Below are 57,671 nucleotides of genomic sequence, written 5' to 3'. Positions count from 1 at the left end.
TTATTTCTATTCCTATTACGCCGCAGGTTACCGGGGTGGTCAGCAGCGTCACTGATAAAGCAAATCAACGAGTTAAAAAGGGCGAGGTGCTGTTTACCATCGATCCGGTGCGTTATCAGGCGCGGGTGGACCGGCTACAGGCCGACCTTGTTACCGCGCTGCACAGTATCAATACCCTTAAAGCCCAGCTTTCTGAGGCTCAGGCCAACACCACGCGCGTTTCGGCGGAGCGCGACCGTCTGTATAAGGATTATCAGCGCTACCTGAAAGGAAGCCAGGCGCGGGTCAATCCGTTTTCGGAAAGCGATATCGATAATGCCCGGCAAAACTACCTCGCCCAGGATGCGATGGTGAAAGGATCGGTGGCGGAGCAGGCGCAAATTCAGAGCCAGCTCGACAGCATGATAAACGGCGAACAGTCGCAGGTGGTAAGCCTGCGCGCGCAGCTGGCGGAGGCGAAATATAACCTCGATCAGACGACCGTGCGCGCGCCCAGCGATGGTTATATCACCCAGGTGTTAATTCGTCCTGGGACCTATGCCGCCTCGCTGCCGCTGCGTCCGGTGATGGTCTTTATCCCCCAGCAAAAACGGCTGATTGTGGCGCAGTTCCGGCAAAATTCGCTGCTCAGGCTGGAGAAGGGCGACGATGCTGAAGCGGTGTTCAATGCGCTGCCGGGACAGGTCTTTCGCGGCAAGCTGGTGAGCATCCTGCCAGTCGTACCGGGGGGAACATACCAGGCGCAGGGCACGCTGCAGGCGCTGACGGTGACGCCGGGCACCGACGGCGTGCTGGCGACCATTGAGCTGGAGCCCGATGCCGCCGTAGACGCCCTGCCTGACGGCATTTACGCCCAGGTGGCGGTCTACTCCGATCATTTCACCCACGTTTCGGTGATGCGCAAGGTGCTGCTGCGGATGACCAGCTGGATGCACTATCTTTATCTGGACCATTAGCGGGGTCGGTCCGGCATGAGGTGATTTCTCTCTCTGCTATTTGCCTGCGCCTGCGCCATACTTACTACTTTGTTGGCGAAAGGAGCAGGCAATGAAACTGATCGGCAGCTACACCAGTCCCTTTGTGCGCAAAATTTCCGTCATACTGCTGGAAAAAGCAATTCCCTTCGAGTTCGTCAACGAATTCCCGTACCACGAGACCAACGGCGTGGCGCAGTACAATCCGCTGGGAAAAGTCCCCGCGCTGGTCACCGACGACGGTGAATGCTGGTACGACTCGCCCATTATTGCGCAATATCTGGAACTGCTCGGCATCGCGCCGGATATGCTGCCTGCGGCGCCGAAGGCTGCGCTGAAATTGCGTCAAATTGAAGCGCTGGCTGATGGCGTGATGGAGGCTGCGCAAACGCTGGTACGGGAGAAAACGCGCCCGGCGGCGCAGCAGTCGGAAAGCGAACTGCTGCGCCAGCGTGAAAAAATTGCGCGCGGGCTTGATGCGCTGGAAGGGTATGCCAGTGACGGGACATTACGTCCTGATGAGGTTAATCTGGCAACCATTTCCGCAGCCTGCGCCATTGCTTATCTCAATTTCCGCCGCGTCGCGCCGGGCTGGTGCGCCACCCGACCGAAGCTGGTGCGCCTGGTGGATTCCCTCTTTCAGCGCGCCAGCTTTGCGCGCACTGAACCGCCGGTGAGTTGACCCAGACAGGTAACAGTTTTTGCGCGGAGGCATTACAATTGCTGCTCATTTGTTGACTCCCTCTCCCGTCGGGAGGGGGGAAAATAGGTTCATTCATGACTAGCGAAATTCGTGCGCTTTATACCCGGCTTCCGGCCATCGACCGTTTACTCCGCGACCCCGCATTTTCACCGCTGTTGATGCAATACGGTCACGCCCAGACGGTGGCGCAGCTGCGTCAGATGCTGGACGAGGCGCGGGAATACATCCGCCTGAACCAGGCGCTGCCGGACTGGTGCGAAGCGTGGCTAATGGAGACCTCGCGTCGTTTGACGCAGCGACAGCAGAGCGCGCTGCGCCCGGTGTTCAACCTGACCGGTACCGTGCTGCACACCAACCTTGGGCGGGCGATTCAGGCGGAAGCGGCGGTAGAGGCGGTGACCCAGGCGATGCGCGCTCCGGTGACGCTGGAATACGATCTTGACGATGCCGGACGCGGCCACCGCGATCGCGCGCTGGCCGACCTGCTTTGCCAGATCACCGGCGCGGAAGACGCCTGTATCGCCAACAATAACGCGGCGGCGGTGCTGCTGATGCTGGCGGCAACCGCCGGCGGCAGTGAGGTGGTGGTGTCGCGCGGCGAGCTGGTGGAGATCGGCGGCGCGTTTCGTATTCCCGACGTGATGCGCCAGGCGGGCTGCGTTCTGCATGAAGTCGGGACCACTAACCGCACCCACGCGAAAGATTATCGTCAGGCGGTGAATGACAATACCGGCCTGCTGATGAAGGTGCACACCAGCAACTACAGTATTGAGGGCTTTACTAAAGCGGTCGATGAAGCGGCGCTGGCGGAGATTGGTCGCGAACTCAATATCCCGGTGGTGGCCGATCTCGGCAGCGGCTCGCTGGTGGATTTAAGCCAGTACGGCCTGCCGAAAGAGCCGATGCCGCAGGAGATGATTGCCGCCGGCGTCAGCCTGGTGAGCTTCTCCGGCGATAAACTGCTGGGCGGCCCGCAGGCGGGAATTATCGTCGGTAAAAAAGCGCTGATCGCGCGTTTGCAGAGCCATCCGCTTAAGCGCGCCCTGCGGGCGGATAAAATGACCCTCGCGGCGCTGGAGGCCACGCTGCGCCTCTATCTGCATCCGGAAAAGCTGGCCGCTGAACTGCCGACCCTGCGTCTGCTGACTCGCCAGGCGGACGAGATCCGCCTGCAGGGCGAGCGCATGCGGGCCGCGCTGGCTGCACATTATGCTGATTTTGACCTGCGGGTCGAGCCATGCCTGTCGCAGATCGGCAGCGGCTCGCTGCCGGTGGACCGCTTGCCCAGCGCGGCGTTGACGTTGACTCCGCGCGATGGGCGCGGCAGTCGGCTGGAAGCTCTGGCGGCACGCTGGCGTCAGTTGCCCGTGCCGGTTATTGGCAGGATCTACGATGGCCGCCTGTGGCTGGACCTGCGCTGTCTTGAGGATGAATCCCGGTTTATGGAGATGTTATTGAGATGATTATTGCCACCGCCGGACACGTTGACCACGGCAAAACCACGCTGCTGCAGGCGATTACCGGTATCAACGCCGATCGCCTGCCGGAAGAGAAAGCGCGCGGGATGACTATCGACCTCGGCTACGCCTACTGGCCGCAGCCCGACGGGCGGGTGCTGGGTTTTATCGACGTTCCCGGCCACGAAAAGTTTTTGTCCAATATGCTGGCCGGCGTCGGCGGTATCGATCACGCGCTGCTGGTGGTGGCCTGCGATGATGGCGTGATGGCGCAAACCCGCGAACATCTGGCGATCCTCCAGCTTACCGGGCAGCCAACGCTAACCGTGGCGCTGACCAAAGCGGACCGCGTAGAAGCGGCGCGGATTGAGGAGGTGGAGGCGGAAATCGACGCGGTGCTGGCGGAGTTCGGCTTTACCGGCGCGACCCTGTTTGCCGTCGCGGCGACGGAAGGACGGGGCATCGCCGAGCTGCGCGAGCATCTCCTGCAGCTCTCCGCGCGCGCGCACCCGCAGCATCAGCGCTTTCGCCTGGCCATCGACCGGGCATTTACCGTCAAAGGCGCGGGGCTGGTGGTTACCGGGACCGCGTTATCCGGCGAGGTCAACGTTGGCGATACGCTGTGGCTGACCGGCGTGGATAAACCGATGCGCGTGCGCGGTTTGCACGCGCAGAATCAGCCGGTTGAGCAGGCCTGGGCCGGCCAGCGCATTGCCCTGAATATTGCCGGCGATGCGCAAAAAGAGGAGCTCAACCGCGGCGACTGGCTGCTGGCGGTACCGCCGCCGGAAGCCTCTGAGCGGGTCATCGTTGAACTGCAGTGCCATACGCCGCTTAGCCAGTGGCAGCCGCTGCATATCCACCACGCCGCCAGCCATATTACCGGCCGCGTGTCGCTGCTCGAAGGCGCGCTGGCGGAGCTGGTTCTCGATACGCCGCTGCGGCTGGCGGATAACGACCGTCTGGTGCTGCGCGATATTTCCGCGCGCCTGACGCTGGCCGGTGCGCGAGTGGTGACCCTCAATCCGCCGCGCCGGGGCAAGCGTAAGCCGGAGTATTTACAGTGGCTGCACGCGCTGGCCGCCGCGCAGGGCGATGACGTCCAGGCGCTGGATATTCACCTTCAGCGCGATGCGGTGCGCCTCGATGATTTCGCCTGGGCGCGTCAGCTCAGCCGCGAGGGCCTCAACGCGCTGATTCACCGCCCTGACTATCTGCAGGCGGGAAATAGCCTGCTGAGCGCCCCGCTCGCCGCGCGCTGGCAGCGGAAGCTGCTCGATGCCCTGGCGCGCTATCACGATCAGCATCGCGATGAGCCAGGACCGGGCCGCGAACGCCTGCGGCGTATTGCGCTGCCGATGGAAGATGAAGCGCTGGTGCTGCTGTTGATTGAGCAGATGCGCGAAAGCGGCATTGTTCACAGCCACCACGGCTGGCTGCATCTGCCGGAGCATAAAGCGGGCTTTACCGACGAGCAGCAGGCCATCTGGCAGCGGGTTGCCGGGCTGTTTGCCGATGAGCCATGGTGGGTGCGCGATCTGGCGCGTGAAGCCAACGTAGAAGAGTCGTTAATGCGGGCGGTATTACGCCAGGCGGCGCAGCAGGGGATGATTACCGCGATCGTGAAAGATCGCTACTATCGCAACGATCGGATTGTGGCGTTTGCCAAAATGATCCGCGATCTGGATCTGGAAAGGGGCTCAACCTGCGCGGCGGATTTTCGCGATACGCTGAACGTCGGGCGCAAGCTGGCGATTCAGATCCTCGAATATTTCGACCGCATCGGTTTTACCCGCCGTCGCGGCAACGATCATATTCTGCGCGATAAGGCATTGTTCCTTTAGCATAAGCAGGTAGTCCCGGGTCGCGGCGTGAACGCCTTACCCGGGCTACGATAACGCACAAACCTTGTCGCCCCGGTAAGCGCAGCGCCACCGGGGAATGCTCACACTTACATTTACCATTTACGCTTCCGCTTCGTTCACCCAGATGCGCATCTCGCCTTCGCCGCGGTTGGCCCAGCTAAACCACGGAATAAAGGTTAATACTTGCGGCTGACGGGAGGACGGCGCGCGGTCATAGTGCCATAGGGCCTGGTTTTCGGCATCCTTCGCCGTTTGCTTATAGCCCGGCGCCTGGAGAAGTATCTTGCGGGCAAAAATCCCTTTGCCTTCGACAGTGCTAAACCGGGCGTCGCGCGGCAGCTGCAGGTTATGCAATTGCTCGCCGTTATCCGCCTGCTCCAGGCAGTAAACCAGCGGACCGCGCTGGACGGCGACCTGGCCTGCCTGGTGGCGCACCAGCGGGTTACCGTAAATGCGGCGCACCGGCATCGGCAGGGTTAACTGTAGCGTGTCGCCCTCCTGCCAGAGATGGCTGATGTGCAGATACCCTTTGCGCACGTCCTGCGTAACCGGCGCGCCGTTGAGCGTGACCTGCGGCTTATCGCACCAGTCCGGCAGACGCAGCGCCAGGGTATGATTAACCGGTGAAGATGAATCGATGACTATCTTCACCTGTTCCTGCCACGGATAGTTGCCGCTGATGCGCAGGCGTAGCGCCTCATTGCCCACCGGGATCTCCACGCTATTGCCGACATACAGGTTGATGTACAGGACGTCGTCGTGCGGCGTGTAGATATAGTGCCCCAGCGAGGTGAGCACCCGTGCGATATTCGGTGGACAGCAGGCGCAGCCGAACCAGCGCTGACGGACGGGCTTAACGTGATCGTAAATATGGTTGAATTTTAAGGATTTTGGATGCACTTCCAGCGGATTGACGTAGAAGAAGTGCTTGCCGTCGAGCGCCATTCCACCCAGCACGGTGTTATACAGCGCGCGCTCCATCACGTCGGCATATTGGCTGTCGGCTTCCATCTCCAGCATCCGGCGGGCAAACATCATCAGGCCAATGGAAGCACAGCTTTCGGCATAGACCGTGTCGTTTGGCAGGTCATAGTCGCTGCTGAAGGCCTCCCCGCTGCTCTGCGAACCGATTCCGCCGGTGATATACAGCTGACGCCGGGCCATATTTTTCCACAGGCGCAGGCAATCCCGGCGCTTGCCCTCGTCCTGACTTAAACGGGCGAGGTGGGCAACGCCGGTCATCAGATAGACGAAACGCACCGCGTGGCCGATGGCGACCGGCTGTTCGGAAATCGGCTGATGCGCCTGGCTGTAGGGTTTATCCATCACCATCCACGCCGGACCGTAGGTGTTCCAGTAGGAGGTTTTACCGCGCTTCTCGTATTCGATATCGTAAAAATGCGGCTGCGTTCCGCGCGCCTCAACGAAGTACTTCACCAGCGCGATATAGCGCGGCTCCTGAGTGACGTCATACAGGCGCATTAACGCCAGCTCGATTTCCGGATGGCCTGGGTAGCCGTGCAGCTGGTTATCTCCGGGGCCAAACACGCTATCGATGTGGTCGGCGAGGCGGCAGACGACATCCAGCAGACGACGTTTGCCGGTGGCCTGGAAGAAGGCGACACCCGCTTCAATCATGTGCCCGGCGCAGTACAGTTCGTGGCATTCGGCGAGGTTGGTCCAGCGCTCCTCTGGCGCTTTGACCGTGAAATATGTATTCAGATAGCCATCTTCACACTGGGCGGCCGCGACCAGTTCAATCACCTCATCGGCGGTTTTTTCCAGTACGGGGTCCGGCTTCTGACACAGCGACCAGGCCACCGCCTCCAGCCATTTCGCCACGTCGCTGTCCTGAAAGACCATGCCGTAGAATTCGCCCTCCTGTTGCCCGGCGGCGATGCGGAAGTTCTCTATCGCATGGCTCGGGTCCGCCTCCTCGATACGGTCGTTAAGCGCATCCCACTGATAAGGGATCACCACATCGCGCACCAGCTGCTGGTACTGGCCGAGGAACGGGTCGTTGATTTTCAGTTTGTGCAGATCGACTTCCATAACAGACATGGCGGACTCCTTAAGGCTGAACGTGACGCGTGCGCAGGTCGCTGGCAATGCGCGCCATCATAGAATTGTTGAGCTTGCAGGCGCGAATAGTGAAGGCCAGCAGCAGATGGAACAGGGCGGGCAGCAGGGTCTCCATGGAGGCGATACCCGCCAGTGATGATGCCGTTTGGTTTTCCACGCCCGGCTGATAGGCCACGTAGATAAACACGAGGCTGATAATGCCGGCGCTGGAGGCCCACGCCAGCTTGATAAAGAACAGGTTAAAGGCGAAGTTCATCCCGGAAGAACGCACGCCGGTTTTCCATTCGCCGTAGTCGTCGGAGAAGGCCATCAGCGAAAAGTGCAGCGGCAGGGTAAAGCCGAGAATAATGCCGTTGCCGAGGATGACGACCAGCCACAGGGTCTGGTACGCCTGCCCGGTTGGCAAAAACCACATCGCCACGGCCAGAGCGGCCAGCACCAGGTTGGTGTAGTAGTAGAGTTTGACGGTATCAAAGCGGCGCGAGAGCAGGTTGATGATGACGGAGCCCGTAATCGAGGCGAAGGTTACCATGGTGAAGAATAGCGAGGTGTAGCCGGTGGAGCCGCCCAGCACGTAGGTGATGAAGTACATGTAGCCGCCGCCGCGGATATTGAAGACGTTGATAAGCAGAAATGACATCACCAGCATCAGCAGCAGCTGGTCGTTTTTACGCAGCCCGGCGATGTGCTCGCGCAGGGTAAATTTCCCCATGACATCCAGCGAGACGCGTTCGCGAACCCAGAAGAAGCAGCACAGGAACATCGCCACCGCGATGGCGCAGAGTACGCCGACGCCGTACTGATACCCCTGTGCGGTATCGCCCTGGCCGAGCGCTTTTACCATCCACGGCAGCCCAACGGAGACTAAGAATCCCGCCACGCCGCACAGGACAAAGCGCCATGCCTGGCACGAGATAACCTCGCTATGACGCGTGGTCATCGTGTTGATCAGCGCGCAGTAGGGGACGTTTATCGCGGTGTAGCTCACCGACAGCAGCAGATAGGTGCCGAACGCCCAGGCGATTTTTACCCCCATGCTGGCGTCGGGCACGGTAAACGTCAGGACGCCGATAACGCCGATCGGCACGGCAATCCACAGCTGCCAGGGACGAAAGCGTCCCCAGCGGCTTTGGGTACGGTCGGCCAGCACGCCCATAATCGGGTCGGAAACGGCGTCGAAAACGCGCAGGGCCAGAAACAGGGTCCCGACCAGCGCGGGCGTCAGGCCGAAGACATCGGTATAGAAAAAAGTTAAAAAGTTCATGATCAGGCAGGTAATCACCGTCCCGCCCGCGTCGCCCAATCCGTAGCCTATTTTTTCCCGAAGGGATAATTTGTCGTCCTGGGCACGCTGTGCCAAATCAGTTGTGGTAATCGGAGCCGAAGTCATAAATAACTCCCGGAGATGATGTGCGAATAATATCCCGCTGAAGTGCGGGCTTTAATTGTGTTATTTGCAAATTACGTTATTTATTCTGCACTAAATGTTGGGGGCAACAAGGGAAGGAAAAAGTATAAAAAGAGGACGATTCCGACCTGATGGTAAAAATGTGATTTTGATCCAGCAGACGGCTATTTTATCGTGAATAATCAAAGGTAACAGGGGTTATTAATGCTATTAAAAGCGGAATATTGAATGTCTATGCTTGAATTGTCCATGTCACTTCCGATTAAGGTGCAAAATGGTGGATTGTTTATTTCCCGAGGCATCGGCAGCCATCCGGCTCGTCAGCTTCACTCCTGGGAAATAATCTTTGTGGAAAAAGGAACATTAACGATCCGCGAAAACAACGAGATTTTTAGCGTCAACGCCGGGGAAAGTTTATTGCTCTGGCCGCGGCGTTTACACGTCGGAATCGGGCAATTTCCGGCAGATTTAAAATTCTACTGGCTGCATTTTGAAGTGACCTCAGGTGAAAACGTTTCGCTGCCTGAGGCGCTGCTGTCGATTCCGCAGCACACGCGCGTCAGCGAGCCGCAGTATATTATTTCGTTGTTCCGCCAATTCTTACGCGAGCAGGAAAATATTCATCGTAGCGTGGCGCTGGAGCTGATCCTGCTGCTGATTCTGCAGCAAGTTTCGGCGGCAGCGGGCGAACAGCCCGCCGACAGCCCCGGCAACGCGCTGGCGTGGAGAGCGCAGCAAATCATTCGTACCCGGTTTCATTTGCCCCTTTCCGCATCCACGCTGGCGCAGGAGCTGCACTGCAACGCCGATTATCTGGGGCGGATTTATCGCCATGTTTTCCGGCTGACCTTAACCGAAGCGCTGCACCGTCAGCGGGTGAGGGCGGCGGAAAAGCTGCTTATCAGCGATTCCCTGTCGCTCACCGAGGTGGCGATGAAATGCGGATTTAACGATGTCGGCTATTTTCGCAAGATTTTCCGTAAGCATACCAGCCTGACGCCCGCGGCGTGGAAGCGTCGTTACTGCAAGGAACATATTAATTCGGCGTAGGGTTGATGGGTTTTCCCGCCGGGGAAGAGCAGCCCGGACAGATGCGCAGCATCGCCTCCGGGAAAATTCTGCAACATTCTGCACGCTTCCCCCGGGGGCGGCGCAAAGCGCCTGCCCGGGCTATGTGACCGCAGACCGCCGGGGACGCGTAGCCCGGACAGATGCGCAGCATCGCCTCCGGGAAAATTCTGCAACATCCTGCACGCTTCCCCCGGGGCGGCGCAAAGCGCCTTGCCCGGGCTACGGGACCGCAGACCGCCGGTAGCCCGGATAAGGCGTTAGCCGCCATCCGGGAATCCCGCGGTGTTAGTTTTGCCCGTAATAGGCATTCGCGCCGTGTTTACGCAGGTAGTGTTTATCGAGCAGTTCAGACTGCATATCCGGCAGCTGTGGCGCCAGCTGGCGCGAGAACAGGCCCATATAGGCGCACTCTTCAAGTACCACGGCGTTATGTACGGCGTCGGCCGCATCTTTACCCCAGGCAAACGGGCCGTGCGAATGGACTAATACCGCCGGGATTTGCGCCGGATCCAGACCGCGCTGTTCAAAGGTTTTGATAATCACTTCGCCGGTCTGATACTCATACTCCCCGTTAATCTCCTCAACGGTCATCGGCCGGGTGCAGGGAATGGCGCCATAAAAATAGTCGGCGTGGGTGGTGCCCCAGGCGGGGAGATCGAGACCGGCCTGCGACCAGATCGTCGCATGGCGGGAGTGGGTATGCACGATCCCGCCGATCTGCGGATAGCGACGATAAAGCGCCAGATGCGTTGGCGTATCCGAAGAGGGTTTTTTAGCGCCTTCAACGATCTTACCGCTGGCGATCTCTACGACCACCATATCGTCGGCGGTCATCACCTCATATTCGACGCCGGAGGGCTTAATGACCATCAGACGGCGCGTTTCATCCACCGCGCTGACGTTGCCCCAGGTAAAGGTGACCAGCCGGTGCGCCGGGAGCGCCAGGTTTGCCGCCAGCACCTCGGCTTTCAGTTGCTCTAACATATGAAACCTCCTTCCTGCATCCGTGATTCAATCCAGCGCCGGGCCTGGATAATCTCCAGTACCGGTTCGCTGGCCTTCTCCGTCCACATCTCAATCAGAAACGAACCGCGGTAGTTCAGCTCATGCAGCGTCTTAAAGATGCCGACAAAATCAACGCATCCTTCACCGAACGGCACGTCGCGGAACTGGCCCGGGCTATCGTCGGTCACGGGCAGCGTGTCCTTCAGGTGGATGGCGGCGATACGATCGATACCCAGTTTCAGCTCGGCGGTGACGTCGTTCCCCCAGGCGCTGAGGTTGCCGACGTCCGGATAGACGGTAAACCACGGTGACGAAAGCCTCTCGTCCCACTTTTTCCATTTGCTGATGGAGTTCATAAAGGCGGTGTCCATGATCTCCACCGCCAGCATCACCTGCGCGGCGGCGGCCTGTTCTACCGCCCAGGCCAGCCCTTCGGCAAAACGCTGCCGGGTGCCTTCATCGTGCTCTTCGTAATAGACGTCGTAACCCGCCAGCTGAATAGTACGAATCCCCAGATCGCGCGCCAGGCGGATGGCTTTGGTCATAATCTCCCGCGCCCGCTCGCGTACCGCCTCGTCGCGGCTGCCAAAGGGGAAACGGCGATGGGCGGACAGGCACATTGAGGGAATAGCGACGCCGGTTTCCAGCATCGCGCTCACCAGCGATGCCCGCTGGGCCGATGTCCACTCCAGGCGCGAAAGGCGTTCGTCGGTCTCGTCCACCGACATTTCGACAAAATCAAAACCGCAGCTTTTGGCCAGCACCAGCCGTTCAGGCCAGCTGAGATCCTTCGCCAGCGCTTTTTCATAAATACCTAACGGGTGGTTACGCATGCTGTTCTCCCCAGATAGCGTCGATTTGCGCGTGGAATTCGGCGGCAACCCGTGCCGGATGGGCAGCGCCTGCCAGCGCGCGCCCGGCAATAAACGCTTTGACGTTGATATCCTTGAACAGCGGCAGATCGGCCGGGGTAATCCCGCCGGTGATCGATAGCTCAAGGCCAATGTCGGAGAGCGCTTTCATGCGCGCCAGATCCGCCTCCCCCCACTGCTGCCCGCTGGCCTGGGCATCGCGCCCGCGATGGTAAATTGCCTGATGGACGCCGGTACGGTACCAGGCGCGGGCGTCATCCAGCGTCCAGTTGCCGAACAGCTCCATCTGAATTTCACCGCCGCAGGCCTGGGCCACGGCGTGGCCTTTCTCGACCGTGGCGAGCGGCGCGGCGCAGATGATGGTCATCCAGTTGGCGCCAGCGCCAAAGGCCTGCTGCGCCAGGGTTTGACCGGCGTCGGCGACTTTCCAGTCGGCGACGATGATCTTCTGCGGACACTGGGCGCGCAGGGCTGTAACTGCGTTAAGCCCCTCGGTCAAACAGAGGATGGTCCCCGCCTCCACGATATCAACGTGATCCTGTAGCAGGGCGACATCGCGCTGCGCAGCCTGAAGGCTGGTGTGGTCGAGCGCCAGCTGCAGTAATGGTCGGCTCATAATGCGTGCTCCTTAATACGGGTGTGGTAGCCCTGTAGTGCTTCAATCAAATCCTGGTAGTGGCGGTATTTGCGCTGATAGCGCGCGTGGGCGGTCATATCGGGCAGCAGCGTGCGTACCGGGTGCAGCAGGGCGCGCCGGGCTTCGCTAAAGCTGCGGTATACGCCGGTGCCGACGCGCGCCGCGAGGGCAGCGCCAAAGCAGCCGGTCTCTTCCACCTGCGGCAGTTCAACGCGTAAGCCGCTGACGTCCGCCAGCATTTGCATCCAGACGTCGGAGTGCGCCGGGCCGCCGGTGACGCGCAGGGCCTGAACGCTTGTAAAGCGTTCGCGCATACGGTTGAGATGGGTCATATGGCTGAATACCACGCCTTCATAAACCGCCTGCAGCAGGTGCGCGCGGGTATGCAGCGCCTGCATGCCGTAAAAGCCGCAGGTCATCTCCAGCCCGGCGTTGCTACCGTAGAGAAACGGCAGAAAAAACAGCTCGCTCCCGGCTTTCGGCAAACTGGCTACGGCCTGATTGATCTCATCAAACGAGAGATCGCCCCACTGGGCGGTAAACCATTCGAGGTTGCCGGATGAGGTCGGGCTGGCTTCGTGAACGATATACTGGCCGTCATTGACGTAGCGGCCATAGACGTAAGGGTGAGCCTCATGTTCGCGCAGACCGTGAGCGATACCGCTGGTGACGGCCCAGGTTCCCATCACCGCATTGAGGGTCGACTCATCCTCAATCCCGGCGCAAAGGGCGGTGGAGACCACGTCAAACAGGCCGCCAACGACGGGAGTACCCGCCGCCAGACCGGTTAAAGCGGCTGCCTGAGCGGTGATCTCCCCGCATATTTCGGCTGACCCTACAACGGGGGGCAGCGCGCTATCCACTTCGCCGATCCCCAGCCATTGGGTCAGACACGGGTCGTACTGGCCCGTGGACATGTTGTAGAGGTTGGACTCGGAGATGTTGCTCTCCTCGCAGCCTTTCACGCCGGTTAGGCACCAGCGCAGATAGTCATGCCCCATCATCACGCAGCCAATTTGCGCGTAGCGCTGGGGGTCATTCTCTTTGACCCAGCGCAGCAGAGAAGCCGGATGCCCGGTCCATAGCGTCTGGCGGGTAACGGGATAGAGCCGTTCGGGAATACGGTCCCGCTGCCAGCGCTGAACGATATTCAGCGCCCGACGATCGGAGGAGAGGATGGCGTTACCCAGCGGCCGATCCTGCTTATCGAGGAGAAAGAGACCCTTACCCTGAGCGGAGATGCCCACGCCTTTAATCTGTTCACCGGATACCCCTGCCCGTTGTAATAGTCCGGCAATGGTTGCCGCGCAGTGTTGCCAGAGCTGATGCATGTCGCGTTCGGCGTAACCCGGCAGGGGCGACATCGTCTGTAGCGCTTGCCGCACAATGCCATGTTCATGACCTTCGGCATCATATAAACCGGCTTTCAGATACGTGCCGCCACAATCAATACCCAGCCAGAAGGCCTGTTTCTTGCTCATCTTTCGCATCTCATTCTTGCCGGGAGGACCCGGCATATTTCGCAGGCCCGGCAGGCGCAGCGCCGCCGGGCTCGATTTTACGCAGTGCGTTTATGTGGGTTTATCGTCTTTACCGGCGCAGCACCGGCATCGCATTTCGCCGGCAGCAGCAGCGCCATCAGCGCGGCCAGCGCCAGGGAGATCGCCAGGCAATAAACGCCGGCGTCTTTGCTGTACAGCGTGATCAGAACCCCGACCGCATAAGGACCACAAAATCCGCCGAGGTTGCCAAGCGCGTTGATAACCCCGCGCGCGCCGCCCGCCATTTCAGCGCTGAACAGACGTGCCGGGATGGTCCAGAACACGCCAGCCGCCGATTGCAGGAAGAATCCGCAGCCGACCAGCGCGGCATAGGAGAGCCATATTTGATTTTTCAGCGCCACCGACAGGAACATGCACAGAGCGAAGCCAATCAGCGGCAGGCAGACGAACAGCTTGCGTTTACCGGTTCGGTCTGAAAGAGAAGAGAACAGGAACATCCCGGCAATGGCGCCGACGTACGGCAGAATGGCGAGCATCCCGACCTGCCCCATGCTGCTGTGGGTTAATTCTTTCAGAATGGTGGGCAGCCACAGGGTGTAGCCGTAAATGCCGGTCTGGTAGAAGAAGTTCAGGGCGATAAGCTGCCACATGGTTTTGTCGGAGAGAACGGCGCTCAGAGAGGCGTTTTTCACCTCGGTGCCGGCAATGGCCCTTTGCTCTGCGGCCAGCGTCTCGACCAGATAGTTCTGCTCTGCTTTAGAGATCCAGCGCGCTTCCTGCGGACGGTCATAGATGGTGTAGGTCCACAGAACTAAAACAACCAGCGAGAGCAAACCTTCGATAATAAACAGCCAGCGCCAGTCGAGAACCGTGATGATCCAGCCTGAAAGCGGGGCGGTGATAATCCCGGCAATCGGCACGAACATAATGACAATCGCGTTGGCGCGACCGCGTTCCGCATCAGGGAACCAGTTACTGATCATGGTGAGAACAACCGGCAGCATGCCGCCTTCCGCCACGCCTAGTAAGAAGCGCAGAGCCAGCAGCTGGTACTGATTGGTAATTAACCCCGTCAGCACGGAGATAACCGCCCAGGCGACCAGCGACCAGCCGATAAATTTCTTACCGCTGCCGTGAACGGCAATTTTCCCGCCGGGAACCTGTAAAAATAGATAACCGATAAAGAAAATACCGCCCGCCAGCCCCGCCATGGTGGCGGAAATACCTAAGTCGGCGTCCATGCCGCCGGGCATGGCAAAGGCAATATTGACCCGGTCCATATAAGAAATAATACAGGTGATCAGTATTGGGGGAATAATTCTTAACCAGCGCTGGCGCGGTATATCTTTGGGTGTAGAGTTAGAGGTTATATTCATCTTTATAGTCTCGTAATATTAAAAAATATTCTGGCGATGAAGGTGGTTATTATTATTGTGCTTGTTTTAGCGCTGAGATGCCGTCGCGTAATATCGCGATGCGATGGTCAACGTTTGCGCTGGCAGTGATTTCCAGTAATTTGATACCTGAGAATTGCAGGGGATCGGCTCCTGAGCAGGCAAATAATTCACGGGCGTGGTCGGTGGTCATCAGGCCCTGCGGGCAGAAAGGCGCGAACGGCGCGTGTAAATCCTGCCATTCGCCGTACTCGCCGGTTTGCGTCGTGCCGGAAAACATCAGCGCGCCGAGCTTCCCTGCCCGTTTTGCCTGCTGCGTATGGGTGAGCGGTAGAACGGTATTCCGCCCTTCAATAGCAGAGCGCGCCCAGTTGATACAGATGCTGATGTCGTAGTCGGCAATGGCTTCCAGCACGTTTTCTAACGGCAAAAATCCTTTGCGCGGCGCGGTGCCGGTCATCGCGTCGCAGTGCTCCAGAACCAGCTCGCAGGACCAGTCCCAGCGGGTAATCTCTTTTAATGAACGAGCAAAGGCGTCGGTAGCCTGCTCCACGTTGGCATTGCCCGCCAGCGGGGCGGCGTGAAGCTCAAGGGCAATGACCTTTCCGGCGGTCTTACCATTGATTTTAGCGATCTTCTGCTGCAGGTGACGATAGTACTCCACGCAGGCTTTGCGCTGCTCTTCGTCGCTGGATGCCAGCCCAAAGCCGCCGTTTTCACCGCGGCGGCGCATGGTTTCCATGATGGCGGTAACGACAATCTGCCAGTGTCCCGGGGTATGGCGCAATAACCACTCGTCGCCGAGCGGATGAAGATGTTCAAGGCAGGGTTGCTCCAGCCCGCGAATATCCGGGGTGTCGGAGAGCTGCCGCCAGAATTCCGTCTCTTCCTCTTCACTCTTTTGGTGAAATGAGGGTGCACAGGGGTACGCACCGATAATGTAACCGGTATTATTCGAATTCATTTTGTGCTCCTTATTATAAAACTGAAATAGCGACCTTAACGACTATTTTGCGGATCGGGGTGGCTACAGTTTTATTACATCCAGGACGATGCACATCTTGCGGGAAAAATATCGCATAGTTGCCTGGCGTCATTTCAAAGAACGATTCATGTTCGCTGTCGTGATAGAAAATAATATCGCGCTGTTCTAACAACGATTCGCTGATTTGATTATTGCCGGTATCAATGGCGATACCGATTTTTTCTTCACCCCACGCCAGAAACTGGATATCCAGATAGCGACGGTGAACCTCCGGACGATTGTCAGCGGCATCTCGGGTGGTTAAGTCAATAATCTGCGCGAAGATGTTCTTGCCGTCGATTTCCACGACGCCGGGTTCCAGCGCGTGAAAATCCGTCGTGCGCAGGAAATCAAGCGCCTGTTCAATGGCCGCGGGCAGACGACACGGATTCGGTTGAGCAATATGGCCAAAAATCATGGGTGAGCTCCTTACAGCGCCTGAATTTTGGCCCATACGCTGTCATCGACGGTAATACCGTTGCGGCGGTTTTCATCCAGCAGTCGGGTAAATTCATGGCCGGGCAGGCGGACCGCCACATTTTCATCGGCGCGTTCGGCGGTGGTGATGAAATCCATAATCCGCTGCAGTTTGGCGTCGCGGGTTGCGCCATCGATCAGCTTATCCACTTCTATGGCGATGAAGATCTGCGAAACGCCATATTCATCGCTGTTTTCCTGAGTCACTTCGGCAACGGAAGAGCCGTTGGAAAGCAGGGTGGCAATCATATCCAGCACGATCGACAGGCCGGAACCTTTCCAGTAGCCCATCGGCAAAATACGGCGGTTTTTCTCGATAACCCCCGGTTCTTTGGTCAAATGACCTTCATCGTCGAATCCGCCGTCCACGGGCAGCTCGCGGCCGGCAAGGCGGTTAACTTCCAGCATGCCGTAGGAGAACATCGACATCGACATATCCACCATGGTGATCGGCGTCGACGGAATGGCGACGATCAGCGGATTGGTACCGATACGGCACTCCTTAGCGCCCCATGGCGGCATAACGGCGATGGAGTTGGTCCAGCAGATGCCGATGTAGCCTTTTTCCGCCGCCTGCCAGCCATAGCTGCCGCCGCGCATCCAGTGGTTGGCGTTACGTAACGCCACCAGGCCGATACCGTGATCGGAAGCCAGTTCGATGGCCCGGTCCATCATCTTTTTCGCCGTCAGGTTGCCGATGGAGCGCTGGGCATCCCACTGTTCGATAGCGCCTAGGCTGGTCACCCGCTGCGGTTTAGCCTCGGGGATGATGTCGCCGTTGTCCAGCTGCTGGATGAAGCGAGGAAAGCGGTTCACGCCGTGAGAATAGACGCCGGATTCGGTGGTGCGGGCAAACATTTCTGCGCAGGCATCGGCGGTTTCTGCGGCGATACCCCGCGCCAGCAGTACTCGATTGAATGCCTCTTTTAACTGCTCAAACGTTACTTTCATTCCTGTTTCCCTGGTCAGAGTTGATCGCTTTTTTATCTCTAAATTTCACTATGCGAAATCTGATTTCAAATATAGCGATCAATTTTTATCAGATCAACGGGCGGCGTTATTTTTAAAAATCATAAAAATCATAAAGTTGTGTTTTTTCGGTTCAGATCGTGAACTGAAACACACTTTGCGCTACCATCTGAACGCGACAAAAACGGGGAGCGGAAACGATGGGCACAAAAGAGAGCGATGTAACGCAAGACAAAGAGAGGCCTGCCGGAAGCCAGAGCCTTTTTCGTGGGTTGATGCTGATTGAGATCCTGAGTAATTACCCAAACGGATGCCCGCTGGCGCATCTGTCGGAACTGGCGGGCCTGAACAAAAGCACCGTTCATCGCTTATTGCAGGGGCTGCAATCCTGCGGCTACGTGACGCCAGCCCCAGCGGCGGGGAGCTATCGTCTGACGACAAAGTTTATCGCCGTTGGCCAAAAGGCTTTGTCGTCGCTCAATATCATCCACGTCGCGGCGCCGCATCTTGAGGCGCTCAACCTGGCCACCGGCGAGACGGTGAACTTCTCCAGCCGTGAAGATGACCACGCTATCCTGATTTATAAGCTGGAGCCGACCACCGGCATGCTGCGTACGCGCGCCTATATTGGCCAGCATATGCCGCTGTACTGCTCGGCAATGGGCAAGATTTATATGGCGTTTGGCCATCCTGACTACGTTGAGAGCTACTGGAATTCACACCAGGATATTATTCAGCCGCTGACCCGGAATACCATTACCGGCTTACCTGCGATGCATGATGAGCTGGCGCAGATCCGCGAGCGTAATATGGCGATGGACAGGGAAGAGAACGAGTTGGGCGTGTCCTGCCTGGCGGTCCCGGTTTTCGATATTCATGGACGCGTGCCTTATGCCATTTCTATCTCCTTATCAACATCGCGCCTCAAGCAGGTAGGAGAGAAGAATTTACTCAAGCCGCTGCGCGATACGGCAGAGGCGATTTCCCGCGAACTGGGCTTTTCCGTGCGGGAAGGGTAAGGCAGATGACCAAATTGTCCCGGGCATCTGAGAGAAAACGCCGCTGACTCCATTCAGGATCAAGGCGCGGAAGCGGTTTTTTCTGGCACTCTGCGTTTTTATCCCCAGTGGAGCAAGGATGAACCGGTTTATTATCGCGGATGCGCAAAAGTGCATCGGCTGCCGTACCTGTGAAGTCGCCTGCGTGGTATCCCATCAGCGGGACCAGGACTGTTCTGGCGTTTCCGCCATGCGCTTTGCGCCGCGGATCCGCGTGGTGAAAAATGACGAACTCTCGACGGCGACGCTTTGCCGCCAGTGTGAAGATGCGCCCTGCGCCAACGTCTGCCCCGAGGGCGCTATCCGCCGGGAAAATTCGGTCTGGCGCGTTGATCAGCGCCGCTGCATCGGCTGCAAAAGCTGCATGGTGGCGTGCCCCTATGGCGCGATGACGGTGATGCGGGTGGAGGAGGGCGTACAGGCGCTGAAGTGCGATTTGTGCGGCCATCGTGAAGAAGGCCCGGCCTGCGTGGCGGCATGCCCGACGCAGGCGCTGCGCTGCATGGAACCGATGGAGCTGGAGAGAATAGCCGCTGAACGTCGCCAGCGGATGGCGCTGGCGATGTAGCGATGATGCCTTCTTACGGCGTGTTCCCGGAGGCGGCGCTGGCGCGCCTTGTTCGAGCTGCCTGTCCGCAGATCGCTGGAAGCCTGTAGCCCGGCTGAGCGCAGCGCGAGCCGGGAATATATCTGGATTATTCAGGATCCTGGCGCTCGTTTACGCGTCCTGTTCACCCCATGCGCGTTCAACTTCTTCGGCGAGAATCTTCACGCCTGCTTCAATCTTCTCCGGGTCCGGCACATAGTTCATGCGCATGCACTGATGCGTGTGCGGCCACGGTTTATCCAGGCCAGGGAAGAAATAGTCGCCCGGTACCATCAGAACGCCGCGCTTTTTCAGGCGCTGGTACAGCAGCTCGGTAGAAATCGGCAGATCCTTAAACCATAGCCAGAGAAAAATCGCGCCTTCCGGTTTATGAATCAGGCAGCGATCTTCCGGCAAATAGCGGCGAATAATGGCGATAGTCTCCTGAACGCGCTGGTAGTAGAACGGCTTAATCACCGTTTCCGACAGGCGCAGAAGATCGTTGCGTTTAATCATCTCGCACATCATGGCCGGCCCCATTCCGCCGGGGGCGAGGCTGATAATGCCGTTCATATTACTGATGGCGGTGATGATTTTTTCGTTAGCGATGATAATCCCGCAGCGGCTACCCGGCAGGCCCAGCTTGGAGAGGCTCATGCACAGCACGATATTCGGATTCCACAGCGGCCTGGCGTCGCTGAAAATAATCCCCGGGAACGGAACGCCGTAGGCGTTATCAATCACCAACGGGATGCCGTGCTGGTTGGCCAGCGCATCCAGCTTAATCAGCTCATCGTCGGTGATCACGTTGCCCGTTGGGTTGGTGGGGCGGGAAACGCAGATCATTCCCGTCTCGTCCGTGACCTGCAAATGTTCGAAATCCACGTGGTATTTAAACTGGCCTTCCGGCAGCAGCTCAATGTTCGGGCGAGTGGCGACAAACAGATCTTCTTCAAGGCCGGCATCGGCGTAGCCGATGTACTCGGGCGTCAACGGAAACAGCACTTTACGGGTGGTTCCATCCGCGCGACGGCCTGCGAAGAGGTTAAACAAGTAGAAAAACGCGCTCTGACTGCCGTTTGTCAGTGCAATATTCTGTGGTTCGATCTCCCAACCCAGTTCATCACGCAGCATCTGCGCCAGCAGGGCCAGCAGCTCGCTTTTACCCTGCGGACCGTCATAATTACAAAGCGCATCAAGGGCTTTACCGCTGTTCAGCATGTCGGCCAGCAGGCTATGGAAGTAATCATTCATTTCCGGAATCTGCGCGGGATTGCCGCCGCCCAGCATGATGGCGCCCGGGGTACGCAGGCCGTCATTGAGGTCTTCCATCAAGCGGGTGATGCCCGAATGACGGGTAAATTTGTCGCCAAAAAGTGAAAATGTCATCGCGATTAGTCTGTCGGTATTCCAGGAAAGTGGGTAACCATAACGCCAGCGCAGACAGGGTGCAAATCGAGGTATTAGTGAGATATTTTGTTTTTATGCTGCTAAATGAATATATTTTGGATTTTTGTTCTGAAGAGGCTCCCCCGAGTGTCAGGGGAGCCTTGGGTCAGAAGGCTACTGCTGGCCTGCCCATACCACCATCACTTTGTCATCGCCGGTCTCGCGAATAAAGCCGTAGCCTTTCGCCATCGATAGGGTGGTTTGTTTACCCATGCCAATCGCCGGATGACGGGCGCGGAACTGGCCCAGTTTCTCCCAGTGGGTCACGCTGCGCGCGGCTTTGCCGCTGACGTCCTGCCAGTTCATATCTGAGCGCGTCCCCTGTAGCGGATCGGAGCCGGTCGGGCCGAACGGTCGCGAGGATTCATCGCCGTAGAAGATCTGCACTGCGCCAGGCGCGAGCAGCAGCAATTCCGCCGCCGTGCTGCCGCCTTCGCGGAACAGGCTGGTATCGTGCGAGGAGAGATAGCTTAACACATTGAAATCCTGAAGCTTCTCTGCCATATGTTGCCAGGTCAGGTCGATATTCGCCAGGCAGCTTGTCGCTTTCGCCGCCTGATCCTGATAATCAAAATTCAGCATTGCGTCAAAACCGTGGCGATAGTAGTCGCTCTGCATCACGCCGTGGCCCCAGGCCTCGCCGGTCATCCAGAACGGCGCGTTATCCAGCGCTTTATCCGGATTGGCTTTTTTCCATTCCGCCAGCGCTTCAGTGGCCTGGGTTTTTAACTGTAGCCAGGCGGCCTGCTCGACGTGCTTGGCGGTATCGACGCGGAAGCCGTCGATGCCGTAGTCGCGCACCCATTGGCTCAGCCAGTGGGTCAGATAATCGCGCGGCGTATAGCCGGGGATCGCTTTGGCCGCGGTATCCGGCTTATGGCGATAGAAGTTTGGCAGGCCGGATGGCGCCGTGGATTCGGTTTTCAGATCCGGCAGGAAGGCCAGCGACATCGTCAGGTCATCAAATCCGGGGTTGTCGTAATCGCCAATATCGGTGCGGATCCACTTTTTGCCCCACCATTTTTCCCAACCGGCTTTGTCGCTGAAGTTAATGTAGTCGTTAAAGCTGTGCCAGCTTTGTCCCGCGCGGGGCTTCCAGTCGGTCCAGCGCTCTCCGAGGGTCTTTTTCAGCTCATCGCCCTGGATGTACAGCGAGCCAAACTGAAACTCCTGCATATCGGCCAGGGTCGCGTAGCCGGTATGGTTCATCACCACGTCGAACAGAATGCGGATCCCGCGCTTGTGGGCCTCATCGACGAGGCGGCGCAGATCGTCTTCCGTTCCCATATTGGCATCCAGCTTCGTCCAGTCCTGGGTGTAATAGCCGTGATAGGCGTAGTGCGGGAAATCGCCTTTCGTACCGCCGCCGACCCAGCCGTGGATTTGTTCCAGCGGCGAACTGATCCAGAGCGCGTTAACGCCGAGCTGCTGGATGTAATCCAGTTTGCTGGTCAGGCCCTGCAGGTCGCCGCCGTGGAAGGTGCCAATTTCCTGCATGCCGTCTTTGTGGCGGCCATAGCTATTGTCGTTGGCCGGGTTGCCGTTGACAAAGCGATCGGTCAGCACGAAATAGACGGTGGCGTTATGCCAGTTGAACGGCGCGGCGGCTTCCGTTTCCGCGCGTTCAAGCAGCAGCAGACCATTGCTGTTAAACGCCGGCTGGAGGGTAACTTTACCGCTGCTGACGGTCGCGATATTACCGCTATAGAAATCGCGAACTTTACTGCCTTCGGCGAAGGATTTGCTGACGTCAATGGTAAGCGGCTTGCCATCCCATTTCGGACACTGCTTCATCTGCGGCGCGGCGGCGGCGGTCTGTTTCTCCTCCAGAGAGACCATCATGGTTGGCGTACCTGAACGGGTATCGACTTCCAGGGTATAGCGGCCATCGCGGAATACGCGCCACTGCGGCGCCGGATCGCGGCAAGGCTCCATAGACAGCATCTGGTTGAGCTTGATCGCGCCGGCAGGCTGCCAGCACTGTTGGTCAAAATTAATCCGCAGAGGGCGCGTACCCTTTGCTACCTCGTTTTGACTGATAAATCTGCCGGTGCCTTCTTCGGTAAAGGCGGGGAAATCTGCGGTAGTCCAGGCGGCGAAGGCCATCCCAGGCAACAGCAGCGACGCAAGCGCAGCGAGTTTCATTCCGGAGTCCTGTGTGCGGTTTTTTGTTCAGTTTGCGCGTCTGGCTGTCTAATGAACTCATCCCACCGGCGCTTTTCCAGGGAGGATGAAAAAGGGTGAGTGATCGCGTTCAAAAAACAAGCAAAAAATGCGAGGGTTGTCGCATTTTTGTACTGTTGTCATGGGGCGGAAACCGATTTCAGATGACAGCTTTTCGGAATTGGACTATTTCTGTGGGTGCGTCATCTGGGTATTTTTGATACTATTCGCGATTCAACTATCGATTTTTTGTGAAAAACAAGGCGTTGGAATGATTGCATCCGACCAGGAGACCTAATGATATCGACTCCCATTCGACGATATGGGGCCGCGATACTCATGTTACTTACCTGCATATTTTCAGGTAGTGTGCTGGCAACAACACACACAGCAACAACGAGTCATAAAGCCCCAATAGTTAAGAAGAAAAGCACCGTTAAAGTAAGCAAGGTAAGCAGTAAACAAGAGTATTCTCGCAATAGTGTAAAGAGCAGTTCACTTCCTGATTTGCGAAAATACCCTTCCGGGACACCAAGGAAAAAAGCGTTTCTCCGGACGGTAATGCCTTACATTACGAAACAGAATCAGGTGATTACCGCCGATCGTAACTGGCTTGTTTCCAAGCAGTACGATGCGCGCTGGTCGCCGAGCGAGCGTACGCGGCTGAAAGAGATCGCCTCTCGCTATAAAGTGAAGTGGTCCGGCAATACTCGCCATATTCCATGGAATTCGCTGCTTGAGCGCGTCGACATTATCCCGAATAGCATGGTCGCTACCATGGCAGCGGCGGAAAGCGGCTGGGGAACGTCAAAGCTGGCGCGGGTGAACAACAATTTATTTGGTATGAAGTGTGGCGGTGGAAACTGCCGCGGTGCGATGAAGGGCTACTCCCAGTTTGATTCGGTGGAAGAGTCCGTTCAGGCCTATGTCAGAAATCTGAATACGCATCCGGCCTACTCGTCGTTCCGTAAATCGCGTGCGCAGCTGCGTAAAGCCGATCAGGAAGTGACCGCCAGCACAATGATTCATAAGCTGAAGGGCTATTCGACCAAAGGGTCGAGCTATAACAACTATCTCTTCGCGATGTATCAGGATAACCAGCGGTTGATAGCCGCGCACATGTAATTGCTCTTACATGTCATCATTGATGCCCGGTGCGTAAGCCCGGGCATTTTTCTTTGCGCGCTACATCATGACTTCGCTGTGCCGGTCGCGGTACTCCTTCGGCGTCACGTCGTACTCTTTCTTAAACACCGAATAGAAATACTGCAGCGACGGATAGCCGCACATCTGGGAGATTTCGTTAATCGATAGGGTGGTTGATACCAGCAGACTGCGCGCTTTTTCCAGCTTCTCGCTGTGGATCACCGTATGAATGGTTTCGCCGACTTCCTCTTTGAAGCGCTTTTCCAGATTCGAGCGGGAAATACCCACGGCGTCCAGCACCTGCTCAACTTTAATCCCTTTACAGGCGTGGTTACGGATATAGTGCATCGCCTGAATGACCGAAGGATCGGTGAGCGAACGGTAGTCGGTGGAGCGGCGTTCTACCACGCGCATCGGCGGGATAAGCTGACGCTGAAGCGGCAGCTCTTCATTCTCCAGCAGGCGATGCAGCAGCTTTGCCGCCTGGTAGCCCATCTGACGGGTGCCCTGCGCAACGGAGGAGAGCGCCACGCGCGACAGGTAGCGGGTAAGCTCTTCGTTATCTATGCCGATAACGCACAGCTTTTCCGGGACGGGGATATGCAGCCGCTCGCAGGCCTGTAATACGTGGCGCGCGCGGGCATCGGTAACGGCGATGATGCCGGTTTGCGGCGGCAGGGTTTGCAGCCAGTCGGCGAGGCGGTTTTGCGCATGCTGCCAGTTTTCCGGCGCCGTCTCGAGACCCTGATAGACCACGCCGCGATATTTCTCTCTGGCGACCAGCTGGCAAAACGCGTGTTCGCGCTCGGCGGCCCAGCCTTTACAGCTGGAAGCGGGCAGGCCGTAAAAGGCGAAGCGGTTAATGCCTTTTTCCTTCAGATGCAGGAAGGCGCTCTCAACCAGCGCGGCGTTGTCGGTGGCGATATAGTGAACCGGCGGATAGCACTCCGGGCGGTGGAAGGAGCCGCCGACGCCGACAATCGGAACATTCACGTCGCTCAGCAGGTTTTCAATTTCCGGGTCGTCGTAATCGGCAATAACGCCGTCGCCTAACCACTCTTTGATGTTTTCAATTCGTGCCCGAAAATCTTCCTCAATGAAGATATCCCATTCCAGTTGCGATGCTTGTAAATATTCGCCGACGCCCTCAACGACCTGGCGATCGTAGGCTTTGTTGGCATTGAATAACAGCGTAATACGGTGACGCTTTTCAAACATAGTGTTGTTCCTGGTCTCTCTTGCAGGCCATACAATACCGGCCAATGCCCGGATTTTTTCAAGCTACTTGTGCCTAAGTTTGGCGGTAGCGCAAATAATTCGGGCATTTTTTTTCACAGCCCTCAGCTTCGGCGTTTCGTGGCGGAATCCATCCATACCGCGAGCAATAAAATGACCCCTTTAACGATGTACTGCCAGAAGGTGGCGACGTCCATCATGCTCATGCCGTTGTCCAGCGCGGACATGATAAAAGCGCCCATGACCGCGCCCGCGACGCTGCCGACGCCGCCGGCGAGGCTGGTACCGCCGATCACGCAGGCGGCGATGGCGTCCAGTTCGGCGATGTTGCCGGCGGAAGGGGAACCGGCGCCAAGACGCGAGCTGAGAATCAACCCGGCAATCGCCACCATCAGGCCATTAATGGCGAACACCGCCAGCTTGGTGCGTTCCACGCTGATGCCGGATAGACGCGCAGCCTCCAGGTTGCCGCCGATGGCGTAGATGCGGCGCCCAAACGCGGTACGGGTGGCCATAAACATGCCCGCCAGCAGCAGCGCGGCGAGAATCAGTACCGGCGTCGGGACGCCGCGATAGTCGTTTAACAGCCAGATGGCGCCCAGTACAATAACGGCGGTAATCGTCTGGCGGCCAACGGCTGAAGCGGAGGCGGGCGTGGAGAGGCCGAGAGCCTGACGTCGCATACGGCCGCGCCACTGCCAGATGATAAAGGCCGCCATGCCCGCCACGCCGATACCAAAGCCAACGCCATCAGGCAGATAGCTCTGGCCGATTTGCGACATTGCCGGGCTGGTGGGAGAGACGGTGGTCCCGTTGGTAATGCCTATCAAAATACCGCGAAATGCCAGCATGCCGGCGAGCGTCACGATAAACGAGGGGACTTTACGATAGGCAACCCACCAACCGTTCCAGGCCCCCAGCAGCAGGCCAAGCGCCAGGGTGACCACAATGGTCAGCGGTAGCGGCCAGCCCAGCCAGACGTCAAATATTGCCGCTGCGCCGCCGAGCAGCCCCATCATTGAGCCGACGGAGAGATCGATCTCGGCGGAAATAATCACAAACACCATGCCGACCGCGAGAATGCCGGTAATGGCGGTCTGGCGCAGCAGGTTGGAGATATTACGCGCGCTCAGATAAGCGCCTTCGGTGGTCCAGGTGAAAAACAACATAATGGCCACGATAGCGGCGATCATCACGAATACCTGGAGGTTCATCCCCTTCAGCCCCGATAGCGCGCCAGCGGCAGGTGGGGTGAGTTTCATTTCAGACGATGTGTTCTTCGACATGGCGTTCGCTCCTCAGTGCGGCTTCCATCACCTGTTCCTGGGTCAGACCCCGGTTGATCAGATTAGCCTTCAATTTACCTTCATGCATCACCAGCACCCGGTCGCTTAGCCCCAGCACTTCGGGTAGTTCGGATGAAATGACAATGACGGCGATCCCCTGCTGCACCAGCTGATTAATCAGCTTGTAGATTTCGTACTTGGCGCCGATGTCGATGCCGCGGGTGGGCTCATCGAGTATCAGAATGCGCGGGTTCAGCAGCAGGCAGCGGGCGAGGATCGCCTTTTGCTGATTGCCGCCGCTCAGGCGACCGATCGCCAGCTCCGGCGATGAGGTTTTGATCTTCAAACGCTGGATGGATTGCTGAATACAGTGCTGCTCTCCGGCATCGTCAAGGCTGCTCAGCGGACCGGTAAACTGGTTTAACGCGGCGAGGGTGATGTTTTTACCCACCGCCATGACCGGCACAATACCGTCTTTCTTTCTGTCTTCCGGTACCATGGCGATGCCCTGCGCAATAGCCTGCTGGCAGCTGTGAATCGTCACCTGCTGGCCATCAATAAAGATTTTTCCCTGCCAGCGGCCCGGCCAGACGCCGAACAGGCACTGGACCGCTTCGGTACGGCCCGCGCCGACCAGCCCGGCGATCCCTAGTATTTCACCGCGCCGCAGCGAAAAGGAGACGTCATTGACCCGCTTAATATGGCGATTCACCGGGTGCCAGGCCGTCAGGTTTTCCACCCGCAGGATTTCCTCGCCGCAGCTGTGGGCTTCGCTCGGATAGAGGGCGGTAAGCTCGCGGCCGACCATCATGGTGATAATGTCATCTTCGTTCATGCCGTCAGCGTTACGGGTACCGATATGCTGCCCATCGCGGATCACGCAGATGGTGTCGGAGATGGCTTTGACTTCATTGAGCTTGTGGGAAATGTAAATACAGGCAATACCGTGATTTTGCAGATCGCGAATAATATTCAGCAGAATTGCCGTCTCCTGCTCCGTTAACGAGGCGGTGGGTTCGTCGAGAATTAACAACCGTACCTGTTTATTCAGCGCTTTTGCTATTTCGACCAGCTGCTGCTGGCCAAGGCCCAAATCGCCGACGCGGGTATCGGGTGATATGGCTAAATTGACCTGGGCCAGCAGCTTTTCGCAGCGTAAGGTCATGGTTTCGTAATCCAGCAGACCGTGGCGGGAGATCTCCGCGCCGAGAAAAATATTCTCCAGAACGGTCAGATGTTTTACCAGCGCCAGCTCCTGATGAATGATGGCAATCCCTTTGCGCTCGGTATCGCGTATATGGCCCGGCCGCAACGTTTCCCCGGAAAAAATAATCTCTCCCTCATAGCTACCGTGCGGATATATTCCGCAAAGGACCTTCATGAGCGTGGATTTACCGGAGCCGTTTTCGCCGCACAGCGAGACCACTTCTCCGGCGTTAAGCCGCAGACTGACATTATCAATCGCCTTCACCGTACCGAAGGTTTTAGTAATGTTTTTCATTTCGAGTAACCAGGACATAGAGACTCCACATAAGCGATATCCGGCTGGATGGGGCAACGCCCCCGGGAGAGGGCGTCAGAGATTACAGCTCGCTTTTTTTGTGGAAACCGTCTTTGATTACCGTCTGGTCAATGTTGTCTTTATTGACCTCAATGGGCGTCAGCAGCCGGGAAGGCACATCTTTGAGGCCGTTGTTGAGCGTGGCGTCGGCCTTCGGCTGCTTATCGTTGCCCAGTTCGACGGCGATCTCTGCTGCGGTGGTGGCAAGGTCAGCGATCGGTTTGTAAACGGTCATCGTCTGAGTGCCAGCGATAATGCGCTTCACGCCGGCGAGGTCGGCATCCTGCCCGGAAATCGCCACTTTGCCTGCGAGCCCCTGGGCGCTTAACGCCTGAATGGCGCCGCCGGCGGTGGCATCGTTAGAGGCGACGACCGCATCAATTTTGTTATTGTTGGCGGTCAGGGCGTTTTCCATAATCTTCAACGCATTTTCTGGTAGCCATCCGTCGACCCACTGATCGCCGACGACTTTAATTTTTCCTTCATCAATATAGGGCTTAAGAACTTTCATTTGGCCGGCGCGGAAAAGCTTGGCGTTATTGTCTACCGGCGAGCCGCCCATTAAGAAATAGTTGCCCTGAGGCACTTTATTGACCAGGCTTTGCGCCTGCATTTCGCCAACTTTCTCATTATTAAAAGAAATATAGAAATCAATATCGGCGTTATTGATGAGACGATCGTAGGCGAGAACTTTAATTCCCTCCTGTTTAGCCTCTTTTATCACATTACTCAGCACCTGACCGTTATAGGGAATAATAACCAGAACGTCGACGCCGCGATTAATCATATTTTCGATTTGCGACATTTGCGTTTCTTCGTTGCCATTGGCTGACTGGACGAATACTTTTGCACCTAATGATTCAGCTTTATTGACAAAAATATCGCGATCTTTTTGCCAGCGCTCAAGGCGCAGGTCGTCAATCGCCATGCCAATTTTGACTTCTTTCGCAATGCCCGACAGGCTGGTGAGGAGGAGTGAAGCACAGAGCGTTAGGCAAAGGTTCTTTATCTTCATAATAATAACACCTTTTTTGTAAAGTGCAGGATAAGACGAACGATAAAAATAAATGGCCTGATACGTAGCAGATTTTTAACGCGGAAAGGAGCGCTGGCAATTATCTATGCTTATTTTGCCGTTATGAAATTTTGTTTATTTGTTAATTTATGACCGCGATCGTACTTTAATAATTAGTTCTCATCGTATTTCATTGATCTCTCGTGGCGTAAGCAGCGAAGTGAGGGCGTTGTTCTATTGTTTTTGCGACCTGGCGCACGTTTGTGGATTCTCTCAATCACAGTGTGAAATAACGTAATTGAGGAAACTAAAAAGAGAATTCTATATTGGCTTATGACTTATTACTCGCCGCATCCCTGAATATGGAGTTCATTATGCAGACCTATTTTGATCAGCTCGATCGCGTTCGTTATGAAGGCCCGAAATCCGCTAACCCACTGGCTTTCCGTCATTACAATCCGGATGAGCTGGTCCTGGGCAAACGGATGGAAGAGCACCTGCGCTTTGCGGCCTGCTACTGGCACACCTTCTGCTGGAACGGCGCTGATATGTTCGGCGTGGGCTCCTTTAACCGCCCGTGGCAGCAGCCGGGCGAAGCGCTGGAAATGGCGAAACGCAAAGCCGATGTCGCGTTTGAGTTTTTCCAAAAACTAAACGTACCGTATTACTGCTTCCACGACGTTGACGTTTCTCCGGAAGGGGCGTCGTTGAAAGAGTATGCCAACAACTTCGCGCAGATGGTGGATGTGCTGGCGGAAAAACAGCAGCAGAGCGGCGTCAAGCTGCTGTGGGGTACGGCAAACTGCTTTACGAACCCGCGTTACGGTGCCGGTGCGGCAACCAACCCGGATCCGGAAGTGTTCAGCTGGGCGGCCACTCAGGTGGTGACCGCGATGGATGCGACCCACAAACTGGGCGGGGAAAACTACGTCCTGTGGGGCGGCCGCGAAGGCTATGAAACTCTGCTCAATACCGACCTGCGCCAGGAGCGCGAGCAGATTGGCCGCTTTATGCAGCTGGTCGTGGAGCATAAACATAAAATCGGTTTCCAGGGCACGCTGCTGATTGAACCTAAACCGCAGGAGCCAACCAAGCATCAGTACGATTACGACGCGTCTACCGTCTATGGCTTCCTGAAACAGTTCGGCCTGGAAAAAGAGATCAAACTGAACATCGAAGCGAACCACGCGACGCTGGCCGGCCACACTTTCCACCACGAAATTGCGACCGCCATTGCTCTGGGTCTGTTTGGTTCCGTTGATGCTAACCGCGGCGACCCGCAGCTGGGCTGGGATACCGACCAGTTCCCGAACAGCGTTGAAGAGAATGCGCTGGTGATGTACGAAATCCTGAAAGCGGGCGGCTTCACCACCGGCGGCCTGAACTTTGATGCTAAAGTGCGTCGTCAGAGCACCGACAAATACGACCTGTTCTACGGCCACATTGGCGCGATGGACACCATGGCGCTGGCGTTAAAAGTCGCTGCTCGTATGATTGAAGACGGCGAGCTGGATAAACGCGTCGCCAGGCGCTATGCCGGCTGGAACGGCGAGCTGGGTCAGCAGATCCTGAAAGGCCAGATGAACCTGGCGGACATTGCCCAGTATGCCACTCAGCATAACCTGGCGCCGGAGCACCAGAGCGGCCATCAGGAACTGCTGGAAAACGTGGTTAACCGTTACCTCTTTGATCGCTAATGAGGGCGATGATGCCCGGCGAGCCCGGGCATTGGCGATAACCGATGCTTTATTCGCGCCACGCTTAGCCGTGGCGCGTCAGTAAGGAGAGGCTGTATGTATATCGGGATTGATCTGGGCACCTCGGGCGTCAAGGCTATTCTGCTCAACGAGCAAGGCGAGGTCGTGGCTTCGCATACCGAAAAGCTCAACGTGTCGCGTCCGCACCCTTTATGGTCTGAACAAGATCCTGAGCACTGGTGGCTGGCGACGGACCGCGCGATGAAAGCGCTGGGCGCGCAGCACTCGCTGCGCGAAGTCAAAGCGTTAGGTATTGCGGGCCAGATGCACGGCGCGACGCTGCTGGATAAGCAACAGCGCGTCCTGCGCCCGGCGATTTTATGGAATGATGGCCGCTGCGGTGAAGAGTGCGCGCTGCTGGAAGAGAACGTCAGCCGTTCGCGGCAGATAACCGGCAACCTGATGATGCCGGGATTTACCGCGCCGAAGCTGCTGTGGGTACAACGTCACGAGCCTGAGATCTTCAAACAGGTCGATAAAGTCCTGCTGCCAAAAGATTATTTACGTTTGCGCATGACCGGTGAGTTTGCCAGCGATATGTCCGATGCCGCCGGAACGATGTGGATGGACGTGGCGCGCCGCGACTGGAGCGATGAGATGCTCGCCGCCTGCGGTCTGAGCCGCGATAACATGCCGGCGCTGTTCGAAGGATGTGAAGTGACGGGTTCGCTGCGCCCGGCCGTCGCGCAGTCGTGGAATATGCCGGAAGCGCTGGTGGTGGCCGGCGGCGGCGACAACGCGGCGGGGGCGGTGGGTGTTGGCATGGCGGATGCGGGCCAGGCGATGCTGTCGCTGGGGACCTCCGGCGTCTACTTTGCCGTCAGCGACGGCTTTCTTAGCAAGCCGGAAAGCGCCGTACACAGTTTCTGCCACGCGCTACCCGGGCGCTGGCATCTGATGTCGGTCATGCTGAGCGCGGCTTCCTGCCTCGATTGGGCGGCGACATTAACCGGCCTCGGCACGGTTCCGGCGCTGATTGCGGCGGCGGAAGCGGCGAACGACGATGCCGATCCGGTCTGGTTCCTGCCCTATCTCTCCGGTGAACGTACGCCGCACAATAATCCGCAGGCCAAAGGCGTCTTTTTCGGCCTGACTCATCAACATGGTCCGGCGGAACTGGCGCGGGCGGTGCTGGAGGGCGTCGGTTATGCGCTGGCGGACGGTATGGATGTGGTTCACGCCTGCGGCGTGAAGCCCGAGAGCGTCACGCTTATCGGCGGCGGCGCGCGCAGCGCCTACTGGCGGCAAATGCTGGCGGATATTAGCGGCCAGCAGCTGGATTTCCGCACCGGCGGTGACGTCGGCCCGGCGCTTGGCGCGGCGCGGCTGGCCCAGCTGGCGTTGCATCAAAATATCGCGTTTTCCGATCTACTTCCTCAGCTCCCGCTGGAACAGGCTCATCGTCCTGATGCCGAGCGCTTTGCTCGTTACGCCCCTCGCCGGGAAACCTTCCGCCAGATTTATCAGCAGCTTTTACCGCTGATGTCCTGATTCTTTCGCCCCTGTCGATGGGGCGAATTCATCTCATGAATAATTTTAAATTCATGTAGTTATCGAGTGTATTTATATATTCTGAATTTATCGTTTCAGGGACGAAAAGTACGGATAAACGCGTTCTGCCAGTCCACAATGGGGCCTGTCTTATGCCAGGGAGGCACCATGAAAAACAATCTTATTGCAAGGCTGTTGATGTCTATTGGCGCACTGGTTTATCTGGTGGGAATCTGGCGAACCTGCCCATTATTTAGCGGTAAAGGCTATTTTCTGGGCGTTCTGGTCATGGGGATGTTTGCTGTGCTCACGCATCAGCGAACGGCGCAAGAAGCACAGCGAGACGGCGATTTTATCTCTCTGTGCCGGCTGGTGGTGCTGCTGTCGGTGGGATTGCTGCTGGTCGGCGCCTGGTTTGTCCCGGCTCCGTGGCGTGAAAAAAGTATTTACGTGATGGCGTGGTTTGTCTGTATGTACGGCGCGTCGGCAACGCCTTATCCCGCTAAAGTCACGGATAAAGCTCGCAATAACTCAGTGGAATAAGCTGTCAGCGGACAGCGAAGAGAGGTCGGCGCAGTCACGGAAGAGCCCGCTGAGTAAACGACGGCGCCGGCGTTGAACCGCAGGCGCCGTTTTTCAGCTCACCAGTCGGCGGCTGTCAATTCGCTGTACCAACATTGATAGCGCCAGGCTACCCAGCAGCGCAGCGCTGAATATCCAGGCAATATCCAACATTGGCCAGCGGGTCAGCTCCAGTCCGCTGGCGCGCAGCGCGTGAATAATCAGCGCATGAAATCCGTAAATGCCTAACGAATGGCGCGCAATAAGCGCAATAAACGGCAGCTGACGCGTATTGAGCGTATTTTTTACCAGCGTCAGCAGGGCGAGCGCGCAGACAAAAACCGCGGGGCCGCAATATAAATACCAGGTATCACCAAAATCGCCGCGCCAGCGCAGTTCGTGCAGCGTGCCGCGTGATATTACCCATACTCCCGTGATGAATAGCCCAGCGCAGAGCGCAGTCAGCCATTTTTTATCGGTATCCAGCGTGCCGATTGCCCGCCCTAATACGCCGTACATCACGTAGTAGAACGTATCGCCGTTGATATAGAGATTGAGCGGCAGCCATTCAACGCCTGCGGCTTTCACCGGGACCATATTGGGGTTTGCCAGAATACCCAGCACCAGCATCAGCGCCAGCAGCATCCTGCCGCTCACCTGTTTAACCTGCACCAGCGGAGAAAGCAGGTAAATGACTACGATAGCGAAGAAGAACCACAGATGGTAGAACACCGGTTTCTGCAGCAAATTTTTCAGCGACAGTTCAACGTTGATGTGGGTAAACAAGGTGATATAGAGCAGCGACAGCGCGCTATAAAAGAGAATGCACAGCGCGATACGCAGAAAATGGCGGGGCTGGGCGCTGCGCTCGCCGAAAAACAGATAGCCTGAAATCATGAAAAACAGGGGGACGCTGACGCGAGATGCAGAGTTGAGGATATTGGCGAGATCCCACTCCAGCAGGCTGATGGTGTGCGGATGCGTGATATACCAGGTGGTACTATGAATCATGACCACCATCATGCAGGCAATGCCGCGCAAATGAGTAATCCAGTGAATTTTTTCCTGCATCAGTGCCTCTGTTTCTCCTTCTCAGAAAGGGTCTGACCGCCCTTATCCGCTGGTATCGCAGTGGAATAATCCGAGTTTTTCGGCATAGACTTGTCGAGGTGTGGCCCAATTCGCACAATGTGCCGATTATTTAACGTAACCTGCACGATAACAATTTACTAACAAGGCGGTCGAGAAAAAATGGTGATGAAATATGTGTTTTCTGGACTACTGCTGTGCCTGCTGGCGGGCTGTAGCGCGACGCCGTCTCCGCCAGTGCAGAAGGCGCAGAAAGCACGGATAACGCCGCAGGCTACCCTCAATATGGCGCAGCTTTGCAAGGATAATGCCGCCGTTCGTTATAGTACAGGCGTGCGCCAGGTTGACATCAGCCATTTCGAGCAGTTTCAGGGGAGCTACGAGCTTTCGGGCAAGACTGCGCGGAATGAACGTTTTATCTGTTCTTTTGACCCGGACGGACAGTTTTTGCATCTTTCCATGCGCTAAACGCGCCCACGGTGGCGCTTATTTCCGCAATTTTCCCTAAACAATCCCGTTTCATACTGTATATCTCGCAGCCAGCGGGTATACTGGCTCCTTCCTTTAAATCCACACGTATCCAGCACGAAATCATATGCAAAAGTTTGATACCAGGACCTTCCAGGGCCTGATCCTGACCTTACAGGATTACTGGGCTCGCCAGGGCTGCACCATTGTTCAACCACTGGACATGGAAGTCGGCGCAGGCACCTCTCACCCGATGACCTGCTTACGCGCATTGGGTCCCGAGCCGATGGCGACCGCCTACGTGCAGCCTTCCCGCCGTCCGACCGATGGTCGCTACGGTGAAAACCCGAACCGTTTACAGCACTACTATCAGTTCCAGGTGGTGATAAAACCCTCTCCGGATAATATCCAGGAGCTGTACCTTGGGTCTCTGAAAGAGCTGGGTATGGATCCGACCATCCACGACATTCGCTTCGTCGAAGACAACTGGGAAAACCCGACGCTGGGCGCCTGGGGTCTGGGTTGGGAAGTGTGGCTGAACGGTATGGAAGTCACGCAGTTCACCTACTTCCAGCAGGTTGGCGGTCTGGAGTGTAAGCCGGTCACCGGCGAGATCACCTACGGTCTGGAACGTCTGGCGATGTATATCCAGGGTGTCGACAGCGTTTACGATCTGGTCTGGAGCGATGGCCCGCTGGGTAAAACGACCTACGGCGACGTGTTCCATCAGAACGAAGTGGAGCAATCCACCTATAACTTCGAATATGCCGATGTGGACTTCCTGTTCTCCTGCTTCGAGCAGTATGAGAAAGAAGCCCAGCAGCTGCTGGCGCTGGAAAACCCGCTGCCGCTGCCTGCCTACGAGCGCATTCTGAAAGCCGCCCATAGCTTTAACCTGCTGGACGCGCGTAAAGCCATCTCCGTCACCGAGCGTCAGCGCTATATCCTGCGCATTCGCACCCTGACCAAAGCAGTGGCTGAAGCTTACTATGCTTCCCGTGAAGCCCTGGGCTTCCCGATGTGCAACAAGAATAAATAAGAGGCGGCCATGTCTGAGAAAACTTTCCTGGTGGAAATCGGCACTGAAGAGCTGCCACCAAAAGCACTGCGCAGCCTGGCTGAATCCTTTGCTGCGAACGTGACCGCAGAGCTGGATAACGCTGGCCTCGCGCACGGTAAAGTTGAATGGTTTGCCGCACCGCGCCGTCTGGCGCTGAAGGTGGCGAATCTGGCGGCTGCGCAGGCAGACCGTGAAGTTGAAAAACGCGGCCCGGCGATTGCCCAGGCGTTTGACGCCAGCGGCCACCCGAGCAAAGCGGCCGAAGGCTGGGCGCGCGGCTGCGGTATCACCGTCGATCAGGCTGAACGTCTGACGACCGATAAAGGCGAATGGCTGCTGTATCGTGCCCACGTGAAAGGCGAGAGCACCGAAGCGCTGCTGCCGAACATGATCGCGACCTCGCTGGCGAAGCTGCCGATCCCGAAACTGATGCGCTGGGGCGCGTCCGACGTCCACTTCGTGCGTCCGGTTCATACCGTGACCCTGCTGCTGGGCGACAAAGTAATCCCGGCCACCATTCTGGGCGTGCAGTCCGATCGCGTTATTCGCGGCCACCGCTTTATGGGTGAGGCGGAGTTCACTATCGATAATGCCGATCAGTATCCGCAGATCCTGCTGGAGCGCGGTAAAGTCATCGCCGATTACGAACAGCGTAAAGCCACAATCAAAGCGGATGCGGAAGAAGCGGCGCGTAAAATTGGCGGCAACGCCGATCTGAGCGAAAGCCTGCTGGAAGAGGTGACTTCACTGGTTGAATGGCCGGTGGTCCTCACCGCGAAGTTCGAAGAAAAATTCCTTGCGGTGCCTGCCGAAGCGCTGGTTTACACCATGAAAGGGGACCAGAAGTACTTCCCGGTTTACGACAACGCGGGCAAGCTGCTGCCGAATTTTATCTTCGTCGCTAACATCGAATCGAAAGATCCGACCCAGATTATTTCCGGTAACGAAAAAGTGGTGCGTCCGCGTCTGGCGGACGCTGAGTTCTTCTTCAATACCGACCGTAAAAAACGTCTGGAAGATAACCTTCCGCGTCTGCAAACCGTGCTGTTCCAGCAGCAGCTGGGTACGCTGCGCGATAAGACCGATCGTATTCAGGCGCTGGCCGGCTGGATCGCTGAGCAGATTGGCGCGGACGTCAATCATGCTACCCGCGCGGGCCTGCTCTCCAAGTGCGATCTGATGACCAACATGGTCTTCGAGTTCACCGACACGCAGGGCGTGATGGGGATGCACTACGCGCGCCATGATGGCGAAGCGGAAGACGTTGCCGTTGCCCTGAACGAGCAGTATCAGCCGCGTTTTGCCGGCGATGACCTGCCGTCTAACCCGGTGGCCTGCGCCGTGGCGATTGCCGATAAGATGGACACCCTGGCGGGTATCTTCGGTATCGGTCAGCATCCGAAAGGCGATAAAGACCCGTTTGCGCTGCGTCGTGCCGCGCTGGGCGTGCTGCGTATCATCGTTGAGAAGAACCTGAATCTGGATCTGCAAACGCTGACTGAAGAAGCGGTGCGTCTGTACGGCGACAAGCTGACGAATGGCAACGTGGTCGACGATGTTATCGACTTCATGCTGGGACGCTTCCGCGCCTGGTATCAGGATGAAGGCTATACCGTCGACACGATTCAGGCGGTACTGGCGCGTCGTCCAACCCGTCCGGCAGACTTCGATGCGCGTATGAAGGCGGTTTCCCACTTCCGTACCCTCGAAGAGTCCTCCGCCCTGGCGGCGGCGAACAAGCGTGTATCCAACATTCTGGCGAAATCAGACGTGACGCTGAACGATATCGTTCACGCCTCCGTACTGAAAGAAGCGGCTGAAATCAAGCTGGCAGGCAATTTAGTCGTGCTGCGCGATAAGCTGCAGCCGTACTTCGCCGAAGGGCGTTACCAGGATGCGCTGATTGAGCTGGCGTCCCTGCGCGAGCCGGTGGATGAGTTCTTCGAGAACGTGATGGTGAACGCAGAAGACCAGGATGTGCGCGTAAACCGACTGACGCTGCTGTCCAAGCTGCGCGATCTGTTCCTGCAGGTAGCGGATATTTCCCTGCTGCAGTAAGTGAATGGGTAATAATAAAAAACCTGCCTGCGGGCAGGTTTTTTTATACTAAAAATATAAGTAAGTGAACCATTAATAATTCGCTGATTGATATTTTCGTTATTTTCATTGATTGCCGGGAATTATTTTAGGAATATGCCAACGTAGTCTGGTCAGATATTTACGGTAGAATGCTGACGGGTGCTTGAGACTGTTTGTCTCAGGCGTTCAGCGGGAGACAAACAGAGAAAAGCCCCACCTGATGATAAATCAAAGTGAGGCTCCCCTATGCATGAACACCATAAGAGTAGCCTCTTACCTGTTGAAAATCAACACGGGAGGCGAGGAATGCCGCAAAAGTATCTGTTGTTTAGCTTAATAGTGATTTGCTTCACTATTTTATTATTTACCTGGATGGTGCGTGATTCGCTGTGTGAATTACAGCTCAGGCAGGGGAATATTGAGCTGGTGGCGTTCTTAGCCTGTGGGATTAAAACGTAAGAGACGGTGGCGGAGAGCGATCTCCGCCATTCTTACGGCGTTAAGCATTCTTATAGCACCCTGTTTTTTTCATGAAATCATTTATTTCGCCTCCTGAAACCAGGAGGCTTTTTTTCCGGATTCACGGCCTGTCGAAAAAACAGGCTTGAAATGTATACCGGGGTATGGCTATCCTATGGCCCGACGAATCCCTCGTCTCACCGGAGAGCACGCGCCAAATGAACAAACACGACTGATGAATTTCACGCCTTGCTTCGCGCTATTTGCGAGCAGGGGAGGTATTGATTTCATTCAGGAGTGCTTATGGCTCATTGTGCCCGGTCCCCCTCTTTTCTTTTGCATCAGGTCACCTGTCAGTTAGCGACGGGAGATACGCTTTTTGGTCCGCTGAATTTATCGCTGGAAGGCACCCTCTGCGGGCTTGTCGGGCGCAATGGCGTCGGTAAAACCCGATTATTGCGTTTGCTGGCGGGCCTGGACTCGCCGTCGAGCGGCCATATCGAACGTGTGGCTTCGGTGAGCTACGTTGCTCAGCAGCATGTCATGTTTCCTGATACGACGCTGGCGGAATGGCTTGGTGTCGAATTCGTTTTTTCTGCTCTGGCTCGTCTTGAACGGGGCGAAGGGCGAGCCGACGATCTTGAACGACTTGATGGCTTTTGGGATCTCCCGGAGCGCCTGAATGCAGGATTCCAGGCCGCTGGCTTAGGAGAATTTTCCCCCGGACGGCTCGCCTCTTCGCTGAGCGGCGGGGAAAGAGTGAAGGCGCAGCTGTGCGGAGCGTTCCTGTCCGACGCGGATTTCCTCCTGCTTGACGAACCCACCAACCATCTCGACCGACAAGGCCGCGCGTGGCTATATCAGCAGCTTGAGCAATGGCGCGGAGGGGCGTTGATCGCCAGCCACGATCGGGAGCTACTGACCCAAATGCCGCGCATCCTCGAGCTGGCATCTGCGGCTTTGCGCAGCTACGGCGGAAATTATGCGGATTATCAGCAGCAGCGTGAGCTGGAGCAGCAGGCGGCTCGCGCCGCGCTGGAGCATGCGGTTACTGAACGGCGACGAACCCGGGCGCGGATGCAAAAAGAGCACGATGCCTGCCGGCGCCGCTCGGCGCAGACGTTGCGCACTATCGACACGCTCAATATCGCTTCATTTGAGCGTGTTGCCTGGAAAGGGGCGGCAAAAGAGCGTCCCGGCACCCTTAAGCGCCAGCATCGTGAACAAAGCAGCATCCTCAACGATGCGATAGAGCAGGCGCGTGAGCGGGTAGAGGAAGACAACCCGGTGATGTTTACTCTGCCCGGTAGCCAGGTCGCTGCGGGAAAGCAGGTGCTGGAGCTGGACGCGCTGCGGCTGACCCATTCACCGATGGCAGCGCTGGACTGGCGTATAGATGGGCCGATGCGCGTGGCGCTGCGTGGCCCCAACGGCTGCGGTAAAACAACGTTGCTTAAAACGCTGCTGGGCCTGCAGCCGCCGCTCTCAGGAAGCTGCCGCTTATCGGTCAACGCGGCGTATCTGGATCAGCATCTGAGCCAGCTGGACCTGTCATTGTCCATCATGGCGCACCTGAATCTCGGTGATACGCCCTTAGAAGAAGGTGTGCTGCGCAGCCAGCTGGCGCAGCTACAGCTGGGGGCGGACAAAGTCCATCTACCGCTATCGGTTCTGAGCGGAGGCGAAAGATTAAAAGCGGCGCTGGCCTGCGTGCTCTGGCGACGGGAGGCTACGCAGCTGCTGCTGTTGGATGAGCCCACTAACCATCTTGACCTGGCGTCCACTCTGGCGATTGAAAAAGCGCTGGCACAGTTTCCCGGCGCGATGCTGGTGGTGTCGCATGATGAAGCCTTTTTACGGGCGCTGAAGCTGACCCATTGCCTGGCATGGCGGGAAGAGGGCTGGAGCGTTGAGAGGCTATAAATGCAAAAAACCGCCATCGATGGATGGCGGTGACTTAAGGCGCAAATAAAAAATCCCCGCCGTTTGGCAGGGACTTAATAATTTTGAGCTTTTTAAGCTTACAGGCTGGTTACGTTGCCAGCTGCCGGGCCTTTAGCGCCGCTTTCGATGGTGAAGGAAACTTTCTGACCTTCGTCCAGAGATTTGTAGCCTTCGTTCTGGATAGCAGAGAAGTGTACGAACACGTCTTTAGAACCATCGTCAGGAGTGATGAAGCCAAAGCCTTTGTCAGCGTTGAACCATTTTACGATACCAGTCATTTTACCGGACATAGTGAATTACCTTTAAAAAAATAAATGAGCCTTGCGGCGTTACGGTCTGGACTACAGATTTAAAGCGATAAAGGGAAAGTTCACTACCGGGGTATCAACGGATAACCTTTGAAGGACTGCTCTATTCGAATGCTCTGTGGTCTTTACTTCAAACCTGCGAGCATTAACGCATGTTCACGTTGTGATAGCAAACTTTTTTTTCGTTGGCATGAAAACGGTCCTTTGGCAGGACCGCTAGCCGAAACCCATAAACGCTAAAATTATGAATCAATAAGCTGTCTTGAAAGCTGCGGATTCGCCTGGATCAGGCGCATCAGCTTAAGCTCTGTGGGAGAAGGCCTTACGCGTCTCGATTCCCACTCTTGTACCATTGCTACGCTGACGCCCATGGCGTTGGCAAAATCATCTATTTTCAGCCCGGTACCTTTGCGTAGCTGGTCAAATTCAATGCATGCGGCGGGCTTACGCGTCAGCGAGGCCGCCTGAGCCTGATCTTTAAAAATAATTTGTTCAAGGTTGCTCAGCAGTTCAAATGCAGGATCTTTATATTCCATTGAGAACTCCTCTCTTTCATACGGCGGAGGGTGAATTATGTAGAGCCTCTTAAGAATAGTCGGAAAAAAAGGCCAGGAATGCTTACCCTGATAATTATTTATCACCCGAGGTTCTTTCGCGCCGCGTCGGACGATATAACATGCTGAAAAGTAATAGAGAGAGCCGATAAGCAAATTATTGTAAACAGATAAGAAGAAAAGCGGAAAAGGCCAGCGCGCGCCCGCTGGCCGGTGTATTACGCCTTTTGGAGCTTCTCCACTTCACCCTGGGCCGCCGGAGGTTGCCGTTGGCCAAGCTTATATTTGACCAGCAGCGCGGTGGCCGACAGGAAGGCCGGGATTGCCAGCAAGGAGAAAATCGTTTCGAAAGAGAGCTGGGCCTGCATCAGGAACGCGCCGCTAAAGGCGCCGAGAATGCCGCCAAAGCGACCAATCCCTAACATCCAGGCCACGCCGGTCGCGCGTCCCTGGGTGGGATAGAAACCGGCGGCCAGCGCAGGCATTGATGATTGCGCGCCGTTCATAATGCTGCCGGCGATAAATACCATTATCCCCATCAGCAGCAGGTTATGGGTCGAGAAACCAACCAGACAAACGAACATGCCGGTCAGCAGCCAGCCCACGGCCACCACTTTGTTTGGGTTGAACTTATCCATCAGCGCGCCGAGGATAAGCACGCCAATCCCGCCACCCAGCGGGAACAGCGCGGTGATAATAGAGGCCTGGCTCATCGTCGCGCCGGTTTCGCGGATGAGCAGCGGCAGCCAGCTGGTCAGCAAATAGAAGATCAGCAGGCCCATAAAGTAGGTCAGGCACAGCATGACGGTGCCGACGGCGTAGCGCGGTGAGAAAATCACGCCGATGGACGATTTCTCCTTTACCTGGCCCGCTTCGCGTAGTTCAAATTCCGCCTGCTCGGGAACAGGCGCGATGCGGCGCAGGATCGCGGCGATACGCTGGGCAGGCTGGCGTTTAACCACCATATAGCGCGCGGATTCCGGCAGAAGAAAGATCAGCACTACCGCCAGCAGCAGCGGCATCACGCCGCCAAGCACCAGCACGCTTTGCCAGCCGTAATGGGGGATCATCCAGGCGGAGAGGAAGCCGCCCAGCGAGGAGCCCATCGGAAAGCCGACGAACATCAGGTTAACCATCAGCGCCCTACGCCGCTCGGGGGCGTATTCGCTCATCAGCGTCGCGGCGTTCGGCATGGCGGCGCCCAGCCCAAGGCCGGTAAGAAAACGCAGCAGCGTCAGCTGGTTAAGGCTGGTAGCAAAGGCGGTCAGCAGGCTGAAGCCACCGAAAACCACGATGGACATAATCAGAACTTTTTTCCGCCCAACGCGGTCGGCGAGCGGTCCGGCGGTCAGCGCGCCGACCGCGAGCCCGACTAAGGCGGCGCTCATAACCGGGCCTAACGCCGATTTTTCGACGCCCCATTCCTGCACCAGGTCAGAGGCGATAAAGCCGATTATCGCGGTATCGAATCCGTCCATCGCGACGGTGATAAAACATAAGGCCAGAATCATCCACTGGTATTTCGTGAAGGGATGTTCATTGATAAAAGCCTGAATATCGATGGTTGTTTTCTTCATGCGGCATTCCTGGCAGGCAGAGCGGGGGACAGAGATAGATTATTGTTATCTCCCTCGCGGTCGTTGATGTTGTTTGTGCGATTATCGAACAAAAAGCCGTTAATCGCTCATTTAATAAAATCATCGAACGGCGGTTCAGGCAATGCAGGCGAAAAGGGAAGCGTGCGATTATCGTCCACTTTGCGACCCGTGCAGAAGAGAGAATAGATTAATAATAACAAAATCAATTTGTTAAGCGTTTCAGCCGAATACTGGATGATAGCGGTAATTGTGATGAACTTAACAGCCGACGCGACTGGCCGCTAAAACGCTAAAAAACCGGCTTTCAGGGAGGAAGATTGTCAGGAAAAGGTATCCTGCAAGGCCGACCTGGACTATCCTTGTCAGCGTCTGGCACGTGTGTGTCTGTTTGCGCTTTTTTTGGCTGAAAGGAGTAAAAAAATGGCGACAGGAAAGTCCTGCTCTCGCTGGTTTGCGGCTATTGCGGCCCTGTTAATGGTGGTTAGCCTGAGTGGGTGTTTTGATAAAGAAGGCGATCAGCGCAAAGCGTTTATCGACTTCCTGCAAAATACGGCAATGCGTAGCGGCGAACGTCTGCCGACGCTGACCGCCGATCAGAAAAAACAGTTCGGACCTTTCGTTTCCGATTACGCGGTGATTTACGGCTATTCACAGCAGGTAAGCCAGGCGATGGATGCGGGTTTGCGTCCGGTGGTTGATAGCGTGAACGCGATCCGCGTACCGCAGGATTATGTTACCCAGCGCGAGCCGCTGCGTCAGGCAAACGGCGCTTTGGGCGTACTGAGCCAGCAGCTGGAGAACGCAAAAATACAGGCGGATGCCGCCCACGGCGCGCTGAAACAGGGCGACGATCTCAAGCCGGTTTTCGACCAGGTCTATAACAAAGTCGTGACGGCGCCGGCGAATGCGCTACAGCCGTTAATTCCGGCAGCGCAGGTATTTACCCAACAGCTGGTGCAGGTGGGTGATTTTATCGCTCAGCAAGAAACCCAGGTCAGCTTCGTGGCGAACGGTATTCAGTTCCCGACTTCGCAGCAGGCCAGTCAGTACAATACGCTGATTGGGCCGCTGGCCGCCCAGCACCAGGCCTTTAATCAGGCGTGGACCGCGGCAGTTAACGCGACGCGTTAACGGCTCTGACAGCCCGGGCAAGGCTTCACCTTAGCCCGGGTTTTCTTTTTTCACTTCTCACTTCACCTGCGGATTCACGCAGTTCTTCTCAACGTTGCCGTTCAGGGCATCAATCAGATTATCCACCGCGCAGGCCGCCATGTTATAGCGGGTTTCATGCGTGGCCGAGCCAATATGCGGCACGGCGACCACGTTTGGCATATTCAGCAGCGGGGAGTCTTTCGCCAGCGGCTCTTGTTCGAAAACGTCGAGGCCGGCGGCATGAATTTCACCTTCCTGCAGTGCGGCAATCAGCGCCTTCTCATCCACCACCGGGCCGCGCCCGGCGTTAATAAAGATGGCCGAGGGCTTCATTTTGGCAAACTGCGCTTTGCCGAACAGATGATGAGTCTCATCGGTCAGCGGCAGGATCAGACAGACAAAATCCGCTTCCTCCAGCAGGGTATCGAGATCGCAGTAGCGGGCGTTAAAGCGCTCCTCTGCCTGAGGGTGCTGGCGGCGGGCGTTGTAGAGGATCGGCATACCAAAGCCCGCGTGGGCGCGCTGGGCAAGCGCCATCCCGATACGCCCCATCCCGACGATACCGAGGGTTTTATGGTGCACATCGTTGCCAAACCAGTCCGGACCGATGCTTTTGGTCCACTCGCCGGCCTTCACGCGGTTAGCCACCTCAACCACCCGACGCGCGGTGCTCAATACCAGCGCCATCACGGTATCGGCGACGGTCTCGGTCAGTACCGTCGGGGTGTGCATCAGCAGCACTTTACGCGCATTCAGCGCATCGACGTCGAAGTTGTCATAGCCGACGGAGATGGTCGAGGTCGCACGAAGCTTGGGCATTTTCTCCAGTAACGCGGTATCGACTTTTTCGCTGGAACCCAGCAGACCTACCGCTTCAGCGAACGCGTCGGCGTGCTGTGAAACGGTCTCCGGACGCAGGTTTTTCACCTGGGTGACGGTAAAGTGTTGTTCCAGACGCTGTTGCAAGTCGTCGGGAAGCGTTTTGTAGAGAATGACTGACGGCTTCATGCGGTTCTCCGTTGCGTTAAGGTTTCAGGCGTGACGTGCGCCGAGCGGAAGTTTTTGATTATTAGCAGGCTTAACAATCAAAGTAAGCCATACCGAGACGAAAAGCGCCACTCCCATGAAAATGTACGAGGCTGCGGGGCTGCCGGTGGTGCCGTTCAGGTAACCGACAAACCATGAGCCGAAGAACGAACCCAGCGCGCCCATGCTGTTAATCAGGGCCATGGCGCCTCCGGCGACGTTGCGCGGCAGCATCTCAGGAATGATGGCGAAGAACGGTCCGTAGGGGGCGTACATCGCCGCGCCGGCAATCACCAGCAGGGTATAAGAGACCCAGAAATGGTTGGCGCCAACGGCCCAGGAACCAATAAAGGCGAAGGCGGCAATCAGCAGCAGCGGCCAGACAAACAGCTTGCGGTTCTGCATTTTATCGGAGGCCCAGGAGACCACGATCATCGCGATGGTCGCCGCCAGATAGGGGACGGATGAGAGCCAGCCGACCTCGACCATGCCCATATTCTCGCCGCCGCTGCGGATAATTGACGGCAGCCACAGAACGAAACCGTAAACCCCGATGCTCCAGGCGAAATACTGCATGCACAGCAGGACAACGTTGCGCGAGCGGAAGGCTTCGCCGTAGTTGCGCACCGGTTTGATTCCCTGCTGTTCACGCTCCAGCTGCTCCTGCAACGCGGCTTTTTCGCTTTCCGCCAGCCAGTTGACCTGCGAAGGTTTGTCTTTTACCAGCACCCACCAGCAGAAGGCCCAAATCACCGCCGGAACGCCTTCGATAATAAACATTTCCCGCCAGCCGAAGGCCTGAATCAGGTAACCGGACACCACCGACATCCACAGCACCGTCACCGGGTTGCCGAGGATCAGGAAGGTATTGGCGCGAGAGCGTTCAGATTTAGTAAACCAGTTGCTGATGTAAATCAGCATCGCCGGCATGACCGCGGCCTCGACGACGCCGAGAATAAAGCGAATCGCCGCCAGCGCGGGAATATTGTGCACCATCCCGGTCAGCGAGGCGCAGGCGCCCCACAGGATCAGGCAGATAAAAATGAGTTTGCGTACGCTGCGGCGTTCGGCGTAAATCGCGCCGGGGATCTGAAAGAAGAAGTAGCCGAGGAAGAACAGCGCCCCCAGCAGGGAGGAGATACCTTTGGTGATCCCCAGATCTTCAGTAATACCGGCCGCCGAAGCGAAGCTGAAGTTAGCGCGGTCGAGATATGCCAGGCTATACGTGATAAACACGATAGGCATGATGTACCACCAGCGTTTTGTTGCATTCGTCGAACTATTCATAGGTTTGCCTCTGTGAGTGAGGTGACGCTCATCATAGAAAAGATCCGTTACGCCGCGCTGCATGTAGGGTACAGAACGGCCTGACGTTGTGCTGAATCTGCTTACTCGCCCAGCGCCTCACGCGTGGGTAAGCCTTCGCTATCGCCCTGGACCTGAATGGCCAGTGAGCCGATTTTGTTTCCGCGTTTCACCGCCTGCGGCAGCGGTTTTCCTTCCAGCAGGGCGCTAATCACCCCGACGGCAAAGCCATCGCCGGCGCCAACGGTATCGACGACGTTATCCACTTTTATCGCCGCAACGGCCCCCTGTTCGCCGTCGGCGGTTTTATACCAGGCGCCATCGGAGCCGGTTTTTATGATGACCGCGCGAACGCCGTGGCTGAGATAAAAGTCCGCAATGGCTTCCGGCGTTTGCTGGCCGGTCAGAATCATGCCTTCTTTCAACCCTGGCAGAACCCAGTCGGCCTGAAACGCAAGGCGGTTAAGCTTCTCGACCATCTCGGCTTCGCTTTTCCACAGCGTGGGCCGCAGGTTGGGGTCGAACGAAATCGTTTTTCCCTGCGCTTTCATGGTGCGCGCCGCGCGGTCCAGCAGGGCGTATGAGCTTTCCGACAGCGCGGCGGCTACGCCGCTTAAGTGCAGGTGACGGGCGCTGGCGAAGTATGATTCGTTAAAATCATCCGGCGACAGATGGCTGGCGGCAGAGCCTTTGCGAAAATATTCCACGATGGGATCGGTTCCATTTTCGACTTTAGATTTCAGCTGAAAGCCGGTAGCGTAGCGGCCATCGGTGCTCACGCCGCGGGCGTCGATCCCCTCTTTCGCCAGCGCGGTGAGGACGAAGCGGCCAAAGCTGTCCGCGCCGACGCGGCTTACCCAGCCGACGCTTAAGCCGAGGCGGGCCAGCCCGGTCGCGACGTTCAGTTCCGCGCCCGCCACGCGCTTCATAAAATGTTCTACTTCAGCCAGTTCGCCGGTTTCGGTGGCGACAAACATCGCCATGGCTTCGCCTATCGTGATGACATCTAAAGCTTTTTGCATAACTTAATCCTCGCGTAACAGGTTGACGTAGCGGCGGGTCACGGCCGTCAGGTCATGGCCAGTCAGCGGAAATTCGATCCCGCGCGGGGCATCTGCGGGCAGATTGTCGAGCAGCGCCAGCCAGCGCCCGGACGCTTCATCCGGCGGTACGGCGCGAAACTGCGAATGGTGCGGCTCAGCCGCCTTTACATGAATATAGCTGACGGCAGGCGCCAGGTGGCGCGCGGCCTCTTCCGGCGAGTCGCCAACCCACAGCCAGTTGCCCATATCAAAGGTGAGGGTGATCGGCAGCTGGTTAACCCGACAGGCGGCCTTGAAGCGCTGCATCGGCGCCAGCTGGCCGCAGTCGGTTTGATCGTTTTCCACCACCAGCGCCATGCCGCTCTCGCGCAGGATATCGCGCAGGGTGTCCAGATCGTTTTGGTGGGTAAAGCGGCCCAGCGAGAGCTTCAGCCACAATGCGTTAAGGGTTTGCGCTTCCTGCAAAAAGTCGGCGAGGCGCGGGTTGAGCGAGCCGTCTGCGGTAAACAGGGCTTCCGGCGCGGAATAGCAAACCAGCAGGCCGCGGCGCTCAATATCGGCGGCCAGTTCCGGCAGGCGGTTCAGCTCATCCGCGCTGAACAGTTCCCGGCGGATCTCTACGCCGTCGGCGCCGGAACCGGCGATAAACGGCAGGACGGCGGACTGCCCGCCCAGCGCTTTAACATGGTCATTCCCGTACGCGGCGGTAACGACAATAATCTTTCTGGCCATCCCAATACTCCCGACGATAATCTGATGCGTTGTTTATTACGCTAGATGGTATCGGTTCCAAAGCAAAGGCCAGGATGTCTAATTTATGATCGCCATCACGAAGGATCGTTAGCGGGAGGTGGAGCCTCTGACGATCAGCTCGCCGGAAAACACCCGTTCGCAGACCGGGTCGTTGCTGCCTTCAATCCGACGCACCACCTGCTCGACGGCGGCGAAGCCAATCTGCCAGGTCGGCTGTTTGAGCGTGGTGATCCCCACGCCCGCCAGCTCGGCCCACTCCAGTTCATCGAAGCCCAGCAGGCCGATATCGCTGCCCCAAATCAGGCCAACGCGTTTAAGGGAGCGTGCCACTTGCAGGGTCAGCGCGCCGTTGGCGGAAATCACCGCCTTGCGCATGCCGCGATGGTGGGAGTGGAAGTGACGCAGGACGTTATCCAGCATCGCGCCATCGTTCAACGGTACTTCGGCGTTTTCCGCGACAATACCGGTATGGCGCAGGAGGGTCTGGCGAAACGCGCTCAGGCGCTCGCGGCGGGTATTGACCGAGCCGAGGGGTTCGCTAAGGAACAGCAGGGCTTCGAAGCCCTTTTCCACCAGGTGTTCGGTGGCGGTGGTGGCGGCCTGGGTATTATCGAGGCCGACGACATCGCAGGCGAATTCCGGAATTTTGCGGTCGATAAGCACCATCGGCAGCGCCGACTGCTGCAGGCGGTTGAGGCCGTCCTCGCGCATCCCGACCGCGTTGACCACGATCCCCTCCACCTGATAGCTGCGCAGCAGGTCGAGATAGTGCAGCTCCTGGTCCAGCTCATTGTTGGTATTACATACCAGCAGGGTAAATCCTTTTTCGCGACAGGCGGCTTCAATGCCGCTGAGCACGTTGACGGAGTAGGGGTTGGTGATATCGGCGATGATCAGGCCGATCAGCCGGGTGCGGCCATGCTTCAGGCCGCGGGCCATCAGGCTGGGACGATAGTCGAGCTCGGCAATGGCTTTTTCAATGCGCCCCAGCAGATCGTCGGAAAGCAGATGCTTCTCGCCGTTCAGATAGCGTGAAATGCTGGTTTTGCCGGTCTTTGCGGCTTTCGCCACATCGCTAATGGTTGCTCGCGCCGCTTTCGCCATGGTGGCTTCCTTTGCTGAAATCTGCACACACCTTAGCGCGAAAATTCGCTATATCAAGCATTTTGCCCGGCGAGTCGCCGGGCAAAGAGGGCATTACTGCAGCGGGCTGAGGGTAATTTCAACGCGGCGGTTCTGCGCTTTGCCTTCCGCCGTGCTGTTGCTGGCGATCGGGTTCGCCGGGCCCATACCGGTTGTGCGGATGCGATTAGCCGCCACGCCCTGGGTAATAAGCGCGCTGGCGACGCTCTCCGCGCGCTGCTGAGAGAGGCGCATGTTCAGATCCTGGCTGCCGGTGCTGTCGGTATAACCCACTACGTTAACGGCGGTTTTCTCATACTCTTTCAGCACCATCGCCACGCCGGTGAGGGTATTGGCGCCCGCGGGTTTCAGGTTGGCGCTGCTGCTGTCGAAGGTCACATTGTTCGGCATGTTCAGCACGATATTGTCGCCGTTTCGCGTCACGCTTACGCCGGTTCCCTGCATTTTCTCGCGCAGCTTCGCTTCCTGCACGTCCATATAGTAACCGATGCCGCCGCCCAGCGCCGCGCCGGCCGCTGCGCCGATCAGCGCGCCTTTGCCGCGGTCATGTTTGGAAGAGGAGAGCGCCCCAACGCCTGCGCCGACTAACGAACCAATGCCCGCGCCGATCCCGGATTTACCCGCTTCGCGCTCCCCGGTATAGGGATTGGTGGTACAGCCAGAAATGGCCAGTGCGCCGCTAACGACAGCCGCAATCATGAGTACGCGTTTTTTCATCTTATTTCCTTAATCCTTTTTATTCTTTGCCACAGCGACCGTGACGGTTGATTATGACGCCCGAAACCGGAGAAAATTCCGCAGAGAGCATCTCAATTTGTAAATAACATTGAACGGCTGAATAACGTGCCGTCACCACACCTGCTATCGCTGACCAGGAGCCCGCATTGCCAACCTCATCTGCTACCAAAACTATCCTGACCGCAGCCCATTGGGGGCCAATGCTGGTCGAAACCGATGGCGAGAACGTCATCTCTTCGCGCGGGGCGCTTGATACCCCTTTCCCCAACTCGCTGCAAACCGCAGTGCGCGATCAGGTGCATAGCAAAACCCGCGTACGTTATCCGATGGTGCGTAAGGGATTTCTCGCCTCGCCAGAAAGCCCACAAGGCGTGCGCGGGCAGGATGAGTTTGTGCGGGTGAGCTGGGAGCAGGCGCTGGATCTGATTCACGCCCAGCACCGGCGCATTCGCGAAAGCTACGGCCCGGCGTCGATTTTTGCGGGCTCCTACGGCTGGCGCTCAAATGGCGTGCTGCACAAAGCGGCGACGCTGCTCCAGCGCTATATGAGCCTGGCGGGCGGCTATACCGGGCATCTGGGCGATTATTCCACCGGCGCGGCCCAGGCGATCATGCCATACGTGGTTGGCGGTAATGAGGTTTATCAGCAGCAGACCAGCTGGCCAATGGTGTTGGAACATAGCGATGTCGTGGTGCTGTGGAGCGCTAACCCATTAAATACGCTAAAAATTGCCTGGAACGCTTCCGATGAGCAGGGCATCCCGTGGTTCGATCGTCTGCGTCAGAGCGGGAAGCGGGTGATCTGCATCGATCCCATGCGATCGGAAACGGCGGAATTCTTTGGCGACGCGGCGGAGTGGATCGCCCCGCATATGGGCACCGACGTGGCGCTGATGCTCGGTATCGCCCATACGCTGGTGGAAAACGGCTGGCAGGATGACGCGTTTTTGGCCCACTGCACCAGCGGCTATGACGTTTTCGCCCGCTATCTGACCGGGGAGAGCGACGGAACGGCAAAAACGGCGGAATGGGCGGCGGCGATCTGCGGCATTAGCGCGGAGAAAATTCGCGAACTGGCACAACTTTTCCACGAAAACACCACCATGTTGATGTCCGGCTGGGGAATGCAGCGCCAGCAGTTTGGCGAACAAAAACACTGGATGCTGGTGACCCTTGCCGCCATGCTCGGCCAGATAGGCACCCAGGGCGGGGGCTTTGGCCTTTCCTATCACTTTGCCAACGGCGGCAACCCTACGCGCCGCGCGGCGGTGCTGGCCTCAATGCAGGGCAGCGTGGCGGGCGGGACCGATGCAGTGGAAAAAATCCCGGTCGCGCGTATCGTTGAAGCGCTGGAAAACCCCGGAGCGTCTTATCAACATAACGGTATGGAACGCCGTTTCCCGGATATCCGCTTTATCTGGTGGGCGGGCGGCGCCAACTTTACCCACCATCAGGATACCAACCGACTGATCCGCGCCTGGCAAAAACCGGAGCTTATCGTCATTTCCGAATGCTTCTGGACCGCCGCGGCGCGCCATGCCGATATCGTGCTGCCCGCGACGACCTCATTTGAACGCAACGATATGACCATGACCGGCGACTACAGCAACCAGCATCTGGTGCCGATGAAGCGGGTGGTCGCGCCGCGCGATGAAGCGCGCGATGATTTCGAGGTCTTCGCCGACCTCAGCGAGCGCTGGGAAGCGGGCGGGCGGGAGCGCTTCACCGAGGGTAAAAACGATCTGCAGTGGCTGGAGACGTTTTACCAGATTGCCGCCCAGCGCGGGGCGGCGCAGCAGGTTACGCTGCCGCCGTTCGCCCGGTTCTGGCAGGATAATCAGCTGATTGAAATGCCGGAGAACCCTGAAAACGCGCGCTTCGCCCGCTTTGCCGCCTTCAGGGCCGATCCGCAGGCGAATCCGCTGAAAACCGCCAGCGGTAAAATTGAGATACACTCGCCGACCATCGCCGGGTTTGCTTATCCGGATTGCCCGCCGCACCCGATGTGGCTGGAGCCGGACGAATGGCACGGCAATGCGCAGGAAGGCCAGCTCCAGGTGCTGTCAGCGCATCCGGCGCACCGCCTCCACAGCCAGCTCAACCATACGCCGCTGCGCGAACAGTACGCGGTGGCGGGCCGTGAACCGTTAACCCTTCATCCGCGCGATGCGCAGGCGCGCAATATCGCCGATGGCGATCTGGTGCGGGTATGGAATTCACGCGGCCAGGTACTGGCCGGCGCGGTAGTGACCGACGGCATTCGTCCCGGGGTTATCTGCTTGCACGAAGGAGCATGGCCCGATCTCGACCCTCAGGTGGGGATCTGCAAAAACGGTGCGGTGAACGTGCTGACCAAAGATATTCCGACATCGCGGCTGGGTAACGGCTGCGCCGGAAATACGGCGCTGGCCTGGCTGGAAAAGTATACCGGGCCCGAGCTTACGCTGACGGCATTTGATCCGCCGACCAATGCATAATCCAGGTCGGATGCTGGGTTTCATCCTGCCATGCGCAGTCTTCAATGCGGAAGCCCTGCGCATGGTAGAAATTCACCGCCTGAACGTTTTTCTGGTATACCTCAAGGGTTAGCCAACCGTAGTGTTTTTTGACTTCGCCGATCAGCGCGCTGCCGATACCCTGCCTGGCGGCATCCGGCGCGACGAACAGCGCGCCGATGAAGCGTGACTCCATCACGCTGATAAAACCCTTCAGCACGCCGTCCTGCTCCCATACCCAGGTTTGCGCGGAGGGCAGGTAAACGTCGCGCACTATCGCCAGGCTGTCATGCCAGTAGCTTTCGGCGATAAACGGATGCGCGTGGATCGTACTCTCAAGCCACAGCTCGAGCAGCGGGCCGGTTTCGTTAGCGTCCCAGTTACGAATCATCCTGGCCTCCTGAGCGACAGAAACAGTCGATGACGTGGTCGTTGACCAGACCGCAGGCCTGCATAAAGGAGTAGCAGATAGTGGAGCCGACAAACTTAAAGCCCCGTTTTTTCAGCGCTTTCGACAATGCGTCAGAAGCCGGGGTGGTTGTCGGGATCTCCGCCAGCGTGGCGGCGGCCGTCACCTGGGGGTGATTATCGACGAATGACCAGACGAAATCTGCGAAAGGTTCGCCATTTTTTTCCATCGCCAGGAAGGCGCGGGCGTTGCCGATGATGGCCTGAATTTTACCGCGATGGCGAATAATACCGGCGTCGAGAACCAGACGTTCAATGTCTTCTTCGTCCATTGCCGCGACGCGAACCGGATCAAACTGGTGAAAAGCGCGGCGGTAGTTTTCACGCTTTTTCAGCACGGTGATCCACGACAGTCCGGCCTGCTGGCCTTCGAGACAAATCATCTCAAACAGCTTGCGGGGATTCTTTTGAGCAACGCCCCACTCCTTATCGTGGTACTCAATGTATAAAGGATCCTGACTGACCCATCCGCAACGTTGCATCTGTCTCTCCCTTTTGTGATAAAAACTCAGTCGTTCAACTTGACGGCTGAAAGATAAAGATAATAGTTAATACAGGGTTATTATTCCCCAAGCAGGGATAGGACACCCATAAAAAAAAACACAGCAACCTTGCCGTTTCGGCTCTTTTTGGAGTCGCATTAATGATAATAAAGAAATGCAATGGCCTCCGGGTATTCCTGGTCCCGGCGTGCGTATCCGTCTGGGCGTCGTGTGTTGCCGGGGCGAATGCCTGGCAACAGGAATATATCGCTATCGATACAAAAAGTAATACTGCGGAACGCTATACATGGGACAGCGATCACCAACCGCGCTATGAAGATATTCTCGCGGAGCGGATAAATGCGTCCGACGATCCTTCCGGACTGGCGTTTAATCAGGCGGTCTCTCCGGTGGATAGCGCACGCGGTATGAGCGTCGGCTGGAATTTCTCTCTGACCGAGGGGATGACGTCCGGCCCGGTCGCCAGTTTACATTCCGATCTGACGTCGCCGCCGCTTACCCGCAATGCGGCCGGAACCGGCTACGTGAATACGCTGGGCTGGCGGGTCGATTATCAGAAGCTATGGGGCGTACATCCGTGGGCTCAGGTGAGCTATAACCAGGAGTTGACGACGGATTTCGGCGGGGCGAACCGCGCGCAGGACGGTGCCTGGCGTGACGTGACGCTGGGCGCAGATATGTCGCTCAACTCTCATCTTGCCGCCTGGGCGGCGCTATCCCAGGCGGACAATTTACCCACCGGGGCAAACTATCTTTATTTAATGGGCGTGAGCGCCAATTTTTAATTTATTGCGGATACGCTGGCGGCGCTTGTGATTCGGCTCATCCCTGAGCCTCACCCGGATGGGGCTGCGGCATGCCGCCATTTGCCACTCGAGTTATTCAGGCTAAATATGTAGCATAGTTGATACGTTTAATTTACTTTATCATTACAGTAATGACGCATATTCCAGCGGTAGCGGTCACTAACTTTTCGATAAATCGTTAAGGCGTGAATGTTTTGCAATGCCATTCATTCCGCCTTTAATGCATTTCATTCCGCGGTAGCGGCAGCTCATGCCTTTTTTCCCCAGACTTACAGGGGACTTCGTTATGGTGGCGGCAGTTAATTATTCAGGACAACTGCTATGAACGCTGCAAACCGTCAATACACCCGCTGGCTTACGCTGCTCGGCACTATCATTACGCAATTTGCGCTGGGATCGGTTTATACATGGAGTTTGTTCAATAGTTCGCTTTCCGCCAAGCTGGACGAACCGGTAAGCCAGGTGGCGTTTTCATTCGGCCTGTTAAGCCTCGGCCTGGCGCTCTCTTCATCCGTGGCAGGTAAATTACAGGAACGTTTCGGCGTTAAACGCGTCACCATGGCTTCCGGCGTCCTGCTGGGCCTCGGATTCTTCCTTACCGCGCATTCAAACAGCCTGATGATGCTGTGGCTGAGCGCGGGTCTGCTGGTTGGGCTGGCCGACGGTGCTGGCTATTTGCTGACGCTGTCGAACTGCGTCAAATGGTTCCCGGAACGTAAGGGACTGATTTCGGCTTTTTCCATCGGTGCTTACGGGCTTGGCAGCCTGGGTTTTAAATTTATTGACTCCCATCTGCTGGCGACGGTCGGCCTGGAAAAAACCTTTATTATCTGGGGCGCTATCGTGCTGGTGATGATCGTTTTTGGCGCGACGCTGATGACAGACGCGCCGAACCACACCGCTACCGCCAACAACGGCGTCGTCGAAAATGACTTCACCCTCGCCGAATCGATGCGTAAACCTCAGTACTGGATGCTGGCGGTGATGTTCCTGACCGCCTGCATGAGCGGCCTGTACGTGATTGGCGTGGCGAAAGATATCGCCCAGGGGATGGTGCATCTCGATGTTGCGACGGCCGCCAACGCGGTGACGGTGATCTCTATCGCTAACCTGAGCGGGCGCCTGGTTCTGGGCATTCTGTCCGATAAAATGTCCCGCATCCGGGTGATTACCATCGGACAGGTTGTCTCGCTTATCGGTATGGCGGCGCTGCTGTTCGCTCCGCTGAACGCCATGACGTTCTTCGCCGCTATCGCCTGCGTGGCCTTTAACTTCGGCGGTACGATTACCGTCTTCCCGTCGCTGGTCAGCGAGTTCTTTGGCCTCAATAACCTGGCGAAAAACTACGGCGTGATTTATCTCGGCTTTGGTATCGGCAGCATCTGCGGTTCGCTGATTGCTTCCCTGTTCGGCGGTTTCTACGTGACCTTCTGCGTCATCTTTGCGCTGCTGATTCTCTCTCTGGCGCTTTCGACAACGATTCGTCAGCCGAAAAGTGAAATTTACCACCAGGCTCACGCCTGAAACCGGGTGTTATCCCGGCCCCGATGATTAATTACCTAAGCTAATAGTGCCAATCCAACCAAATGTTTTGTAAATGTTTGGTTGGATCACATTCCCTCCTGATACTTTTTCCTTCCGCTGTGGTCTACTTATCGCGCTTTGTAGAGGTTTCTTATAACCAAGCTAAACGCACTTTATTAACCTGCTTACTTATATCGCTTAAGTCGGGCGGTTTTATCTCTTCGTTTTCCAGGTTTTTTGCATGAAATACATTAAAACGATGACGCAGCTGAAGCTCAGTATCTGGCTGGCGCTGTACATCGGCTGGTTTATGAACGCTGCCGTATTCTTCCGCCGCTTCGAGGGGTACGCTCAGGAGTTTACCATCTGGAAAGGACTCTCAGGTGCAGTTGAGCTGATAGGGACCTTTCTGGTCACCTTCTTTCTGCTGCGTATTTTGTCGCTGTTTGGCCGCCGGGTCTGGCGTATTCTCGCGACCATCGTCGTACTCTTCTCCGCCGCCGCCAGCTATTACATGACCTTCCTGAACGTGGTGATCGGCTACGGGATTATTGCCTCGGTGATGACCACTGACATCGACTTGTCCAGAGAGGTTATCGGCTGGCACCTGATTCTCTGGCTGGTGCTGATGAGCGCGCTGCCGCTGGTGCTTATCTGGAGCAACCGCTGTCGCTTCACCCTGCTGCGTCAAATTCGTACGCCCGGCCAGCGGATGAAGAATATTACTATCGTGCTGCTGGCTGGCCTGATGGTCTGGGGGCCTATTCGCTTGCTGGAGGTTCGTCAGAAGAACTTTGAGCGCAGTTCCGAAGTCGATCTGCCAAGCTATGGCGGGGTGGTGGCTAACTCCTATCTGCCGTCTAACTGGCTATCAGCGCTGGGGCTTTACGCGTGGGCGCAGGTGGACGAGTCTTCCGATAATAAATCCCTGATCAATCCGGCGAAAAAATTCACCTACGTTGAGCCGCAAGGGCTGGATGATACTTACGTGGTGTTTATCATCGGCGAAACCACCCGCTGGGACCATATGGGCATCCTGGGCTATAGCCGCAATACCACGCCTAAGCTGGCGCAGGAGAAAAACCTGGTCGCTTTCCGCGGATACTCCTGCGATACCGCTACTAAGCTGTCGCTGCGCTGTATGTTCGTTCGTCAGGGCGGGGCGGATGATAACCCGCAGCGGACGCTGAAAGAACAGAACGTCTTTGCCGTCCTGCACCAGCTCGGCTTTAGCGGCAACCTGTACGCCATGCAGAGCGAGATGTGGTTCTATAGCAACACGATGGCGAACAATATCGCCTATCGCGAGCAGATTGGCGCTGAGCCGAGTAACCGCGGCAAGAGCGTAGACGATATGCTGCTGGTGGATGAAATGAAGCGCGGTCTGGCGAAGAATCCCAATGGTAAGCACCTGATCATTCTGCATACCAAAGGATCGCACTTTAACTATACCCAGCGCTATCCGCGCAGCTTTGCGCAGTGGAAGCCGGAGTGCGTCGGCGTCGATAATAAATGCTCGAAGGCTGAGCTGATTAACTCGTACGATAACAGCGTGACCTACGTCGATCACTTTATCGTCAGCGTGCTGGATCAGCTGCGGGACAAGAAGGCGATTGTTTTCTATGCGGCCGACCACGGCGAGTCTATCAACGAGCGCGAACACCTGCACGGTACGCCGCGCAAGATGGCGCCGCCGGAGCAGTTCCGCGTGCCGATGCTGGTGTGGATGTCGGATAAGTATCTGGCGTCGCCCGACCACGCAGCTTCTTTTGCGCACCTGAAGCAGCAGGCGGCCATGAAGGTGCCGCGTCGTCACGTAGAGCTGTATGACACTATTATGGGCTGCCTTGGCTATACTTCGCCGGACGGCGGGATTAACCAATATAACAACTGGTGCCACGTTCCTGACGCTGCGGCGAAGAAGGAGTAGCAGAGTGGCGAGTTTCTCGCCGCTTGAGCGACTTTTTCATAATAAGGCATTGACGGGTGTGTATCGCAGCAGTAAGATGCGCCCGCATTCGGTGATTGGCGCAGCCTGGTAGCGCACTTCGTTCGGGACGAAGGGGTCGGAGGTTCGAATCCTCTATCACCGACCAAATTCGAAAAGCCTGCTCAACGAGCAGGCTTTTTTGCACCTGAAGTTTGTGAGGATGAGAACCTCCGGGGGTAGAGGTTCGACTCGAGCGGAGCGAGAGAACGTTGCGTCAGCAACGGCCCGCAGGGCGAGCCACGTAGTGGCGAGTTATCCTCTATCACCGACCAAATTCGAAAAGCCTGCTCAACGAGCAGGCTTTTTTGTTTTTGTCGTCCTTACTGATATGCAGCATCGTTTCCGGGAAATCCAGCCGTACTGCACACCGCTCCCGGGGGCGGCGCAAAGCGCCTTGCCCGGGCTACGGGTTCAGCG

At 57.0% G+C, this 57,671-nt stretch carries 49 protein-coding genes, 1 tRNA gene and 1 other RNA gene (1 of these 51 cut by a window edge); 23 read left to right on the top strand and 28 right to left on the bottom strand.

What is annotated here, in order from left to right:
* From F8562_RS22195 to selB, 4 genes are all read left to right on the top strand, one after another.
* On the top strand, nt 1–956 hold the 3' portion of the coding sequence (locus F8562_RS22195; protein WP_004855442.1) for an HlyD family secretion protein. It extends 181 nt beyond the left edge of the window; the window shows 956 of its 1,137 coding nt (coding positions 182–1,137); its start codon lies off the left edge, out of view; its stop codon occupies nt 954–956.
* A 91-nt stretch (nt 957–1,047) separates the two neighbouring features.
* Nucleotides 1,048–1,656 carry a glutathione S-transferase gene (locus F8562_RS22190; RefSeq protein ID WP_014227226.1) on the top strand — a complete coding sequence of 203 codons (609 nt, stop codon included), beginning with the start codon at nt 1,048–1,050 and terminating at the stop codon, nt 1,654–1,656.
* Between the two features lie 95 nt (nt 1,657–1,751).
* Nucleotides 1,752–3,140, top strand: coding sequence for an L-seryl-tRNA(Sec) selenium transferase (selA, locus tag F8562_RS22185; RefSeq protein ID WP_014839779.1), 1,389 nt, complete (start codon nt 1,752–1,754; stop codon nt 3,138–3,140).
* Nucleotides 3,137–4,978: a selenocysteine-specific translation elongation factor gene (gene selB, locus F8562_RS22180; RefSeq protein ID WP_049082797.1), complete on the top strand. Its 1,842-nt coding sequence runs from the start codon at nt 3,137–3,139 to the stop codon at nt 4,976–4,978. The genes selA and selB overlap by 4 nt, the downstream gene beginning before the upstream one ends.
* 120 nt (nt 4,979–5,098) lie before the next feature.
* Here selB and F8562_RS22175 read toward each other — a convergent pair whose 3' ends face one another.
* Nucleotides 5,099–7,060: a glycoside hydrolase family 127 protein gene (locus F8562_RS22175; RefSeq protein ID WP_014839777.1), complete on the bottom strand. Its 1,962-nt coding sequence runs from the start codon at nt 7,058–7,060 to the stop codon at nt 5,099–5,101.
* A 10-nt stretch (nt 7,061–7,070) separates the two neighbouring features.
* Nucleotides 7,071–8,471 carry an MFS transporter gene (locus F8562_RS22170; RefSeq protein ID WP_014839776.1) on the bottom strand — a complete coding sequence of 467 codons (1,401 nt, stop codon included), beginning with the start codon at nt 8,469–8,471 and terminating at the stop codon, nt 7,071–7,073.
* 252 nt (nt 8,472–8,723) lie between these two features.
* On the opposite strand from F8562_RS22170, the gene F8562_RS22165 reads away from it, so the two are divergent.
* Nucleotides 8,724–9,539, top strand: coding sequence for a helix-turn-helix domain-containing protein (locus tag F8562_RS22165; protein ID WP_014227222.1), 816 nt, complete (start codon nt 8,724–8,726; stop codon nt 9,537–9,539).
* A gap of 306 nt (nt 9,540–9,845) precedes the next feature.
* Here the strand turns inward: F8562_RS22165 and araD are convergent, their stop codons facing one another.
* The 8 genes from araD to yiaK form a co-directional block, all read right to left on the bottom strand.
* On the bottom strand, nt 9,846–10,544 hold the full coding sequence (araD, locus tag F8562_RS22160) for an L-ribulose-5-phosphate 4-epimerase (protein WP_014839773.1): 699 nt from the start codon (nt 10,542–10,544) through the stop codon (nt 9,846–9,848).
* Complete coding sequence (locus F8562_RS22155; RefSeq protein ID WP_014839772.1) at nt 10,538–11,398, bottom strand: L-ribulose-5-phosphate 3-epimerase; 861 nt, start codon at nt 11,396–11,398, stop codon at nt 10,538–10,540. Before F8562_RS22155 ends, araD begins: the two co-directional genes overlap by 7 nt.
* A complete protein-coding gene (gene ulaD / locus F8562_RS22150) occupies nt 11,391–12,053 on the bottom strand; it encodes a 3-keto-L-gulonate-6-phosphate decarboxylase UlaD (RefSeq protein ID WP_014839771.1) in 663 nt (220 codons plus the stop codon). The genes F8562_RS22155 and ulaD overlap by 8 nt, the downstream gene beginning before the upstream one ends.
* Nucleotides 12,050–13,555 (bottom strand): FGGY-family carbohydrate kinase, encoded by a 1,506-nt coding sequence (locus F8562_RS22145; RefSeq protein WP_014839770.1) that lies wholly within the window; start codon nt 13,553–13,555, stop codon nt 12,050–12,052. The genes ulaD and F8562_RS22145 overlap by 4 nt, the downstream gene beginning before the upstream one ends.
* 77 nt (nt 13,556–13,632) lie before the next feature.
* A complete protein-coding gene (locus tag F8562_RS22140; protein WP_014839769.1) occupies nt 13,633–14,952 on the bottom strand; it encodes an MFS transporter in 1,320 nt (439 codons plus the stop codon).
* 52 nt (nt 14,953–15,004) lie between these two features.
* Nucleotides 15,005–15,934: a DUF4862 family protein gene (locus F8562_RS22135; protein ID WP_014839768.1), complete on the bottom strand. Its 930-nt coding sequence runs from the start codon at nt 15,932–15,934 to the stop codon at nt 15,005–15,007.
* A 13-nt stretch (nt 15,935–15,947) separates the two neighbouring features.
* Nucleotides 15,948–16,412: a YhcH/YjgK/YiaL family protein gene (locus tag F8562_RS22130; RefSeq protein ID WP_014839767.1), complete on the bottom strand. Its 465-nt coding sequence runs from the start codon at nt 16,410–16,412 to the stop codon at nt 15,948–15,950.
* A gap of 11 nt (nt 16,413–16,423) precedes the next feature.
* Nucleotides 16,424–17,422: a 3-dehydro-L-gulonate 2-dehydrogenase gene (yiaK, locus tag F8562_RS22125; protein WP_014839766.1), complete on the bottom strand. Its 999-nt coding sequence runs from the start codon at nt 17,420–17,422 to the stop codon at nt 16,424–16,426.
* A 218-nt stretch (nt 17,423–17,640) separates the two neighbouring features.
* Here yiaK and yiaJ point away from each other — a divergent pair, with 218 nt between their 5' ends.
* Both yiaJ and F8562_RS22110 read left to right on the top strand, forming a co-directional pair.
* The gene (gene yiaJ / locus F8562_RS22115) at nt 17,641–18,459 is read left to right on the top strand and encodes an IclR family transcriptional regulator YiaJ (RefSeq protein WP_014839765.1); all 819 of its coding nucleotides are present in this window, start codon (nt 17,641–17,643) and stop codon (nt 18,457–18,459) included.
* A gap of 118 nt (nt 18,460–18,577) precedes the next feature.
* Nucleotides 18,578–19,066: a 4Fe-4S binding protein gene (locus F8562_RS22110; RefSeq protein ID WP_014839764.1), complete on the top strand. Its 489-nt coding sequence runs from the start codon at nt 18,578–18,580 to the stop codon at nt 19,064–19,066.
* Nucleotides 19,067–19,216: 150 nt separating this feature from the next.
* Here the strand turns inward: F8562_RS22110 and avtA are convergent, their stop codons facing one another.
* Nucleotides 19,217–20,473 carry a valine--pyruvate transaminase gene (gene avtA / locus F8562_RS22105; RefSeq protein WP_014227211.1) on the bottom strand — a complete coding sequence of 419 codons (1,257 nt, stop codon included), beginning with the start codon at nt 20,471–20,473 and terminating at the stop codon, nt 19,217–19,219.
* Between the two features lie 174 nt (nt 20,474–20,647).
* Nucleotides 20,648–22,678, bottom strand: coding sequence for an alpha-amylase (locus tag F8562_RS22100; protein WP_014227210.1), 2,031 nt, complete (start codon nt 22,676–22,678; stop codon nt 20,648–20,650).
* 315 nt (nt 22,679–22,993) lie between these two features.
* Between F8562_RS22100 and F8562_RS22095 the strand changes: the two genes are divergently transcribed.
* Nucleotides 22,994–23,821 carry a protein bax gene (locus F8562_RS22095; protein ID WP_071881704.1) on the top strand — a complete coding sequence of 276 codons (828 nt, stop codon included), beginning with the start codon at nt 22,994–22,996 and terminating at the stop codon, nt 23,819–23,821.
* Between the two features lie 60 nt (nt 23,822–23,881).
* Here the strand turns inward: F8562_RS22095 and xylR are convergent, their stop codons facing one another.
* From xylR to xylF, 4 genes are all read right to left on the bottom strand, one after another.
* Nucleotides 23,882–25,060, bottom strand: a complete 1,179-nt coding sequence (gene xylR / locus F8562_RS22090; RefSeq protein ID WP_014839762.1) for a D-xylose utilization transcriptional activator XylR — start codon at nt 25,058–25,060, stop codon at nt 23,882–23,884.
* A gap of 122 nt (nt 25,061–25,182) precedes the next feature.
* Nucleotides 25,183–26,364 carry a xylose ABC transporter permease XylH gene (gene xylH, locus F8562_RS22085; RefSeq protein WP_014227207.1) on the bottom strand — a complete coding sequence of 394 codons (1,182 nt, stop codon included), beginning with the start codon at nt 26,362–26,364 and terminating at the stop codon, nt 25,183–25,185.
* Nucleotides 26,342–27,883: a xylose ABC transporter ATP-binding protein gene (locus F8562_RS22080; protein WP_014227206.1), complete on the bottom strand. Its 1,542-nt coding sequence runs from the start codon at nt 27,881–27,883 to the stop codon at nt 26,342–26,344. The genes xylH and F8562_RS22080 overlap by 23 nt, the downstream gene beginning before the upstream one ends.
* A 64-nt stretch (nt 27,884–27,947) precedes the next feature.
* On the bottom strand, nt 27,948–28,940 hold the full coding sequence (gene xylF, locus F8562_RS22075) for a D-xylose ABC transporter substrate-binding protein (RefSeq protein WP_014227205.1): 993 nt from the start codon (nt 28,938–28,940) through the stop codon (nt 27,948–27,950).
* A gap of 374 nt (nt 28,941–29,314) precedes the next feature.
* Between xylF and xylA the strand changes: the two genes are divergently transcribed.
* The 3 genes from xylA to yiaB all read left to right on the top strand — a co-directional run bounded on the left by xylA (nt 29,315) and on the right by yiaB (nt 32,731).
* Nucleotides 29,315–30,637: a xylose isomerase gene (gene xylA, locus F8562_RS22070; RefSeq protein WP_014227204.1), complete on the top strand. Its 1,323-nt coding sequence runs from the start codon at nt 29,315–29,317 to the stop codon at nt 30,635–30,637.
* 96 nt (nt 30,638–30,733) lie between these two features.
* Nucleotides 30,734–32,188, top strand: coding sequence for a xylulokinase (xylB, locus tag F8562_RS22065; RefSeq protein ID WP_014227203.1), 1,455 nt, complete (start codon nt 30,734–30,736; stop codon nt 32,186–32,188).
* A gap of 168 nt (nt 32,189–32,356) precedes the next feature.
* A complete protein-coding gene (gene yiaB / locus F8562_RS22060) occupies nt 32,357–32,731 on the top strand; it encodes an inner membrane protein YiaB (RefSeq protein WP_014227202.1) in 375 nt (124 codons plus the stop codon).
* Nucleotides 32,732–32,824: 93 nt separating this feature from the next.
* Here yiaB and F8562_RS22055 read toward each other — a convergent pair whose 3' ends face one another.
* Nucleotides 32,825–33,820 (bottom strand): acyltransferase, encoded by a 996-nt coding sequence (locus F8562_RS22055; protein ID WP_014227201.1) that lies wholly within the window; start codon nt 33,818–33,820, stop codon nt 32,825–32,827.
* A 180-nt stretch (nt 33,821–34,000) separates the two neighbouring features.
* Here F8562_RS22055 and F8562_RS22050 point away from each other — a divergent pair, with 180 nt between their 5' ends.
* From F8562_RS22050 to F8562_RS22030, 5 genes are all read left to right on the top strand, one after another.
* Complete coding sequence (locus tag F8562_RS22050; protein WP_014227200.1) at nt 34,001–34,306, top strand: YsaB family lipoprotein; 306 nt, start codon at nt 34,001–34,003, stop codon at nt 34,304–34,306.
* Nucleotides 34,307–34,433: 127 nt separating this feature from the next.
* Entirely contained in the window at nt 34,434–35,345 is a 912-nt protein-coding gene (gene glyQ, locus F8562_RS22045; protein ID WP_004126458.1) for a glycine--tRNA ligase subunit alpha, read from the top strand.
* Between the two features lie 9 nt (nt 35,346–35,354).
* Nucleotides 35,355–37,424: a glycine--tRNA ligase subunit beta gene (gene glyS, locus F8562_RS22040; RefSeq protein ID WP_014227199.1), complete on the top strand. Its 2,070-nt coding sequence runs from the start codon at nt 35,355–35,357 to the stop codon at nt 37,422–37,424.
* 327 nt (nt 37,425–37,751) lie between these two features.
* The gene (gene hokA, locus F8562_RS22035; protein WP_004106778.1) at nt 37,752–37,904 is read left to right on the top strand and encodes a type I toxin-antitoxin system toxin HokA; all 153 of its coding nucleotides are present in this window, start codon (nt 37,752–37,754) and stop codon (nt 37,902–37,904) included.
* A gap of 303 nt (nt 37,905–38,207) precedes the next feature.
* Nucleotides 38,208–39,827, top strand: coding sequence for an ATP-binding cassette domain-containing protein (locus tag F8562_RS22030; protein WP_014227198.1), 1,620 nt, complete (start codon nt 38,208–38,210; stop codon nt 39,825–39,827).
* 98 nt (nt 39,828–39,925) lie between these two features.
* Here the strand turns inward: F8562_RS22030 and cspA are convergent, their stop codons facing one another.
* The 3 genes from cspA to F8562_RS22015 all read right to left on the bottom strand — a co-directional run bounded on the left by cspA (nt 39,926) and on the right by F8562_RS22015 (nt 42,287).
* Complete coding sequence (gene cspA / locus F8562_RS22025) at nt 39,926–40,138, bottom strand: RNA chaperone/antiterminator CspA (protein WP_004126446.1); 213 nt, start codon at nt 40,136–40,138, stop codon at nt 39,926–39,928.
* A gap of 260 nt (nt 40,139–40,398) precedes the next feature.
* Nucleotides 40,399–40,692, bottom strand: a complete 294-nt coding sequence (locus F8562_RS22020) for an HTH-type transcriptional regulator (protein ID WP_004106774.1) — start codon at nt 40,690–40,692, stop codon at nt 40,399–40,401.
* Between the two features lie 236 nt (nt 40,693–40,928).
* The gene (locus F8562_RS22015; RefSeq protein ID WP_014227197.1) at nt 40,929–42,287 is read right to left on the bottom strand and encodes an MFS transporter; all 1,359 of its coding nucleotides are present in this window, start codon (nt 42,285–42,287) and stop codon (nt 40,929–40,931) included.
* Between the two features lie 441 nt (nt 42,288–42,728).
* Here F8562_RS22015 and F8562_RS22010 point away from each other — a divergent pair, with 441 nt between their 5' ends.
* Nucleotides 42,729–43,439, top strand: a complete 711-nt coding sequence (locus tag F8562_RS22010; protein ID WP_004126443.1) for a DUF3053 domain-containing protein — start codon at nt 42,729–42,731, stop codon at nt 43,437–43,439.
* Nucleotides 43,440–43,496: 57 nt separating this feature from the next.
* On the opposite strand, the gene ghrB is transcribed toward F8562_RS22010, so the two are convergent.
* The 6 genes from ghrB to F8562_RS21980 all read right to left on the bottom strand — a co-directional run bounded on the left by ghrB (nt 43,497) and on the right by F8562_RS21980 (nt 49,447).
* Complete coding sequence (gene ghrB, locus F8562_RS22005; RefSeq protein WP_009652700.1) at nt 43,497–44,468, bottom strand: glyoxylate/hydroxypyruvate reductase GhrB; 972 nt, start codon at nt 44,466–44,468, stop codon at nt 43,497–43,499.
* 24 nt (nt 44,469–44,492) lie between these two features.
* Nucleotides 44,493–45,773, bottom strand: coding sequence for an MFS transporter (locus F8562_RS22000; protein WP_004855346.1), 1,281 nt, complete (start codon nt 45,771–45,773; stop codon nt 44,493–44,495).
* 101 nt (nt 45,774–45,874) lie between these two features.
* Nucleotides 45,875–46,813: a sugar kinase gene (locus tag F8562_RS21995; RefSeq protein ID WP_004855344.1), complete on the bottom strand. Its 939-nt coding sequence runs from the start codon at nt 46,811–46,813 to the stop codon at nt 45,875–45,877.
* Nucleotides 46,814–46,816: 3 nt separating this feature from the next.
* On the bottom strand, nt 46,817–47,566 hold the full coding sequence (locus F8562_RS21990; RefSeq protein ID WP_004855342.1) for a sugar phosphate isomerase/epimerase family protein: 750 nt from the start codon (nt 47,564–47,566) through the stop codon (nt 46,817–46,819).
* A gap of 108 nt (nt 47,567–47,674) precedes the next feature.
* The gene (locus F8562_RS21985; RefSeq protein WP_004855337.1) at nt 47,675–48,691 is read right to left on the bottom strand and encodes a LacI family DNA-binding transcriptional regulator; all 1,017 of its coding nucleotides are present in this window, start codon (nt 48,689–48,691) and stop codon (nt 47,675–47,677) included.
* Between the two features lie 93 nt (nt 48,692–48,784).
* Complete coding sequence (locus F8562_RS21980) at nt 48,785–49,447, bottom strand: OmpA family lipoprotein (protein WP_004855336.1); 663 nt, start codon at nt 49,445–49,447, stop codon at nt 48,785–48,787.
* Nucleotides 49,448–49,614: 167 nt separating this feature from the next.
* On the opposite strand from F8562_RS21980, the gene F8562_RS21975 reads away from it, so the two are divergent.
* Nucleotides 49,615–51,945, top strand: a complete 2,331-nt coding sequence (locus F8562_RS21975; RefSeq protein ID WP_014227194.1) for a molybdopterin guanine dinucleotide-containing S/N-oxide reductase — start codon at nt 49,615–49,617, stop codon at nt 51,943–51,945.
* Here the strand turns inward: F8562_RS21975 and F8562_RS21970 are convergent.
* Nucleotides 51,908–52,354 carry an N-acetyltransferase gene (locus tag F8562_RS21970; RefSeq protein ID WP_004137819.1) on the bottom strand — a complete coding sequence of 149 codons (447 nt, stop codon included), beginning with the start codon at nt 52,352–52,354 and terminating at the stop codon, nt 51,908–51,910. The two genes, F8562_RS21975 and F8562_RS21970, sit on opposite strands and share 38 nt — an antisense overlap.
* Complete coding sequence (gene tag, locus F8562_RS21965; RefSeq protein ID WP_014227193.1) at nt 52,344–52,913, bottom strand: DNA-3-methyladenine glycosylase I; 570 nt, start codon at nt 52,911–52,913, stop codon at nt 52,344–52,346. The genes F8562_RS21970 and tag overlap by 11 nt, the downstream gene beginning before the upstream one ends.
* Nucleotides 52,914–53,074: 161 nt before the next feature.
* Between tag and F8562_RS21960 the strand changes: the two genes are divergently transcribed.
* From F8562_RS21960 to F8562_RS21940, 5 genes are all read left to right on the top strand, one after another.
* A complete protein-coding gene (locus F8562_RS21960; protein WP_014227192.1) occupies nt 53,075–53,719 on the top strand; it encodes a lipase in 645 nt (214 codons plus the stop codon).
* Nucleotides 53,720–54,061: 342 nt separating this feature from the next.
* Nucleotides 54,062–55,264, top strand: coding sequence for an MFS transporter (locus tag F8562_RS21955; protein WP_014227191.1), 1,203 nt, complete (start codon nt 54,062–54,064; stop codon nt 55,262–55,264).
* Between the two features lie 241 nt (nt 55,265–55,505).
* Nucleotides 55,506–57,194 (top strand): kdo(2)-lipid A phosphoethanolamine 7''-transferase, encoded by a 1,689-nt coding sequence (gene eptB / locus F8562_RS21950; RefSeq protein ID WP_014227190.1) that lies wholly within the window; start codon nt 55,506–55,508, stop codon nt 57,192–57,194.
* Nucleotides 57,195–57,283: 89 nt separating this feature from the next.
* A tRNA-Pro gene (locus F8562_RS21945) sits at nt 57,284–57,360 on the top strand.
* Between the two features lie 34 nt (nt 57,361–57,394).
* Nucleotides 57,395–57,526: non-coding RNA, RtT sRNA (locus F8562_RS21940), on the top strand.
* The last annotated feature ends 145 nt before the right edge of the window (nt 57,527–57,671 follow it).

It is taken from the genome of Klebsiella sp. RCJ4 (genome assembly GCF_009025755.1).
GTDB lineage: Bacteria > Pseudomonadota > Gammaproteobacteria > Enterobacterales > Enterobacteriaceae > Klebsiella > Klebsiella michiganensis.
Note: the sequence above shows the minus strand (reverse complement) of the source record. Positions and strands in the feature narration are given on the sequence as shown.

Bases quoted from the DNA above. Each gene is read 5' to 3' on its own strand.
- F8562_RS22190 (WP_014227226.1), top strand. From the start codon at position 1,048: ATGAAACTGATCGGCAGCTACACCAGTCCCTTTGTGCGCAAAATTTCC.
- selA (WP_014839779.1), top strand. From the start codon at position 1,752: ATGACTAGCGAAATTCGTGCGCTTTATACCCGGCTTCCGGCCATCGAC.
- selB (WP_049082797.1), top strand. From the start codon at position 3,137: ATGATTATTGCCACCGCCGGACACGTTGACCACGGCAAAACCACGCTG.
- F8562_RS22175 (WP_014839777.1), bottom strand. From the start codon at position 7,060: ATGTCTGTTATGGAAGTCGATCTGCACAAACTGAAAATCAACGACCCG.
- F8562_RS22170 (WP_014839776.1), bottom strand. From the start codon at position 8,471: ATGACTTCGGCTCCGATTACCACAACTGATTTGGCACAGCGTGCCCAG.
- F8562_RS22165 (WP_014227222.1), top strand. From the start codon at position 8,724: ATGCTTGAATTGTCCATGTCACTTCCGATTAAGGTGCAAAATGGTGGA.
- araD (WP_014839773.1), bottom strand. From the start codon at position 10,544: ATGTTAGAGCAACTGAAAGCCGAGGTGCTGGCGGCAAACCTGGCGCTC.
- F8562_RS22155 (WP_014839772.1), bottom strand. From the start codon at position 11,398: ATGCGTAACCACCCGTTAGGTATTTATGAAAAAGCGCTGGCGAAGGAT.
- ulaD (WP_014839771.1), bottom strand. From the start codon at position 12,053: ATGAGCCGACCATTACTGCAGCTGGCGCTCGACCACACCAGCCTTCAG.
- F8562_RS22145 (WP_014839770.1), bottom strand. From the start codon at position 13,555: ATGAGCAAGAAACAGGCCTTCTGGCTGGGTATTGATTGTGGCGGCACG.
- F8562_RS22140 (WP_014839769.1), bottom strand. From the start codon at position 14,952: ATGAATATAACCTCTAACTCTACACCCAAAGATATACCGCGCCAGCGC.
- F8562_RS22135 (WP_014839768.1), bottom strand. From the start codon at position 15,934: ATGAATTCGAATAATACCGGTTACATTATCGGTGCGTACCCCTGTGCA.
- F8562_RS22130 (WP_014839767.1), bottom strand. From the start codon at position 16,412: ATGATTTTTGGCCATATTGCTCAACCGAATCCGTGTCGTCTGCCCGCG.
- yiaK (WP_014839766.1), bottom strand. From the start codon at position 17,422: ATGAAAGTAACGTTTGAGCAGTTAAAAGAGGCATTCAATCGAGTACTG.
- yiaJ (WP_014839765.1), top strand. From the start codon at position 17,641: ATGGGCACAAAAGAGAGCGATGTAACGCAAGACAAAGAGAGGCCTGCC.
- F8562_RS22110 (WP_014839764.1), top strand. From the start codon at position 18,578: ATGAACCGGTTTATTATCGCGGATGCGCAAAAGTGCATCGGCTGCCGT.
- avtA (WP_014227211.1), bottom strand. From the start codon at position 20,473: ATGACATTTTCACTTTTTGGCGACAAATTTACCCGTCATTCGGGCATC.
- F8562_RS22100 (WP_014227210.1), bottom strand. From the start codon at position 22,678: ATGAAACTCGCTGCGCTTGCGTCGCTGCTGTTGCCTGGGATGGCCTTC.
- F8562_RS22095 (WP_071881704.1), top strand. From the start codon at position 22,994: ATGATATCGACTCCCATTCGACGATATGGGGCCGCGATACTCATGTTA.
- xylR (WP_014839762.1), bottom strand. From the start codon at position 25,060: ATGTTTGAAAAGCGTCACCGTATTACGCTGTTATTCAATGCCAACAAA.
- xylH (WP_014227207.1), bottom strand. From the start codon at position 26,364: ATGTCGAAGAACACATCGTCTGAAATGAAACTCACCCCACCTGCCGCT.
- F8562_RS22080 (WP_014227206.1), bottom strand. From the start codon at position 27,883: ATGTCCTGGTTACTCGAAATGAAAAACATTACTAAAACCTTCGGTACG.
- xylF (WP_014227205.1), bottom strand. From the start codon at position 28,940: ATGAAGATAAAGAACCTTTGCCTAACGCTCTGTGCTTCACTCCTCCTC.
- xylA (WP_014227204.1), top strand. From the start codon at position 29,315: ATGCAGACCTATTTTGATCAGCTCGATCGCGTTCGTTATGAAGGCCCG.
- xylB (WP_014227203.1), top strand. From the start codon at position 30,734: ATGTATATCGGGATTGATCTGGGCACCTCGGGCGTCAAGGCTATTCTG.
- yiaB (WP_014227202.1), top strand. From the start codon at position 32,357: ATGAAAAACAATCTTATTGCAAGGCTGTTGATGTCTATTGGCGCACTG.
- F8562_RS22055 (WP_014227201.1), bottom strand. From the start codon at position 33,820: ATGCAGGAAAAAATTCACTGGATTACTCATTTGCGCGGCATTGCCTGC.
- F8562_RS22050 (WP_014227200.1), top strand. From the start codon at position 34,001: ATGGTGATGAAATATGTGTTTTCTGGACTACTGCTGTGCCTGCTGGCG.
- glyQ (WP_004126458.1), top strand. From the start codon at position 34,434: ATGCAAAAGTTTGATACCAGGACCTTCCAGGGCCTGATCCTGACCTTA.
- glyS (WP_014227199.1), top strand. From the start codon at position 35,355: ATGTCTGAGAAAACTTTCCTGGTGGAAATCGGCACTGAAGAGCTGCCA.
- hokA (WP_004106778.1), top strand. From the start codon at position 37,752: ATGCCGCAAAAGTATCTGTTGTTTAGCTTAATAGTGATTTGCTTCACT.
- F8562_RS22030 (WP_014227198.1), top strand. From the start codon at position 38,208: ATGGCTCATTGTGCCCGGTCCCCCTCTTTTCTTTTGCATCAGGTCACC.
- cspA (WP_004126446.1), bottom strand. From the start codon at position 40,138: ATGTCCGGTAAAATGACTGGTATCGTAAAATGGTTCAACGCTGACAAA.
- F8562_RS22020 (WP_004106774.1), bottom strand. From the start codon at position 40,692: ATGGAATATAAAGATCCTGCATTTGAACTGCTGAGCAACCTTGAACAA.
- F8562_RS22015 (WP_014227197.1), bottom strand. From the start codon at position 42,287: ATGAAGAAAACAACCATCGATATTCAGGCTTTTATCAATGAACATCCC.
- F8562_RS22010 (WP_004126443.1), top strand. From the start codon at position 42,729: ATGGCGACAGGAAAGTCCTGCTCTCGCTGGTTTGCGGCTATTGCGGCC.
- ghrB (WP_009652700.1), bottom strand. From the start codon at position 44,468: ATGAAGCCGTCAGTCATTCTCTACAAAACGCTTCCCGACGACTTGCAA.
- F8562_RS22000 (WP_004855346.1), bottom strand. From the start codon at position 45,773: ATGAATAGTTCGACGAATGCAACAAAACGCTGGTGGTACATCATGCCT.
- F8562_RS21995 (WP_004855344.1), bottom strand. From the start codon at position 46,813: ATGCAAAAAGCTTTAGATGTCATCACGATAGGCGAAGCCATGGCGATG.
- F8562_RS21990 (WP_004855342.1), bottom strand. From the start codon at position 47,566: ATGGCCAGAAAGATTATTGTCGTTACCGCCGCGTACGGGAATGACCAT.
- F8562_RS21985 (WP_004855337.1), bottom strand. From the start codon at position 48,691: ATGGCGAAAGCGGCGCGAGCAACCATTAGCGATGTGGCGAAAGCCGCA.
- F8562_RS21980 (WP_004855336.1), bottom strand. From the start codon at position 49,447: ATGAAAAAACGCGTACTCATGATTGCGGCTGTCGTTAGCGGCGCACTG.
- F8562_RS21970 (WP_004137819.1), bottom strand. From the start codon at position 52,354: ATGATTCGTAACTGGGACGCTAACGAAACCGGCCCGCTGCTCGAGCTG.
- tag (WP_014227193.1), bottom strand. From the start codon at position 52,913: ATGCAACGTTGCGGATGGGTCAGTCAGGATCCTTTATACATTGAGTAC.
- F8562_RS21960 (WP_014227192.1), top strand. From the start codon at position 53,075: ATGATAATAAAGAAATGCAATGGCCTCCGGGTATTCCTGGTCCCGGCG.
- F8562_RS21955 (WP_014227191.1), top strand. From the start codon at position 54,062: ATGAACGCTGCAAACCGTCAATACACCCGCTGGCTTACGCTGCTCGGC.
- eptB (WP_014227190.1), top strand. From the start codon at position 55,506: ATGAAATACATTAAAACGATGACGCAGCTGAAGCTCAGTATCTGGCTG.